Raw genomic sequence first — 57,671 nt, 5'->3', positions numbered from 1 at the left:
TCGGTCGGTCGGACGTCGTGGTCGTGCACTCCGCGCCCACCCCGGCCGACGTGGTCTTCGGCGCCGAGCTGCGGGCGCTAGCCGCGCGGGGCGCGATCCGGCTGGTCGAGCGGCACACCGACACCGACGGGCTGCTCGGCGTCGACGAACTGGCCGGGCTGGTCCCCGACCACCTGGAGCGCGACACCTGGGCCTGCGGCCCGATCGGGATGCTCGACGCGGTGGAGGAGCGCTGGCGGGCGGCCGGCGCGGCGCAGCGGCTGCACACCGAGCGGTTCCGGCCGACCGTGATCTCACCGGGGGAGGGCGGCACCGTCACCTTCACCAGGGCCGGTCTCAGCGTGCGGGCCGACGGCGCGACCCCCATCCTGGATGCCGGGGAGGCCGCCGGCGCGCTGATGCCGTCGGGCTGCCGGATGGGCATCTGCTACGGCTGCGTCCTCCCGCTGCGCCAGGGGGCGGTTCGCGACCTGCGTACCGGGGACATCACCACGGCCGTCCCCGGTGACGGCGTACTCATCCAGACCTGCGTGTCGGCGGCGGCCGGTACCTGCGACATCGACCTGTAGACAGGAGGCCGGACGTGACCGCGATCCAGAAGAAGCCGGACAACCCGATCGCCCACCTCAGTGCCGAGGACATCGAGATCCTGGGCAAGGAGCTCGACGCCATCCGGGACCGGGTGATCGCCGAGCGCGGCGAGTCCGACGCCCGCTACATCCGCAAGGTCATCAAGACCCAGCGGACGCTGGAGATCAGCAGCCGCGCGGTGCTGCTCTTCTCGCTCTTCCCGCCGGCGTGGCTGGTCGGCACCGCCGGCCTGGCGGTGGCCAAGATCCTGGAGAACATGGAGATCGGCCACAACATCCTGCACGGCCAGTACGACTTCATGCGTGATCCGAAGATCCACTCCACCACCTGGGAGTGGGACCACGTCTCCCCGGCCGACCAGTGGAAGCACTCGCACAACCAGCTGCACCACACGTACACCAACGTGCTCGGCAAGGACAACGACCTCGGGTACGGGATCATGCGCGTCGACGAGGACCAGAAGTGGCACCCGATGCACCTCGGCCAGCCGCTGTGGAACTTCGTCAACGCCTGCTTCTTCGAGTACGGCATCGCCGCGTACGACCTGGAGCTCGGCCGCAACCTGCAGAAGGACCGGCGCAAGGACCCCCAGTTCCGGGCCCGGGCCCGCGCCGTCGGCCGCAAGATCCGCCGACAGGTACTCAAGGACTACGTCGTGCACCCGCTGCTGTCCGGCCCGTCCTTCCTCAGCACCCTGGCCGCCACCTTCACCGCGAACCTGATCCGCAACCTGTGGAGCCACTCGGTGATCATGTGCGGGCACTTCCCGAACGGCGTGGAGACCTTCGAGAAGACCAGCATCGAGGGCGAGACGCGCGGCGAGTGGTACCTGCGGCAGATGCTCGGCTCGGCCAACATCAGCGGCAGCCGGCTGATGCACATCATGACCGGCAACCTGTCGTTCCAGATCGAGCACCACCTCTTCCCCGACCTGCCGAGCAAGCGCTACCAGGAGATCGCCCCGCAGGTCCGGGCGCTCTTCGACCGGTACGGGCTGAAGTACACCACCGGCCCGCTGCCCAAGCAGGTCGCCTCGGCCTGGTGGAAGGTCATCCGGCTGTCGCTGCCCAACCGGACGCCGGCCGCGCCGAAGCCGGCCGACGACCTGTCGACGCGTACCCTCGCTCCCTCCGGGGCCTGAGCACCCACGACGGCGCCGCCGACCCACCCGGAATCGCGGTGGCCGGCGGCGCCGTCGTCGCGGTACGGTCGGGCCATGCAGATCAGGCGCACCACCGCCGCGGCCGCGCGAGCTTCCCGCTCGCCGGTTGCCGCCGCCTGATCACCTGACCCCACGCCGGCGACCGGAAACGGTCCGTCGGCGTTCGCGCGTCTGCACCCCCGCGTCCGCGTGGCGGGCCGTACCGGTCGCACCCTCACCGGAAGGCCCGCGCCATGACACCCGAGCAGATCGTCCGCACCTTCGTCGACCACTTCCACCGGCGGGGCCACCGGTCCGCGCCGGAGAGCCCGCTGATCCCACCGCCGGGCGATCCGGTCCTCTTCACCACCTCCGGGATGCACCCGCTGACGCCGTACCTCGCGGGCCGTCCCCACCCGTCCGGCCGGCGCCTGGTCAACGTGCAGCGCTGCCTGCGCACCACCGACCTGGACGAGGTCGGCGACCCGACCCACCTGACCGTCTTCGACATGCTCGGCACCTGGTCGCTCGGCGACTACGGCATCGGGCCGAGCCTGCGCTGGGGCTACGAGCTGCTCACCGACGGCTTCGGCGTCGACCCGGGCCGGCTGCACGCCACCGTCTTCGGCGGCGACGACCAGGTCGGCCCCGACGAGACCGCGCTGGCGACGTGGACCGAGCTCGGCGTGCCGGTGGAGCTGACCCGCGCGGAGAACTGGTGGTCCAACGGACCCACCGGGCCGTGCGGACCGGACTCGGAGATCTTCGTCTGGACCGGCGACGGCCCGCCCACCGGCACCCCGGGCGGCGACGACCGGTGGATGGAGGTCTGGAACCACGTGCGGATGCGCTACCACCGGCACGACGACGGCCGGTTGGAGCCGCTGCCGCAACCCAACATCGACACCGGGATGGGCCTGGAGCGGCTGGAGATGGTGCTGCGCGGCGGCCGGTCGGTCTTCGAGTGCGTCGGCCTGACCCCCTGGGTCGAGGCGGTCCGCGACCGGTGGCCGCTGGACGAGACGGCGCACCGGATCGTCTGCGACCACCTGCGCTCGGCGGTCGTGGTGCTCGGCGACGGCGTCCGGCCCGCCAACACCGGCCGGGGCTACGTGCTGCGCCGGCTGGTCCGGCGGGCGCTGACCACGCTGTGGCGCGACGACGAGTCCCGGACCCTCGCCGAGCTGCCCGATCAGCCGTACGCGGACACGCTGCGCCGGTTCCGTCAGCGCGGCGACGTCGAGCCGCTGCGCCAGGTGCTGGTCGACGAGGAACGGCGCTTCCGTGCCCTGCTGCGGCGGGGGCGGCCGGTGGTCGAGCGGTGCCGGTCCCGGGGGCCGCTGACCGACGCCGACTACGCGTGGCTGCACGACACCCACGGACTGCCCCGCGAGCTGGTCGACGGGCCGCTCGGCGAGGCGGCCTGACCAGGGGCACGGACCCTGGCGGAGCGGCCGGCCTACTCGGGCCGCTCCGGCAGGTCCCGCCGTCGGCCGATCGGCCCGACCAGGAGGATCAGCCCGGTCAGCGCGAGCGTGCCGGTCATGATCCACATTGCCGGCCGAGTGCCGAGCGCGGCGCCGAGGGTGCCGGCGATGAGCCCGCCGACCGGTATCGCGCCGTAGTTGAGGAACTGCATGCTGACCACCACCCGACCGAGGAGGTGGGCGGGGGTGTATCGCTGCCGGAAGACGCCCTTGATCACGTTGCCGGCCACCACGCCGACGCCGATGACCAGCCCACCGGTGACCAGGAGAGCGAGTCGCCAACCAGGTCCGGTCAGCGGGATGAGCAGTCCGAACGGCAGCGCACCGACGTTGCTGAACACCACCGCCCGGGCGGTGCCGAAGCGGCGGCTGATCGGGGTGGCGACCGCGGCACCGAGGACTCCGCCGCAGCTGATCGCGGCGAGCAGACCACCGACCGCACCGGCGCCGACCCCGACGTCGCGGACCAGGAACACGACCAGGAGCGACTGGTAGCCGATCAGCCCGATGTTGCTCGCGGCGCCGAACACGGTGAGCACCCGCAGGTAGGGGTCACGGGCCACGTACCGGATCCCCTCGGCGATCTGCCGGGACAGGCTGGCCGCCGCCGGTCGCGGTGCGCGCGGCTCGCGGAACCGGATCGCCCACAGGCAGAGCGCCGAGGCGGCGAAGCTCAGCGCGTCGAGCAGCACCGCCGTCACCGCGCCGGCGAGTTGCGCCAGCAGGCCCGCCACCCCCGGCCCGGCCACCTGCATCGCCGACTCGGTGCCCTGCAGCTTCGCAATCCCCTCCGCCAGCTCGTGCGGGTCGAGCAGGGACGGCAGGTATGCCTGGTAGGCGGTCTGGAAGAAGACCGTGGCGGTGCCGGCGCCCAGCGCGACGGCCAGCAGGTGCCCGATGGTCAACACGTCCAGCCAGGCGGCCACCGGGACGCTGAGGAACAGCAGCGTCGAGGCGAGGTCGCAGGCGATCAGCACCGGCCGCCGTGGCAGCCGGTCCACCCAGGCGCCGGCCGGCAGCCCGATGATCAGCCAGGGTAGCCAGCTGGCCGCGTACAGCGTCGCCGCCTCGAACGCGGTCGCGTCCAGCGTGGCGACCGCGACCAGCGGCATCGCCACGCTGGTCACGCTGCTGCCGAGCTTGCTGCTCGCCTCGGCCGTCCAGAGCAACCGGAAGTCCCGGTGCCAGAAAAGGCCGCCCCGGCGGGCAGCGGTCGGCCGCTGCGGGAGCGTGCCGGTGCCGGTCACGGCCGGGCCGGCACGGCGTGCGCGAAGAAGAAGACCGGATCGCGACGCCGGCCGTCGTCGGGCACCTGCCGGTCACTCCAGCGTGCCAGCACCTCGAGGATCTCCCGCTCGAGCTCGGCCAACTCGGCCGGCGTCAGGCGGAGCCACCGGTCGGTGGAGAACGGGGCCTCACCCCACGTGTCGGCCGCCGACTCACGGATCGCGTGCCAGGCCCGCACCAGGCTGACCTGCCGGTCGAGGTTGAGCGAGACCGCGGCGCTGGCCACCGCCTGGCTCGCGGGATCGTCGTCGAAGTCGGCGTTGGACCAGCGGACACCGGGCGAAGCCACTCGCCACCAGCGCTCGCGCCGGTTGCGGGCCAGCTCCGGCGCCTCCACCACCAACTCGCACCCGGCGAGCACCTTCAGGTGGTGGCTGATGTTGGCCACCGCCTGGTCGGTGCGCTCCGCGAGCAGGGTCGCCGTCTGCGGACCGTCGACCTTGAGCACGTCCATCAGCCGCCGCCGCAACGGATGCGCCAGTGCGGCCAGCACGGTGGAATCGTCGATCTTGCGAACCTGCGACATGTCCATGCCGGCAGCGTGTCATGCGCAACAGCTCTTGCGCAAGAAGTGACGCGCAAGAGCTGTTGCTAACCAGCGTGCGCGGCGCGGCGCGTTCGCTAGCCGAGCAACAGGTACGTCGGCACGCCGACCAGCACGCCGGCCACGCCGCCGGCGAGCACCTGGGCGGTGGTGTGGTCACCGAGCCGCACCCGGGACCAGCCGATCAGGGCCACCAGGCCGAACGCCACCAGCAGCGCCGGCCCGAAGACGACCACCAGCACCCCGACCGCCCCGGCGGCGACGGCCGCGTGCGCGCTGAGCTTCCAGACCTGGTTGACCGCGGTGACCACGAGCAGCACCGCGAACATCACCACCACCATCGCCACCAGCGCCCGGGGTGCCCCGAGCAGGACCAGCGCCGCGATGCCCGCCAGCACCGAGAACAGGCCGCCGACCAGCGGCGCGCGCCGCTGCTCGCGTACCCCGATGTGGTGGTCGGTGAGCCGGCCGCGCCGCACCCCCAGCCAGATGATCCCGTACGGCACCACCGCGCTGAACAGCATCGCCAGCAGTGCCCAGCCGAGGCCGGTCAGCCAGGCCGGCGCGGTGGCGTGCAGCGCCACGACCACCGGCATCGCCGCCGCCCACACGGCCGGGGCGAACACCTCGGTGACGATCCGCGCGGCGCCGGGGCCGGCGGGCGCGACGACCCTGGTCTCACTGGACACGCTGTTTCCTCTCGCTGTCGCCGGCGTCGGTGGCCGGGCCCAGCCGGGCCCGTAACCGGGTGACCTCCGGGGAACGGTAGGCCCTCGCCACCCGGACGAGCCAGGCGACCTGCTCCGCGGCCTCCCCACCGTCGGCACCCCCGGCCGGCAGGTCGGGCAGCTCGTCGTGGTCGGCGGCCGGCGGCGCCCCGGCGGCCCGCGCCTGCAGCGCGGCGGCCAGCACGATCGCCTCGGTGGCGGCGGCGAGCCGTGCACCGCTCCAGCCGGCCCGGCGGCCGGCCGCCTCGGCGGCGCGCAGCAGCGCGGCCGACATCCAGGGCCGCAGGGTGGCGTACCCGTCGAGGATCTCCACGGTGGCGCGGACCCGGCGCAGGTACGGGTCCCGCAGCACCGCCAGCAGCCCGGCGGGTCCGCGCGGCTCGGGCAGCAGCGCGATCTCCGGCAGCACCCGGTGCACCGCCGCCTGGAGCGGACGCAGCCGGTGGTGGTCGACGACGGCCCCCAGCCACGCGCCGAGCCGGTCGAGACCGACCAGCGGCCCCCAGGACGGCAGCGTCGAGCCGATCAGGATGAGCAGGATGGAAACGGTGAAGCTGAACACCACCACCGCGTCGGAGACGAGCGCGGAGCCGGGCCAGAGCGCGCCGACGGCCACCGCGGTGAGCTTGCCCAGCACGTAGACCAGGCCCCAGGCGGCGCCCGCCACGATCAGTCGCAGGCCGAGGCGGAGCAGCGGCCGGCCGGCCTGCCGCGCGTACCGGTGGGCCAGGGCCACCACCTGCGTCATCGACCAGCCCAGGTAGGTCAGGTAGACGTAGAGGAAGGGGGCGTCGAACGGGTCGCCGTAGTACCGGCCGCTGGCCACCCGGGGGTCGTCCAGGGCCGTCCGCGCCGGGGTCAGCGCGAAGAGCACCGCGATCGCGGCGATGCTGACCAGCAGCGCGACGGTGCGGCGGCGGACCCGGCGCCGGGTGCGCTCGTCGTCCCCGGTCATGTGCAGCAGGAAGGCCTGCGCGGCGGTGGCCGAGACCAGGGTGAGGCAGTTGGACAGCAGCCGGGCCAGGTCGAGCACGCCGAGCGCCCGGTCCAGGGCCGGCATGAACGGCTGGATGGTCAGCGAGACCGTGATGCCGACCAGGGCCAGGCAGAGCGCCCGCAGCGGCCGGTAGCGCGGGTTGCGGGCCAGGTCGCGCAGCTTGTAGAGGCTCATCACCCAGCAGGTCAGCGTCACGCCGATCATCAGGTCACGGACGAGGCTGATCACGGGTGGCGGCGTCCTTCGAGGGCGGCGGCGAGCCGGTCGGCGAGGGCGATGTCGGCCGGGGCGGTGACGGGTATCTCCGACCAGCTCTCCGCGCGCTGCACGGCGAGGCTGCCGAAGATCTCCGCCCGCCGCTCCTGCGGCACGTCGTACGAGCTGCGGGCCAGCGGTGCCGGCGTGGCGGTGGCCCGGTCCAGCTCGGACGCCGGGGAGACGTCGTCGAAGAGGGCGTGGCCGTACTCGTGCCCGATGATCAGGCGCTGGCGCACCGGGCTGGCGTTGGCGGCGTAGAAGATGTAGTCGGCGTGCTCGCCGGCCACCCAGAGCCCGTGCGGGGCCAGTGCGGGCAGCTCGCGGGGAATGAGGTGCACCGGCCGGCCGCGTCGCCGTTCCACCCGCTCGTGCAGCTCGGCGAAGGTGAAGCCGCCGGTCAGTCCGAGCGCGTCCAGGGCCTGCTCGGACTGGCGGCGCAACTGCCGGAGCTGGTCCTCGCCCGCCGCGCGTCGTCGCCGGATCATCGGCTCGGCGCCGGGTGATGGGCGTACCCGTTTCGCAGTACGCGCAGCCGGACGCAGCCACCGCCGGTGGCCCGCTCCGTCCTCACCTCGCCTCCGCCGGGCGTTCGCCGGAGCGGCGGGCGCGGGCCGCGGCCTCCAGGCGTTCCACCTGCTCGATCATGGCCACCACGGCGGCGTGGCCCTCGGGGGAGAGCCGGGCGTCGGCCAGCCGCATGGCCACCTGCTTGATGTGCGGGTTGGCGAGGGCGTGCGCGAGGTCGCGCCCACCGTCCACGTCGTCCTGACCGGGGGCGAAGAAGCGCGACGGCTGACCGAAGAAGGCGGCGATGGCGTCCACCACCGACTGCCGCGGGTCCGGCGCGCGCCCCTGCCGCAGGTTGCTCAGGTGGGTGTGCGAGATCCGGCAGCCGCGCCGGGTCAGCTCCTGGGCCACGTGCCGGACGCTGTACGGCCGGCCCTGCGGGTCGGTCACCGTCCGGAAGAGCCAGTCCAGGCGGGCGGCGAAGGAGTCGTCGTGCGGCTCGGTGACCTGGGGCAAGGGGACTCCTCCGCACGTGCGCGATGGCACCGGCCGGGACGGTGGCACCGACTGTTGACGCCGCTACCGCGAGTATGTATAGCATTACCACCCCTGGCACCGGGAGTGGACACTTTGGTGTGATCGTGGCACCGCCCAATGCCAGGGGCGTCCTGGCAGGTTCGACGGGAGCGCGCAGCCATGCGCCATCGGGGGTCCGTCGGAATCACCACGGGACGCGGGCGGCCGGGCCGGGGCCCGGCCCGCCGCAGGGGTGCGGTACACCGTGCCGCACCCCTGCCCACGACGTCCGCCCGGTGGCAGCCGGGCTGGCCGGGTGTCAGACTTGCCCGCGGGGACCGCAGCGGCGAGGGACGTGGACGCATGACGGGACACGGGTACGCACTCCGGCCGGACACCGAGACCGTGACGCTGCTCGGCGCCCGGGTGACCCTCGTCGACCCGGCCGCCCTGCTCGCGGCCGCCACCGCCGGTCCTGTCGCGCTGCTGGCCGACGCCACCTTTCCCGACCCGGTGCGCCGGGTGCGGTTTACCGTGCGCGTCGAGGCGGGGGAGCACCGGTTTGACGCCTCGGTGCGGGCCGGCGTGCCCGCCACGGCGGTGGGGCTGCTCGCGCTCGGCCTGGCCGGCCCGGCCGGGATGCTGCTGGCCCAGCGGCTGGCCGCCGCCGATCCCCGCGCCGACCGGGTGGCCGCCGCCGCCGGCCGGGTCGCCGCCGGGGCGTCCCGCCGGCTCGGGTTCCGCCCGCCCGCGCCCGCCGCGCCGCCACCCGACGCCGCCGGGGCCACCGTGCTCGACCGCGCCCGCGAGCTGGGGCTGCGGCCCGAGATCAGCCACCACGCCGAGCCCGGCGGGCGGCTGGTCACCGTGCGCGGCGCGACGCCCAGCGCCGACGTCATCCCGGGGCACCTGACGGCGATGGTCGCCCTGGTCCTCCAGGCCGTCCGTGAGCTGGCCGGCGACACCCCGGAACCGGCGGTGCTGCGCGGCCGGGCGTACACCCTCGGGGTCCGGCCGGAGCCGGACGCGACGCCGCCGGGCAGCGCGGCGGTGACCCTCGACCAGGTCGGCGGCCTCGACGAGGTGGTGGCCCGCTTCCGGGAGATCGCCGTGTCGTTCCGGCACCCCCAGGTGATGGCCCGCTGGGGCGCGCGCCGCCCGCAGGGCATCCTGATGTACGGCCCGCCCGGCACCGGCAAGACCATGCTGGCCCGCGCGCTGGCCAACGAGATCGGCGCCGACTTCCGGGAGATCCGCACCCCGGAGATCCTCGACAAGTACCTCGGCGGCTCCGAGCGCAACATCAAGCAGATCTTCCGCGAGGCGCGCGGCTACCGGCAGCCCACGGTGATGCTCTTCGACGAGTTCGACAGCATCATCAGCTACGCCGGCGCGGGCGGGGACGCCGCCAGCCAGGCCGTCAACGCGGTCGCCGGCATCTTCAAGCAGGAGATGAACACCCTCATCGAGGAGAACCCGGACGTCATCGTGGTGGCCACCACCAACTTCCCGCACCGGGTCGACGCCTCACTGACCCGCTCCGGGCGCTTCGACGTCAAGCTGGCCATCCCGGCACCCGACGAGAGCGGCCGCGCCGAGATCATCGCCAAGATGGTCCGCGAGCTGATCGACCGGCACGAGCGCCCCGGCTTCCGGATGTTCGCCGACGACGTCGATCCGCGCGGGCTGGCCGCGCTCACCGCGGGTCTCACCGGCGCGGACCTCCGCGAGGTGCTGCGCCGGGTGCAACTCGCCAAAGCGATGCGCGAGGCCACGGAAGGTGCGCCGGCCGGCCCGATCAGCCAGGATGACCTGCGTGACGCCATCGCCGGACTGCGGCTCGGTTGAGGCGTACGACGGAAGGAGATCCGTGTCGTCCACCCTGCTGTCCCGTCGTGACCTGCGCTTCCTGCTCTACGAGTGGCTCGACGCGCCCCGGCTGACCGAGCGCCCCCGCTACGCGGAGCACTCCCGGGAGACCTTCGACGACGTGCTCGACCTCGCCGAACGGGTGGCGGCCGAGCACTTCGCCCCGCACAACCGGGCCGCGGACACCAGCGAACCCGTCGTCGACGGCGGGCGGGTCCGCATGATCCCGCAGGTCAAGGCCGCGCTGGACGTCTTCGCCGGCACCGGGCTGCTCGGCGCGAGCATGGACGAGAGCGTCGGCGGGATGCAGCTGCCGCACGTCGTCTCCGCCGCCGCGTTCGGCTTCCTCCAGGCCGCGAACGTGAGCACCGCGGCGTACCCGTTCCTGACCCTGGGCAACGCCAACCTGCTGCTCGCCCGCGGCAGCGCCGCCCAGGTCGACACCTTCGTCCGGCCGATGGTCGAGGGCCGGTTCTTCGGCACCATGTGCCTGTCGGAGCCGCAGGCCGGCAGCTCGCTGGCCGACATCACCACCCGCGCCGAACCGCAGGACGACGGCAGCCACCGGCTCTTCGGCACCAAGATGTGGATCTCCGGGGGAGACCACGAACTCGCCGAGAACATCGTCCACCTGGTGCTCGCCCGAATCCCCGGCGGCCCGCCCGGGGTCAAGGGCATCTCACTGTTCATCGTGCCGAAGGTGCTGGTCGGCCCCGACGGCGCGCTCGGCGCCCGTAACGACGTGGTGCTGGTCGGCCTCAACCACAAGATGGGGTACCGGGGGACCACCAACACCCTGCTCAACTTCGGCGAGGGCGTGCACCGGCCGGACGGCCGCCCCGGGGCGGTCGGCTACCTGGTGGGGGAGCCCCACCAGGGCCTGGCCCAGATGTTCCACATGATGAACGAGGCGCGCATCGGCGTCGGGGCCGGCGCGACCGCGCTCGGCTACACCGGCTACCTGAAGTCCCTGGCGTACGCCCGCCAGCGCCCGCAGGGCCGGCCGCTCGCCGACAAGGACCCGACGGTGCCGCAGGTGCCGATCGTCGCGCACCCCGACGTGCGCCGGATGCTGCTGGCCCAGAAGAGCTACGTGGAGGGCGCCCTCGCGCTGGTGCTCTACTGCGGGCGGCTGCTGGACGAGGAGAAGACCGCCCCCGACCCGGCCGACCGGGCCCGGGCGCACCTGCTGCTGGACATGCTCACCCCGATCACCAAGAGCTGGCCGTCGCAGTGGTGCCTGGCCGCCAACGACCTGGCCATCCAGGTGCACGGCGGCTACGGCTACACCCGCGACTACGACGTCGAGCAGCACTGGCGGGACAACCGGCTCAACCCGATCCACGAGGGCACGCACGGCATCCAGGCGCTGGACCTGCTCGGGCGCAAGGCGACGATGGACGGCGGGGCGGGGCTGTCCCTCCTGCTGGAGACGATCTCCGCGACGGTGAGCCGGGCCTGGAAGGCCGACGGGGAGGCCGCCGAGCTGGCCGCCCAGCTCGGCGCCGCGGTCGACCGGATCGCCGGCACCACCCGCCGGCTCTGGGCCACCGGTGACCCCGCGCTCGCCCTGGCCAACGCCAGCCTCTACCTGGAGGCCGTCGGGCACGTGGTGGTCGCCTGGATGTGGCTGGAACAGCTGCTCGCCGTCGACGCCGCGACCGGCGCGGCGGCCGGCGGTGCGGCGGACGGCGGCGGCGACGCGGACGCGGCCTTCTACGCCGGCAAGCGGCAGGCGGCGCGGTACTTCTTCCGCTTCGAGCTGCCCCGCACCACCGCCCGGTTCGACCTGCTGGACGGCCTCGACCGGACCACTCTGGACATGCGCGACGAGTGGTTCTGAGCGGCAGCAGTCCGTGGCCCCGATGGACCCTCCCGAGACGACCCCGTCGGGGCCGGTGGACCGCGACGCCCGGCTGGAGACGCTCCGGCGGTGGTGGCGACTGCCGGGGCCGGTGCGGGCGGAGGTCCGCCGGCTGAGTGGGGAGCGCCGGCACCACCCGGACGACGAGGTCGCCTGGACCGCCTGGCGCTGGGCGCAGGCGGTGCTGCCCCCGGGCGCACCGGAACCGGGCCGGGCCCGCAACATCCTCAGCGCCGCCGGCTTCTGGACGCGGCTCGTGGTCGAACTGCTCACCGGCACGGACCCGACCGACCCGCCGGCGCCGCACTGGCTGGACCGGCGACGGGCCCGCCGCATCCTGCGCCTGGGGCCGCCGGTCCGCTGACGGCGCGTCCCTGGCCCGGCTCAGTCCTGCGCGAGCAGCCGCTCGCGGACCTCGCGGCGCAGGATCTTGCCGATCTGCGACCGGGGCAGCTCGTCGACCACCACCACCCGGCGCGGCACCTTGTACGCGGTCAGGTGCTGCCGGCAGGACGTGCGCAGGCTCTCCGGATCGGCCGTGCAGTCCTCGTTCAGCACCACCGCCGCGACGACCTCCTCGCCGCCGTGCTCGCCGGGCAGTCCCACCGCGGCGGCGTCGGCCACCCCGGGCACCCGGCGCAGCGCGTCCTCCACCTCGGACGGGTAGACGTTGAAGCCGCCGGTGATGATCAGTTCCTTGATCCGGTCGACCACGGTGACGAAGCCGTCCGGGTCCATCACCACCACGTCCCCGGTCCGCAGCCAGCCGCCCGGCAGCAGCACCGCCGCGGTCTCCTCCGGGCGGTTCCAGTAGCCGGAGAACACCTGCGGGCCCCGGATCAGCAGCTCCCCGGCCTCGCCGGGGCCCCGGTCGACCGACGGGTCCTCGGGGTCGACGATGCGGACCTCGGTGGACGGGAACGGCACCCCGACGGTGCCCGGCCGGCGGGCGGGCGAGACCGGATTGCCCAGCGCCACCGGGGAGGTCTCGGTCATGCCGTACCCCTCGACCAGCAGCCCGCCGGTGACCGACTCCCAGAGCCGGACCGTGGACGGCGGCAGGGCCATCGCGCCGGAGATGGCGTACCGGACGGAGGTGAGGTCGACGCCGCGCTCGCGGGCGGCGGTGGCCAGCTTCTCGTAGATCGGCGGGACGGCGGGCAGGAACGTCGGCGGGCGGCGGCGAACGGCGTCGAGCACCTGGTCGACGTCGAAGCGGGGCAGCAGTACCAGGGCGGCGCCGATGCTCACCGCGAAGGTCAGGCAGAGCGTCAGCCCGTACGCGTGGAACAGCGGCAGGACGGCGTACACCGTCTCCTCGCCGTCGCGCAGCCCCGGCACCCAGGCGCGGCCCTGCGCGGCGTTGACGCGCAGGTTGCGGTGGGTCAGCACGGCGCCCTTCGGGATGCCGGTGGTGCCGCCGGTGTACTGCAGCAGCGCGGTGTCGTCCGGGCCGGGCGCGGGGTGCTCGGCACGCAGCGGCGGCGCGGCGGCCAGCAGGGCGTCCCAGCTCAGCGCGCCCGGCGCCGCAGCGGTCATCGCCGCGCGGGCGGCCCGCGCCTTGGCCAGCGGCAGCCGCAGCGCCCAGCGCTTCGCCCGGGGCAGCGCGCGGGTGAGGTCCACCGCGACCACGGTCTCCACCGCGCCCGCGCCCCGCACCTGCGGCGCCGCCTTGTCCCAGACCACGGCGACCCGGGCGCCGTGGTCGGCGAGCTGGTGGGCCAGCTCCTGCGGCGTGTAGAGCGGGTTGTGCTCGACCACCACCGCGCCGAGGCGCAGCGCGGCGTAGAAGGCGATGACGTGCTGCGGACAGTTCGGCAGCACCAGGGCCACCCGGTCGCCCGCGCCGACGCCGAGCCGGCGCAGCGCCTCTGCCGCCCGGGCCACCTGGTCGTCCAGCTCGGCGTAGGTGGTGGTGGACCCGAAGAAGTCCAGCGCGACCCGGGAGCTGAACCGGCCGGCCGCCGCGCGGAGCAGGTCGACCAGGGACTCCTCCGACGGCGCGATGGTCGCCGGCACGTCGGGGGCGTAGCTGCGCAGCCAGGGCCGCTCGGCGGTCAGGTCCATCGGGTCTCCCCTCGCTGGGCACGACGGTCCGCCCGCCGGTCGCGACCGGGCGTACCGCCCCAGCCTAACCTACCTACCGGTAACCTACGCCTGCGTAGGTCCGGCTCAGCAGCCGCTCCACCGCACCGGCCGCAGCCGGGTCCCGTTGGTGGAGCCCACGATGGTGCCGTTGTCCGCGATCGCCCAGGCCATGATGATCACGGCGCCCGGGACCGCACCCGGGAGCGGGACGAGCCGGTCACCGCGGTCGACTGCCCGGTCGCCGAGCACCGTGCCCCGGGCGTTGACGTCCTGCACCGATGGCAGCCCCGGGTGCACCGGGACCGTCGCCCCGCTGCGCAGGTTCCAGCGCATCAACACGTGGTCCCCGTCGAGACCGGCGCCGCCGACCGCCCAGTCACCCTGGGCGGCCCGTATCCAGGTAGGCACCGCGCCCGGGGCGGTGAGCCGGTCGATCCGTCCGTCGGGCCGGCGGACCCAGGCGGTGGGCGTCGTCGCGCCGCCCGAGGCACCGGCGGTGCCGACGATGCTGCCGTCGTCGAAGATCTCCTGCGCGGCCGAGTTCGGCGGCGCGTCGACCACTTCCACGGTGCCAGGCCGGTCCGCCGGCCAGAGCAGCGGCAGGGCGGTTTCGGTCTCCTCCACCGAGCCGTGGCCCACGATGTCACCCCGGGCGTTGATCCCGAGCGGCCAGCTCCCGGAGACCGTCGCCGGCGCCGGCAACCACTCCAGCCGGCCGTCCCGGTAGCGCCACGGGCGGTAGGTGCCGTCGACGAAGGCGCTGCCGACAATCACGCCGTACCGGTTGACGGCGGCGAGGTACCGGTGCGGGTCGGACGGCGCGACGGTGACCCGCGGCCCGTCCCAGAGCAGCAGCAGTTCCTCCCGTACGTCTCCGGTGATCCGCAGGCCGCGACCGGCGATGAACCGCCCGGTCGGGTCGATCGCCCGCGCCTCGCCGTGGGTCACGTCGGCCGGCATCGGCAGTGGGCGGATCGTGCAGAGCGTCGCGCTGCGCGGCCTCGTCGCGGCCGTGGCGACGCCGGGCGCGCCCAGCGTCGCGGTGAGGACGCCGGCGGTGAGGCCGGCAAGGAGGCTGTTCGGGATGGTCCGCGTCATGGCTGCTCCCGGCACTGGGGCCCGGGTTTCCGGGCGGTGTCCATGCCCTGTTCACGGGTGAGGGCACCGCCCGGTTGCACCGCGCCGCGGCCGGGGAATCTGCCGCAGCACCGGACGACCGTGGCGGCGCCGGGCCGCTCGGCGGTCAGGTCCCTCCGGGTCCCCCGCCGTCGACGGTGCAGGCGGGACACCCGCACCTTCGACGGCGCACCTGACGCCGCCGATGCCGGCGGCGCAGTCGGTGGAGTCAGCAGCCGGTCCAGCGCACCGGGGTGAGCCGGCCGTCGTTGCGGAAGCCGACCACCGTGCCGGTGTCCGAAATGGCCCGAGTGCCGACGCGGGCTCCGGGCAGCAGCCGGGAGGTGCCGCCGCGGGCGATGCGGTCGCCGCCGACCACCGTCCCGCGCTTGTTGACGTCGACCAACCAGGGCAGCTCGTCGGCGAGTCGCGACCAGGAGCCGTCGCGCAGGTCCCAGCGCACCCGTACCTGGTTGGCGCCACCGAGGCTGACCCGACCGATCGCCCAGTGGCCCTGCGCCGCGTCGACGTCGGTGCTGCGGGCCCCCGGCACGGTCAGGGACTGGAGGCGTCCGTCCGGGTATCGCACCCAGCCGGTCGAGGCGGCGAAGTCGCCGGCGGTGCCGACGATGGTGCCGTCCTCCGTGATGCCCTGCGGCATGGCGCCGGCCGGGGCGTCGAGCACCTCGAACGTGCCGGGCCGGGCGGCCGGCCAGCGAAGCGGGAAGTTGCGGCCGGTGTCGGACTCCACCCCGTAGCCGACGATGTCTCCCGCCCCGTTGATCGCCGTCGGCAGCGCGCCGCCGGGCGGCGACGGGAGGAGGGTGACGGCGCCGTCGCGCAGGATCCACGGCCGGATCTTGGCGTCGACCCAGCCGTGGCCGACCACCGTGCCGGCGGTGTTGACGTCCGCCACGGTGTCGGCGAGCGGTGACTCGATCGTGGTGAGCCGCCCGCGCTTCCAGACCAGCAGGAGGAGCTGGTTGTCCTCCTCGCCGACCCGCAGGGCGGTGCCGGCGATGAATCGACCGGTCCGGTCGATCGCCTGCGCGTCGGCGCGGTAGACATCGGCGGGGTAGGGCAGGGTGGACAGCTTGCAGGCGCTGGCACTGGCGGTGGCCGTCCGCGGCGCGGCGGTCGCCGGTGCGGTGGCGACGCCGAGCGCGGCGGACAGCAGCCCGGCGGTGGCCGCCGCCAGCATCCTGCGTCGAGCGAGGTGGGTCATCGGTATCTCCCCGTGGTCGGTCCGGGTGCTCCGGACGGTGTGACGGGAGAACCGTCGACGACCACGTCCGGTTGCGAACTGTCCGATACCTGATAACCCGTTCGCGTTCCCGCCCGCGCCGTGGCCGGCCCAGGCGGGTCGCCTATCGGCGGCCGGGGGAGTGCTGCCGCATCATCTGCCGGCCCCGCACGAACGCCAGCACGATCACCGCCACCAGCGCGATCGCCCCGATGATCACCAGCCAGCGGACCGCCTCGAGGAGCAGCCCCAGCAGGACGAGCGCGCCGCCGACGATGCCGACGATCCAGAGCACGGTCCGCATCTTCGCCTCCCTGATCGACTGTCCGCGCGCCTTCCCCCTGACCGGCGGGACATGCCGGCCCGGCGCGAAACCGCCGGTCAGCGCCGGCCGACGTACACGGTATTGGCGCTCTCGCCGCCCGTGAGCGGGTTGGCGAAACGGACGACGTGGGCCTGCGAGGTCGGGAACACCTCGGCCAGCACCCGGCCGAACTCCTCGTCCGGCGGGTCGTCCGACCAGAGGGCGAACACCCCGTCCGGGTGCAGCAGGTCGGCCAGCCGGCGCAGCCCGTCGGCCCGGTAGAAGGGGGCGTGGCTGGGGTGCAGGACGTGCCGGGGCGAGTGGTCCACGTCCAGCAGCACGGCGTGGAACCGGCGGTCGGGCTCCGCCGGGTCGAGGCCGGTCCCGCCGGCGACGGCGGCGAAGAAGTCGGCCCGCACGAACCGGGTACGCGGGTCGGGCGCCAGCCCGGCGGCGAAGGGGAACAGCTGCCGGCGGTGCCAGTCGATGACGTCCTCGATCGCCTCGACCACCACCAGCGAGCGCACCCGGGGGTCCTCCAGCGCGGTCCGTGCGGTGTAACCGAGGCCGAGGCCGCCGACCACCACGTCCAGGGCATCCCCGGTCAGCGGGGCCAGGCCCAACCGGGCCAGCTCGATCTCCGCCACCGGGAAGAGGCTGGACATCAGGAACTCGTCGTCGAGCTTCACCTCGTACACGTCGACGTCGAGTGCCGGGTCACGGCGCCGGCGCAGGCTGATCTCGCCGATCGGGGTCTCCCGCCAGGCCAGTTCCTCGAATCGCGCGCCCACCCGGCCTCCTCGCCGCCACCGTCCGTGCGGGATGCTACCGGTCGGGTCCGGCTCATCCCGCGACCCTGACCGGCCGGGCGCGCTCTCCGGTGCCCCCACCCGGCAGTCAGGCCGGCCGGGTCGCCACCACCACCGTGTCGAGCGCGTCCACGGTGTCGCCGTCGACGGTCACCGGGCGGCGGGCCGTCTCCGCGCGCCGCACCCGCAGCCCGTCGAGACCCGCGGTCACCTCCTGCGGGGTGAGCAGGATCGCCGGCTCGCGCGGGCCGCCCACCCCGCCCTCCAGGTTGGCCCGGTCGTGCCCGACCACCACCACCGTGCCGCCGGGCCGCAGCGCGTCGCGCGCCCCGGCCAGCACCGTCGCCCGCGCGGCCGGGGGCAGGTGCAGGTAGGCGACCAGCACCAGGTCGTACCGGCCGGGCTCGGGGGCGTCGGCGGTGACGTCCGCGACCCGCCACTCCACCGGTACGCCCCGGCGCGCGGCCAGCTCCCGGCCGCGCTCCACCGCCACCGGTGAGAAGTCGACCGCGGTCACCCGCCAGCCCCGCCCGGCCAGCCAGACCGCGTTGCGCCCCTCCCCGGCGGCGAGGTCGAGCGCGTCACCCGGGGGCAGGTCGGCGGCCGCCTCCACCACGAAACGGTTCGGCTCGGCCGTCCACACCAGCTCCGTCGAGGCGGCGTACCGCGCGTCCCATTCACTACTGTCCACCGTTGGGTTATACGCCAACCGGCGACCGGGGGCGCGAAATCGGGTGCGGTGTCGACCCCCGGCGGGGATGCTGCCTCCGTGACCAGGAGCCCGACGGTGACGATGATGCCGGTGCTGGAGCGGTGGCCCGGCGACTGTCCGTTCTGGCCGGTGGCGCCGGGGCCGCACCTCGTCGCGGTGCCCCGCCGTCCCGCGCCGGAGCAGGTCGGCGCAGTGCTGTGGGCGCTCGTGGGCCCCGCCGTCACCGACGACGACCTGTCGGTCATCCCGACGAGCGTGGCGGAGGCGGTCGAGGCGTACCTGGCCGCCCGGGACGACAGCCACGCCGCCGGCGGTCTGCGGGTCAGCGACGGGGACGTGGTGATCGACCCGGGCTGCTGCGTGGGGCTCGACGAGTGGCGGGACTGGGGGAGTGTGCTGCGCGGACAGCCGCCCTATCTCGGACACGACCCCGACGTGTTCCTGGAGGACCGGGGGGCGGTGCTGCGGCTGTGGCAGCACGCGGTGGCCGCCCCGTCGGCCGCTGCCGGGCCGGCCGGGCCGCACGTCGACATCTCGCGCGCGCAGTTCCCCGGCCTGCTCCGGGGCGTGCGGCGGGACCTCACCGGGCTGCTGGCCCGAACTGGACGGCTGGGCCCGCGCTGCCGTACCCGGGCTGGCCGGCCCGCTGGTGGCAGCCGTGGACGCCCGGCTGGCCGTCACGGCACCGCTGGAGCCGTGACGACGCAGGGTCGCCGGGACATCGACGCAGCGCATATCCTGTCCGCCGACGACTCGCCGGAAGGGACGCCATGCCGTCGCGGCAGGACCAGCTCCACTCGTACCAGTTCACCGTGCAGCGGGCGGTCGCCGCGCTGGTGATGCGGGAGACCGACCCGGCGCGGTCGCCGTTCCGGCGGCTCGCCGGCGCCGGTCTGGCGAGCGTGCTGGTGGCCGCGATCGGGCTCGGGGGCTTCGCCCTGTACGGCCTCTTCGCCGGCGGTGGCAGCAAGTGGCGCGACCCGGGCGCGGTGATCGTCGAGAAGGAGTCCGGCGCCCGGTTCGTCTACCGGGACGGCAAGCTGCACCCGGTGCTCAACTACGCCTCCGCGCTGCTGATCATCGGCGCCGAGCGGTCCAGCACGGTGCTGGTCTCCCGTCGGTCCATCGAGGGGGTGCCCCGGGGCCTGCCGCTGGGCATCGCCGACGCGCCGGACTCGCTGCCCGCCCCCGGGCGGCTCTCGACCGCCGCGTGGACGGTCTGCTCGGTCGTGCCGGCCGAGACCGAGCGTCCGACGCCCCGCTCGGCGCTGCTCATCGGTCGGGAGGCCACCGGCGGGCGGCCGACCGGCGAGGAGGGGGTGCTGGTCCGGCACCCGGACGGCACGCTGCATCTCGTCTGGCGGGAGCGCCGCTTCCTGCTGCGCGACACCAGCCGGGTGCTGGCGGCCCTGGCCGCCACCCGGGAGCGGGCGGTGCCGGTGGCGCCCGCCCTGCTCAACACGCTGCCCGCGGGCGCCGACCTGGCCCCGCCGGCCCTGCCCGAGCTGGGTCAGCCGGCCGCCCGGGTGTCCGGCGCCGCGGTCGGCGACGTCTACCTGGTCCGCAACTCCGGCGGCGGCCGGCAGTACGCGGTCGCCGAGTCCGACGGCCTCGCCGGCATCACCGAGTTGCAGGCGGCCCTGCTGATGGCCCGCACCGGTCAGGGCGACCCGAAGCCTATCACCCTCGGCCGGTTCGCCGCCCTGCCCAAGCTGCCGGACCTGGTGCCCAGCGGCCCCACCGCCCCACCCCCGTCGCCGCCCCGGCTGGCCGGCGTGGACGGTGGCGGGCTCTGCGCGCGGGTCGGCGACGACGGCGAGGTCCGCGACGTCCGCGTCGGCGCCACCCTGCCCGACCTGACCGCCGTGGCCCGCACCGGCGCCGCCACCGGGCGGGGTGCGGTGCTCGCCGACCACGTGGTGGTCGAGCCCGGCCGGGGCGCGGTGGTGGAGTCCGTCGCCGCGCCCGGGGCGACCGGCGGCGCGGTCTCCGTCGTCACCGACCTGGGCCGGCGGTACGTGCTGGCCGGCACCGAGGTGCTGGGCATGCTCGGCTACCGCGACGTGCGGCCGGTGCGGCTGCCCGCCGGCCTGGTCAGCCTGGTGCCCGCCGGCAGCCCGCTCGACCCGGCCGCCGCGCGGGCGGTGGCCGCCCCCGCCTGACCCGGGCCCGACCCATGGGCCGCCCGCCGTGCGAGGTTAGGGCGCCGCGGCGCGGGTCAGGCGATAAGCCGGCGGGCGGTCGCGGTGGCGGCGCCATTACCGGGCGCGGGGCGGCGGGCAGTACGGCGGGCGGTCAGGGCGCGGGGCGGCGGAGCACGCTGACCGCGAATTCGGCGTCGTCGCGCCACGGACGCAGGTCCCAGGTGGCGAAGCGGTGCTCGGGGCGCAGTCCGGCGGCGACCGCGTCGCCGTCGAAGTCCGCCAGCCGGTAGCCCCGGTCGGTGCCGAAACCGACCAGCACCACGCCGTCGGGGCGCAGGTGCGCGGCGATTCGGGCCAGCACGTCCTGTTCGGTGCCCGGAGCGACGAAGGCCATCACGTTGCCCGCCACCACGGCCGCGTCGAAGGGCTCCGGCTCGCCGGCCGCGGCCAGGTCCAGTGCGGCGAGGTCGCCGACCAGCCAACGCGGGCCGGGATGGTCGGCCCGGGCGGCCTCGACCAGCGCCGGATCGGCGTCCACCCCGACCACCCGGTGACCGCGGGCGGCCAGCGCGGCGCCGACCCGGCCGGTGCCGCAGCCGGCGTCCAGGATCCGCGAGCCGGGGGCGACCATGGCGTCCACCAGGCGCGCCTCGCCGGCGAGGTCGGCGCCCTCGGCGGCGAGCTTGCGGAACCGGTCGATGTACCACTGCGAGTGCCCGGGACCGGTCTCGGTCGCCCAGCGGGTCGGGTTGGTCATGCCGCCACGGTAACCGGCGCCCGGCGGGGCGGCCCGGCGGTCAGGGCAGCCGGGCGACGGTGACGAACTCGTTGTAGGTGAAGAGCTTGCCAAGCGCCCGGGGGAAGGGGAACGAGTACTGCCGCACCACGGTCATGCCGAGGTCGCGGGCGGCCTCCGCCGCCTCGGCGAACCCGACGAACCGGACATGGCTGGCGTCGCTGGCGTACCCGCGCTCCTGCGGGGTGATGAAGACGGCGGTGCCGCCGGAGCGGACGAACGGCAGGTACGAGGAGACCACCTCCAGCGCCTGGCCGGCGGGGAGGTGCTCCAGCAGGTGGGCGGCGAGCAGCGAGTCGAAGGCGTCCGGGCGGGCGTGCTCGGAGCGGAAGAACTCCTCGACCGTGTACGCCTCGTGCCCGGCGGCCCGGGCGTGCGCGATCGACGTGGCGTTGTGGTCGACCCCGACGGCGCCGCCGCCGAGATTGGCGAGGTTGCGGCCGAGCCCGCAGCCCACGTCGAGGGTACGGCCCAGGCCGAGCCGCCGCAGGTTCCACCGGTACGGCGCCTGCACGTCGAGCAGCTGCTTCCAGCGCGCGCCACCCAGGCGTTGCAACCGACGGGTGTAGTCCTCACCCTGGGTGCCCGTTGGAGCGTCCTGCCGTGCTCGACCCATCGCCGGCCCCTTTGCCTGTCGCGGATACGGATGCGGTGCTCGCGCACCTGCCGGCGACACGCGCAGGGCGTTCCGCCGGCCTCCCCCGTACCCGCCGGGGCGGGTTTTCGAACGATGCTACGGACGACGTGGCCGTTCGGCACGATGATCTGGAAGGTGTTTCGAGGCGTGATCGCGGCATCCACGGACGGTGACCGGAGGTCGGCCACCATCCGTGGGCGGGTGGTCAGCCCTTCTCCGCGCCGGCGGTGAGACCCTCGGTGAGCAGCCGCTCACTGGCGAAGAAGAGGATCACGATGGGCAGGGTGAGGATCACCGATCCGGCCATCAGCACGGTCTTGGGCACCTCGACGCCGTCGGCGAGCAGGGAGAGCCCCAGCGACACCGTCCACCGGTCGGGTTTGTCGACCAGGAACAGCAGCGCGAAGAGGAACTCGTTCCAGGCGATCATGAAGTCGTAGAGCGCGACCGCCATGATCGACGGGGCGGCCAGGGGCAGGCTGATCCGGCGGATGATGCCGAGCCGGCCGGCCCCGTCGATAGCCGCGGACTCCTCCAGGCTGATCGGGATGGTCTCGAAGTAGTTCTTCAGCATGTAGACCGAGACCGGCAGGGTCTGCGAAATGTAGACCAGCACCAGCCCGAACAGGGACCCGCGCAGCCCGGCCCGGGTGAAGACCACGAAGAGCGGGATGGCGATGACGATCGACGGGAACAGATAGACGGCCAGGAACAGAGCGTTGACCTGGCGGTGGCCGAAGAAGCGCAGCCGGGAGACGGCGTACGCGCCGGGGATCGCCACCAGCAGCGTCAGCAGCGTCGCGGCCAGGGCGACCAGGCCGCTGTTGCGGATGAAGGTGAGGAAACCCTGGCCGCCGTCCTCGGCGGCCTTCAACACCTCGGTGTACGTGGCCACGGTGAACTCGCCCAGCGGCACCCACAGCGAGCCGGGGTCGAGCAGCAGCCGTTCGATGGGGCGCACCGAGAGCACCAGCATGTACCAGAACGGCAGCACGGTGACCAGCAGGAACGCGGTGATCACCAGCCGGCGCAGCCAGCGCAGCGAGACGGTTTCGATCCGGTCGCGGTCCATCACGCCTCCCTGCGTCCGGCGAAGAAGCGCAGGTAGATCGCGACGAAGACGATCAGCACCACGGCCAGCACGACGGCCTGTGCCGCCGCCGCCCCGATGTCGGTCCGCGCGGTGAGGAACTGGTAGACCCGGACGCTGACCACCTCGGTGCCGGCGGAGCCGCCGGTGAGCAGGTAGACGTCGTCGAACTTGTTGAACGTCATGATGAACCGCAGCACCCCCAGCAGGGCGATCACCGGCATCAGCTGCGGCAGCAGGATGTGCCGGAACCGCTGGGTCGGGGTGGCCCCGTCCACCCGGGCGGCCTCCTCCAGCTCGCCGGGGACGGCCTGGAGCCGGGCCAGCAGGAACAGGAACGCGAACGGGAAGTAGCGCCACGCCTCGAACGTGATCACCGTGGCCAGGGCGGTCGAGTCCTGGGACAGGAAGGGGATCGGGGCGTCCCAGCCGAGGAAGCGCTGCCCCCAGTCGTTGACGATGCCGAGTTGGGGGTCGAGCATCACCTGCCAGACGAAGGCCACCGCGACCACCGGCGCCACGTACGGCAGCAGCATCGAGGCCCGGACCAGCGTCCGGCCCCGGAACGGCCGGCGGACCACCAGCGCGGCGACCAGGCCGAGCGCGATCGACCCGGCGGTGCCGCCCAGGCTGTAGACGACCGTGGTCCAGAGCGTGTCGGCGAAGCCGGGGGTGTGCAGCACCCGGTCGACGTTGGCGAGGGTGAACTCGCCGAACAGCCCGGTCTTGCGCAGGGTGGCGAGGCGGACCCGCTGGAAGGCCAGCAGCACCGTCCAGACGATCGGGATGCCGATCACCGCGATCACCACGAGCAGGGTCGGGGCGACCAGAGCCAGCCCTTCCCGGGACTCCCGGCGACGCAGCGTCAGCGGGCGTCGGCGGCCGGGACCGGGCCGCTCCCGGGCGGGGGAGCGGCCGGTTTCCGGCGGGGCCGTGGTCAATTGACGCCGGCCTTGATCGCCTCCACGTCCTTCTTGGCCCGGGCGGCCGCCGCGCCGGCGTCGCTCTTGCCTCCGACGACGTCCGCGAGGGCCTTGGGTACGGGCAGTTCGCCGAGGATCGCGCCAACCAGCTTGCCCTGGCCCTGGGTCAGGCCCCAGCGCTGGAAGGTGTCCGGGCTCGTGCGCAGGCCGGTCAGCACCTCGTCGCCGTACACCTCGGACAGCGGCTTCTTCGCGTCCACGCCGGCCTGGCTGGTGTTCCAGGCGGTGAGGAACTTCTCCTTGTCGTCGGCGGTGCCCTTGCGGACCGGGAAGCGCCCCTCGGGGGACATGCCGAACCAGCGCGGGTAGCCGTCGGAGAGCAGGTACTCCACGAAGGACTTCGCCGGGTCGGCGGCGGCCTCGTTTAGCACCGCCCAGGAGCTGATCTCGCCGTACTGGGCCGGCTCCGCGCCGTTGGGGCCCTTGATGGCGGTGACGAAGCCGCTGTTCTTCGCCAGCCAGCTCGGATCCTTCGCGCACTGGGGACAGGTCGGCTTGGCGTCGTTGCGCAGCCCGGCCAGCTCATCGAGGATGAACGGCGACCAGATCAGCATGGCGGCCTTGCCGGCGAAGTAGGTGGCCCGGGTGGTGTCCACGTCCTGCGCGCCCTTGACGGAGTGGTTGCGCATCAGGTCGCCGTAGAAGCGGAACGCCTCCACGCATTCGGGGGAGTCCAGCTTGACCGCCCCGGAGTCGTCGGTGAGCTGGCAGTTGTTGGCCAGCGCCAGGTGCTCGAAGGTCTGCTGGGTGAAGACGTCGCCGGGGGCGGTCGCCGCGGTGATGCCGGCGACCCCGCCGGTGTTCAGCTTCGCCGCGGCGGCGGCGATTTTCTCGTACGTGTCGGGGGCGGGCAGGCCGGCGGCGGCGAAGAGGTCCTTGCGGTAGACCAGCAGCTGCCCCCACCCGTCGCTGGGTACCGAGAGTTGCTTCCCGTCGTCGGAGGTCAGCTCCAGGGCGCGGGGGGAGAAGGTGTCCCGCCCCAGCTTGTCGACGATCTCCTTGTTGGCGTCGGGATGCAGCAGCTCGTTGCCGGCGAGGGTGCGGATGCCGGCGAGCGGCACCGACCCGACGACGTCGGGCAGCTCCCCGGCGGCGGCGCTGGAGGCGATGAGGGAGGGGAACTGGTCCTCGTTGACGGTGACCAGATTGACCTTCACGCCGGTCTTGGCGGTGTAGTCGGCGATGATCGCGCGGGTGGCGGTGACCCGGTCGGCCACGTCCTCGAGGCTCCAGACGGTTATTTCGGAACTGTCGCTTTTCGACTCGTCGTCGCTGCAGGCCAGCAGGCTCGCCCCGGTTACTGCGAGGATCAGGGTGGCGGCCAGCATCCGCATCGGAGGGGATGACATCTGTGGCACTCCTCTCGAAGGGTACATGAGGGATTCAACGTCCTGGATTGATCAATTACAAGACATATAGCGATTTTTTGTTAAGATTGAGCCCGGTACGTCCCGGGAGTAGCGCCATGGGCAACTGGGTTGTCTCGCTGGCCGGGCCGCGGCGCGTGAGCCTCGAGCCCTGCCCCACCGATCCGCTCGGCCCGGGCCAGGTCCGGGTCCGCACCTGCTATTCCGGCATCTCCGCCGGCACCGAGCTCACCCTGTTCCGGGGGAGCAACCCCCGGCTCAGCAAGGACTGGGACGACGCCAGCCGGATGTTCGTCCCCCGGCAGACCCCCGTGCCGTACCCGCTGGTCGGGTTCGGCTACGAGGAGGTTGGCGAGATCATCGAGGTCGCCGGCGACGTGGCCGACCGACATCCGGGCCAGCTCGTCTGGGGCATCTGGGGGCACCGGGCCGAGGCCGTCCTCCCGGCCGGCGCGGTCAACCCGCTCGCCCCCGGGCTCAACCCGCTCGCCGCCGTCTTCGCCCGCCCCGGCGCCATCGCGCTGACCGCCGTGCTCGCCGGGGACCTGCACCTCGGCGACTGGGTCGGGATCTTCGGGCAGGGCGTCATCGGGCTGCTCGCCACCCGGCTGGCCAGCCTCTCCGGGGCCCGGGTGGTCGCCGTCGACCGGGTGCCCGCCCGGCTGGAACGGGCCGCCCGCCTCGGGGCCCGGCGCACCGTCGACGCCGGTGTCGACTCCGCCGCCGCGGTGCTGCGCGAGGCCACCGCCGGCCGGGGCGCGGACGTCTGCCTGGAGCTGTCCGGGGCGTACCCGGCGCTGCACGAGGCGATCCGCGCCACCACCCACGCCGGCCGGGTCGTGGCCGGCGGCTTCTACCAGGGCCAGGCCGACGGGCTCGGCCTCGGCGAGGAGTTCCACCACAACCGGATCCAGCTGGTGGCGGCCCAGGTCTCCGGGCCCGCCCCGGCGCCCGGCCTGGCCGGCCGGTGGTCCGGTGCCCGCATCGCCCACACCTTCATGGACCTGGTGGCCGAGGGCAGCGTCGACCCGCTGCCGCTGGTGAGCCACGTCGTGGACGCCCGCGCGGTGGCCGACGCGCTCGCGTTGCTCGACCGCGGTGCCGGTGACGTCCTACAAGTCGTGCTGGAGTTCTGATGTCCATCCCGCTCGCCTGCCAGGAGCAACTGCTCCCGGGCACCAGCCTGCCCCAGAAGTTCGCCCTCGCCACCGCCCTCGGCTACCAGGGCATCGAGCTGCGCGGCCGGGGCGACCTCGACCTCGCCCGCCGGCTGCCGGAGCTGCGCCGGGCCCGCGCCGAGGGGGTGGTCATGCCCACCGTCTGCGTGGAGATGGACCACTTCATCGGCGACTTCGACCCGGCGCGCTCCCGCGACGCGGTCGCCAACCTGCGCTCCCAGCTCACCGTGATCGCCGAACTCGGCGGGATCGGCGCGATGACCCCCGCCGCGTGGGGGATGTTCTCCCGCCGGCTGCCCCCGTTCGAGCCGCCCCGACCGCCCGGCGGCGACCGGCAGGTGCTCGTCGACGCCCTCGGTGACCTCGGCGAGCACGCCCGCGCCGAGGGCGTCACCCTCTTCCTCGAACCGCTCAACCGGTACGAGGACCACATGGTCAACCGGCTCGACGAGGCGGTCGCGCTCTGCGCCGCCGTCGGCCTGCCCTCGGTGCGGGTGGTCGCCGACACCTTCCACATGAACATCGAGGAGGACGACGTGCACGCCGCCCTGCGTGCCGCCGCGCCGTACCTGGGGCACGTGCAGGTCAGCGACTCCAACCGGTTCCAGCCCGGCGCCGGGCACCTGGACTGGCCGGCGCTGCTGCGCACGCTGCGCGACATCGGCTACCCGGGATGGCTGGCGCTGGAGTGCCGGCTGCGCGGCGACCCGGTCCGGGCGCTGCAACAGGCGGCGACCGTGCTCCGGCACGCCCAGCCCCGGCAGGCGGCGGCGTGAGCACCGGCGCCGCCGGCCCGTCCGGCCTCGGCGCGCCCCCCGCCGACGACCCGGACGGTGGCCCCGCCCCAAGGGCCGGCGCGCCGGCCCGTCCGGCGCCCGCCGGGCACCTCGCCGACCTGCGCCGGCTGGCCATCGCCACCCTCGACGCCAACTGGGAGCACGACCACACGGTGCCCTCGCGCACCCTCTACCCGCACCAGTGGAGCTGGGACTCGGCGTTCATCGCGATCGGGCTGGCCCACGTCCGCCCCGACCGGGCCTGGCGGGAGCTGCGTACCCTGTTCGCCGCCCAGTGGGCCGACGGGCGGGTGCCGCACATCGTCTTCAACCCGGCGCTGCGGGTCGGCTCGTACTTTCCCGGGCCGGAGTTCTGGGGCTCCGCCACCGCCGAGGGCGCCCCGCCCGCCGCCACCTCCGGCATCGTCCAGCCGCCGGTGCACGCCCAGGCGGCCTGGCTGGTGCACCGCCGCGCCCCCTCCGAGGCGTCGGCCCGGGCGCTGCGCTGGCTGTACCCGAGGCTGGTCGCCCAGCAGCATTACCTCACCGGCCGGCGGGACGTCGGCGGGGCCGGGCTGGCGGCCATCGTGCACCCCTGGGAGTCCGGCCTGGACAACAGCCCGGCCTGGGACGCGCCGATGGCGGCGGTGCCGGCCGACGCCGCCGTCATGCGGGCGTACCGTCGGCACGACACCGCGCACGCCGACGCCGCGCACCGCCCCACGGACCTGGACTACGCGCGGTACGTCGCGATCGTCGCCTCCTACCGCGACCGTCGCTATACGGACCAGGCGCTGGCCGGGTGGCATCCGTTCCTGGTGGAGTGCCCGCTGTTCAACGCGGCGCTGGGCGCGGCGGAGCACGCCCTGGCGCGGATCGCCGCCGTGGTCGGGGCCGACCCCGGCCCGCACCGGGACCGCGCGGCCCGGATCACCGAGGCCCTGGTCCGCCGGCTCTACGACCCGGTGACCGGCACCTTCCACCCGCGCGACCTGCGCACCGACCGGCTGGTCCCGGCCCGTACCGTGCTGGGGCTGATGCCGCTGATCCTGCCCGACCTGCCGGGGCGCCAGGTGCGGGCGGTGCTGACCGAGGCGTGCTCGGTGCGGTTCGGCCTGGCCCCGCGCATGCCGCGTCCGCTGCCCACCCACGATCGCAGCGCGCCGGACTTCGAGCCGCTGCGCTACTGGCGCGGCCCCAGTTGGATGAACACCAACTGGCTGCTCTGGCGCGGGCTGCGGGCGCACCACCGGCCGGACCTGGCCGCCGGGCTGCGCGAGTCGATGCTGGCGCTGGTCGCCACCGGCGGCTGCCACGAGTACTTCCACCCGGACACCGCGGCGGGGCTCGGCTCGGCGGCGTTCAGCTGGACGGCGTCACTGCTGCTCGACACCCTCGCCGAGGGATGAGCGGCACCCGAACCGGCCCGTCCGGGCCGGGCGCGGGGAAGCACCGCGGCCGTCAGTCCAGTCGCCGCCAGTCGGGGCCGGCCGGGGGACCGTCCGAGGTCAGCGCCGCCAGCATCACCGACTCGACCTGCTCGGGTGTGAGGTGTTCGCGGTGGTCCGCGCCCGGGACGTAGGCGGCCCAGGGGCGTCCCTCGGCGTCCGACATCACCACGGCCACCGGATCGCGGTGGTCGCTGACGGCGGCGACCGTCCCCCAGGGGCGGTGCACGAAGACCTGCTGCCCCAGGTCGGGATCGAGTTCGCGCAGCCACCGCCGGACGGTCTCCCGGTCGCCGAGCTCCACCTGTTCGCCGGCGACCCGGAACGGTCCCGTGCTGGTCAGGAGTTCGACGACGTTCTCCGGCGCCTTCCGCCGCCGCCACCGGTCGCGCCACCAGCCCATCTGCGCCCTCCCTCCGGGAGCACCCCGTGCGCTCGGATTGCCCCGCCGGCCCCCGCCGCCAAACCCCGGCACGTCCGGGCCGGCGTCTACAGTGGGTGCCCCGCCCGACCGGAGGACCGCACATGGACCCCATCGACAAGATCGCCTGGATCCGGATCGATCACGGCCGGATCCTCAGCACCCGCTCCCGGGGAAAGGACGTCTGGTACCTGCCCGGTGGCATGCGCGAGCCCGGCGAGACCGACCGGGAGACGCTCACCCGCGAGATCGCCGAGGAACTGGGTGTGGTGATCGACCCGGAGACGGCCGTGCACGTCGGCACGTTCACCGCCCCGGCGCACGGCCACCCGGCGGGCACGCTGGTGCGGATGACCTGCTACACCGCCGAGCACCACGGCGAGCCCCGGCCGGACCACGAGATCGAGGAGGTCGCCTGGCTCGGGTACGCCGACCGGGACCGGGTCTCCCCGGTCGACCGGATCATCTTCGACGACCTGCGCCGGCGGGCCCTGCTGGCCTGAGCGACCTCGCAGGTGCCGCGCCACGAGTTCGACGCCGAGGCGGCGGCTTCCCGCTCGTCCCAGGGGCGCGAGCCGCGCCGGCGACCGGTCGGGTGAGGCGGCCGTTTGCGCCCCGCCGGGACGGGTAACCGCGGTCGGATTCCCGACCCGGCGGGACGGCCGCCGGGAGTCGGATTTCCGACGACGACCTGCGGACGCCGGGTCGAGGTGCGGCCGATCGGCGGAACGAGAGGAGGACCCGGTGCGCTTCCCCCTCTTCGTCGACGCGGTCGCCCGGCGGGCAGAGTTGCCGCCGGAGCGGGCCGCCGCGATCGCCCGCGCCGTGCTGGTGACGGTGGCCGAACGGGTCCAGGCCGGGGAGGTCGACGACCTGAGCGCCCAGCTCCCGGACGAGCTCAGCGCATACCTGGCCGGGCCGCCGTCGGAGACCACGCCGGGCGCGGCGGAGACCTTCGGACCGGTCGAGTTCCTGCGCCGGGTGGCCGACCGGGCCGGCGTCGAGCCGGCCACCGCCCAGGTCGGGGTCCGGGCGGTCTTCGCCACCCTGCGCGAGGCGGTCACGGTCGGCGAGTTCCAGGACCTGGTGGCGCAGTTGCCGAAAAGTTTCACCAGGGGCGTCGATCCAGCGCCACCGCGGCCGTACGATGAGTGACGTCGCCGCCACTGCGCACCCCGCCTGAGCTGCCATAAGATGAGCCGAGGGGGCGGAAGATCCCCGGTCTGCGGCCCCTTTCGCCGGAAATTTACTCGCTGAAATCCCCTTAGGCTGAAACTCCTTTCCGCGCTAGGGGGATGATCGGCCGAATTTCGACGCCCGATCACCGAGGCGTCGTGGCCCCTTCGGGCTGACTCCGATCAATGGCCTGTTCCAGGAGGCATCGAGGCCTATTCTGGCTCCATTGTGAAGTCCTGGGGGGGATCATGATCACAATTGTCGATGCCTGCGCGCTTGTCCACAGTGGAGTCGAGTCAGCTCCCTGAGATGGCGCAACCAATGATCATCCAGCGTTTCGTGGACGTCGCTGCCGCCCATCCCGACCGGCCGGCGATCCTGGGCGAGACCCACGAGGTCGACTACGCCGAGCTGGCCGGCAGCGCCGGTGGCCACGCCGCCGCGCTCGCCGCCGCGGGCCTGCGCGCCGGCGACCGGGTCGCCCTGCTCACCGGGCACGGCGCGCCCACCGTCGCCGCCGTCCTCGGCGCCCTCGCCGCCGGCTGCGCGTACGTGCCGTTGGACCCGGGGTTCCCCGACGCGCGGCTGCGGCACCTGCTCGCCGCCGCCGACGTGCGCGCCGTCGCCTGCGCCGCCGCCCACCGGGAACTGGCCGAGCGGCTCTGCGCCGACCGGCCCGGCACCCCCGTGATCGTCCTCGACGGGGTCGGGCCCGCCCCGCTGCGTCCCGTGCCGGTCGACCCGGACGCGCCGGCGTACGTGCTGTTCACCTCGGGCTCCACCGGCACGCCCAAGGCCGTCGCGCAGACCCACCGCAACCTGGCGCACGTCGTGGACAACCAGATCCGCGACCTCGCTCTCGCCCCGGACGACCGGCTCAGCCTGCTCGCCTCGTTCAGCTTCGACGCCGCCATCCCCGATCTGTACCCGGCCCTGCTCACCGGCGCCGCCGTCGTCCCGGTGGACCTGCGCCGGGACGGCCTGGCCCACGCCGCCGACCAGCTGGTCCGACGCCGGGTGACCGTCTACCACTCCACCCCGACCGTCTACCGGTTCCTGCTCGACACCCTCGGCGCGCGCCGGCTCGACTCGGTGCGGGTGGTGCTGCTCGGCGGCGAGCAGGCCACCCACGCCGACGCCGCGCGCGGCCGGGACCGGTTCGCGCCGGGCTGCGTCCTGGTCAACGGCTACGGCGCCACCGAGATGACCTTCGCCGCCCGGCACACGCTGCCGTTCGCCGAGGCCGACCCGACCGGCACCGGGCCGCTGCCCATCGGCACCCCGCTGCCCGGGTACGAGCTGTCGCTGGACCGGGACACCGGCGAGATCGTGGTGCGCAGCCGGTACCTCGCCCCGGGCTACCTGGGGCAGGACAGCGACCGGTTCAGCCTCGAGGACGACGGCGTGACCCGGGCGTACCGCACCGGGGACCTCGGGGCGCGGCTGCCCGGCGGCGAGCTGGTCTGCCACGGCCGGCTCGACCGGCAGGTGAAGGTGCGCGGGTTCCGGGTCGAGCTGACCGAGATCGAGGCGGTCCTCGCCGCCCAACCCGGCGTCGCCGCCGTCCGCGCCATCGCCCGCGACGGCGAGCTGCTGGCGTACGCGACGCCCGCCGGCGGGCCCCTCGGCCCGGCGGCCCTGCGCGCCGCCCTCGCCCGGCGGCTGCCGGAGTACGCCCTGCCCCGCGCGGTGGTCGCGCTCGACTCCCTCCCGCTCACCGTCACCGGCAAGGTCGACGAGCGGGCGCTGCCCGACCCGCCCCGGGCCGTCCCGGCCGGGCAGGGCCCGAGGACCGAGACCGAGCGGGCGGTGCACGACATCTGGTGCGCGGTGCTCGACCGCGACGCGGTCGGCCGGCAGGAGAGCTTCTTCGACGCGGGCGGCCAGTCCCTGCTGCTCGGCCAGGTGCAGCAGCGCCTCGCCGAGCGGTTCGGGGTGGCACTGCCGATGGTGCGGCTCTTCGCCCACCCCACCGTGGCGGCGCAGGCCCGGCTGCTCGACGCGGCGGCCATCGACGACCGGCCCGGCGCACCGGCCCCCGCGCCGACCCTGCCCGCCCCGGCCGCGCCGACCGTCGCCGCCCGCGAGTACACCGGCGACGAGATCGCCGTCGTCGGGCTCGCCGGGCGGTTCCCGGGCGCGCCCGACCTGGCCACCTTCTGGTGGAACCTCTGCGCCGGGGTCGACTCGATCCACGACCACAGCGACGCCGAGCTGGCCGCCCTGGGCATCGGGCTCGGCCTGCGCGCCGACCCCCGGCACGTCCGGGCCGCCGGCCGGCTCGACGGCGTCGCCGACTTCGACGCCGAGTTCTTCGCCATGGGCGAGCAGGAGGCCGCCCGCACCGACCCGCAGCACCGGCTCTTCCTGGAGACCGCGTGGGAGGCGCTGGAGGACGCCGGGCACGACCCGACCCGGTTCCCCGGGCTGGTCGGGGTCTACTCGGCCACCTCGGCCAACCGGTACTTCCTGTTCCACCTGCTGGACAACCCGGCGGTGGTGGGTGACGTGGACCCGGACGACTGGGAGGCCCGGCTGATCGGGCGGCAGTTCACCGACCACCTGCCCGGCCAGGTCGCGTACCGGCTGGGACTGACCGGGCCGGCGGTCGCCGTGCAGAGCGCCTGCTCCAGCTCGCTGGTCGCGGTCTGCCTCGCCGCGCAGAGCCTCGCCGACTACCAGTGCGACCTCGCCCTCGCCGGCGGCGTCAACGTCACCTGGCCCCGCTACCGGCACACCCCCGGCGGCCTCGCCTCACCCGACGGTCGCTGCCGCGCCTTCGACGAGGCCGCCGACGGGGCCGGCTTCGGCTCCGGGGTCGGGGTGGTCGCGCTGCGCCGCCTCGCCGATGCCCGGGCCGACGGCGACCGGATCTACGCGGTGCTACCCGGCTGGGCGGTCACCAACGACGGGCCCGACCGGGCCGGCTTCGCCGTCCCCGGCCCCGCCGGGCAGGCCGCCGCCGTCGCGAACGCCCTCGCCGCCGCCGAGGTCGCGCCCGGCGAGGTCCGTTTCATCGAGGCCCACGGCAGCGGTACGCCGCTCGGCGACGCCATCGAGGTCGCCGCGCTGCACGAGGTGTACGGCGGGGCCGCACCCGCCGAGTCCTGCGCGCTCGGCTCGGTCAAGACCAACATCGGTCACCTCGACGCCGGAGCCGGCGTGGCCGGGCTGATCAAGACCGTGCTCGCCGTGCAGCACGGGGTGATCCCGCCGAACCTGCACTTCACCCGACCACACCCGGAGATCGACCTGGCCGGCGGCCCGTTCTACGTGCCGACCAAGGCGCGCGACTGGCCGCAGGGCCCGCGCCGGGTCGCCGGGGTCAGCTCGTTCGGCCTCGGCGGCACCAACGCCCACGTGGTGGTCGAGCAGCCCCCGCCGGTCGAGCCGGTCGAGGCGCCCGAGGGTGCCGCGTACCTGCTGCCGGTCTCGGCGCGTACCCCCGGGGCGTTGCGCGCGGCGCTCACCCGGCTGCGGGCCCACCTGGCCGGCGCGGCGCCGGCGCTGCCCGAGGTGGCCGCCACCCTGGCGCTGGGCCGGCGGGCCTTCGACTGCCGGGCGGCGGTGGTCGCCACCGACCCGGCCGGCGCGGTCGCCGCGCTGGACGAGCTGCTTCACGGCGACACCCGGGTCGCCGGCCCGGCCGGCCGGCTGCGGGACCTCGCCGCCGACTGGGTCGCCGGCCGCGACGTCGACTGGGCCGCGCTGCACCCCGGCGAAAGCGTCCGCCGCACCGGACTGCCCGGCTACCCGTTCCAGCGCCGGCGGTACTGGATCGACCCCCCTCAGAAAGGCGCACGGTGAACTGGTTCGTCTCGCCCGGAAGCCGACCCCAGGCGCCGGTGCAACTGTTCTGCCTGCCCTACGCCGGGGCCGGCGCGAGCGCCTTCCGGCGCTGGCAGGAGGGGATCGGCCCGGATGTCGAGGTGCTGGCGGTGCAACTGCCCGGCCGGGAGAACCGGATCAGCGAGGATCCCCGGTTCACCGTGCCCGACGTCGCCGCCGCCATCGCCGGTCGGGCCGACCGCCCGTACGCGATCTACGGCCACTCGATGGGCGGCCGGGTCGGCTTCGAGGTGGTCCGCGAGCTGCGCCGCGCCGGCCGTCCGCTGCCGGTGCGGCTCTACGTGGGTGGCGCGCGGGCGCCGCACGTCACCGCCCCCAGCCTCTTCGACGGGCTGTCCCGGGTGGACGACGACGAGCTGCTGCGCCGCCTCGGCGCCGGCGGCGGGCTCCCCGCCGAGCTGCTGGAACACCCCGAGCTGGTGCAGCTGCTGCTGCCGCTGCTGCGCGCCGACTTCGGCCGGGTGGACAGCTACCGGTACGTCCCCGGCGAGCCGCTGCCGGTGCCGCTCGTCGCGTTCAGCGGCCGGCACGACCGGGCGGCCAGCCGGGAGCAGAGCGCCGCGTGGGCCGCGCACACCGCCGCCGGGTTCACCCTGCACGAGATCGACGGCGGGCACTTCTTCCTCACCGACCGGCTGCCCGACCTGCTCGCCGCCATCCGCGCCGACCTGGCCGCCGCGGTGACCGACGCGCGGCCCACCCCTGAAGCGCCAGCCACCACCGCCGTCCCGTCGACCGCCGCGCCGGCCACCACCGGCGGGCACCGGGTGCCGCTCGGTGACACCGGCTGGTCGGTCTGGCGGGACGCGATCCTGCGCGGCACCGGCTTCCCGGCCGACGGGCTGGCCCTCCTCGCCGCGCCGCACGCCGCCGCGGCGGCCGACGTGCTGCTCGCCACCGGGGCCGATGCCGACCGGTTCGACAAGGAGTTCGACGAGGCCGTCCGCGCGGCGGCGCACCGGCTCAGCGAGCTGGCCGGCCAGCCGCTGCTGCGCGAGGCGGTCACCTGGCAGAACCGTGGCGCGCTCGTTGCCCTGGACGGCCTGGTCCACGGCGGCGGCGACGCGGCCCGCAACGTGCGCCGCCGGGACCGCGAGCGGGCCCTGCTCAAATACTGGCAGCGGTACGCGGGCAAGAACGAGACGGTCGGCTTCTTCGGGCCGAGCTGCTGGGTGACCATGGACCCGGAGCAGCCGGAGGTGGTCCGGATCAGCCAGGGGCCGGGGCTGACCCGTCGTCGCTGGGTCTGGTTCGAGTCCTGGGCGCTGTCCGCGTACGCCGACCGGATCGGCGCGGACCTGGCGGTGCGCCGCTGGTGGCCCCCCGCGCTCTGCCCGCACCTGAGCGTGCGCGGGCGCCACGTGCTGCGCCCCGGCCGGCCGCCCGTGCCCCTGTCCCCGGTGGAGGCGGCGCTGCTCGCCGCCGTCGACGGTTGCCGGCCCGCGTACCAACTGGTGGCGGACCCGGCGGTCGGGCTGCGCCGGGCCGAGGACGGCTACGCGCTGCTGGACCGCCTGGTGGCCCGGGAGCTGATCACGTGGGACGCCGCCCTGCCGGTCAGCCCCGACGCCGAGCAGGTGCTCTCCGCCCGGATCGACGGGATCGGCGACGAGTCCGCCCGGGCGGCCGCTCGGGCCGGCTGGGACCGGCTGCGCGCGGCGCGCGACCGGGTCGCCGCCGCGGCCGGCGACCCGGACCGGCTGCGCGTCGCCCTCGAGGACCTCGACGCCACCTTCACCGCGCTGACCGGTGCCGCGTCCCGGCGCCGGGAGGGCCAGATGTACGCCGGGCGGACGATCTGCTACGAGGACACCAGCCGTGACCTCGACGTCGTCTTCGGCGCGCCACTGCTGGCCGACCTCGCCGCCCCGCTCGACGTGCTGCTGCGCGCCGCCCGCTGGATGGTCAACGCGCTGGCCGAGGCGTACGGGTCGGTGTTCCGGGGGCTCTACGAGGAGCTGCACGCCGAGGCCGGGGACGGGCCGGTCGCCCTGTCCGACCTGTGGTTCCTGGTCCAGGGCCTCTTCTGGGGCGGCGGCGAGCGGCCGGTCGACGCGGTGGCCGCCGAGTTCGCGGCGCGCTGGGCCGGGCTGTTCGGGCTGGACACGCTGCCCGCCGGCACCAATGAGGTCCGGCTGCGGGTCGCCGACATCGCCGGGCGGATCGACGAGGTCTTCCCCGGCACCCGGCCGGACTGGTCCAACGGCGTCATACACAGCCCGGACCTGCAGATCTGCGCCGCCGACGCCGACGCGCTGCGCCGGGGCGAGTTCACCGTCGTCCTCGGCGAGCTGCACGCGGCCTGGTCATCGTTCGACTGCGCGGTGTTCACCCCGTCGCACCCGGACGTGGAGCGGCTGCGCGCGGCGCTCGCCGAGGACCTGGGCGAGCGGCGGATCCGGCTGCTCTTCCCGAGCGACTGGCCCCGCCGGACGAGCCGTACCGCCGAGTCGCTGACCGGTCCGACCGACCGGCACCTGGCCTTCCAGCCGGCCGAGGGCGCGGACCCGGCCCGGGTGCTGCCCACGGTGGACCTCACGGTGACCGACGAGGAGGGCCGGCTGGTCGCCACCGCCCGCGACGGCCAGCGGTGGTCGCTCACCGAGGTCTTCGCCGAGCTGCTCAGCGCGCACGCCGTCGACGGGTTCAAGTTGGTCGCCGCCGCGCCGTACACCCCCCGGATCACCCTGGACAACCTGGTGGTGGCCCGGCAGACCTGGCGTACCACGGTCGGGGAGAGCGGCCTCGCACCGGTCACCGGGGAGCGCGACCGCTACCTCGCGGTGCGGGCCTGGCGGCGGCGGCTCGGCCTGCCGGAGCAGGTCTACGTCAAACTCGGCACCGAGACCAAGCCCTGCTTCGTGGACCTGAGCAGCACCGCCTTCGCGAACATGTTCTGCGCCATGGTCCGGGCCGCCCGCACCGACGGCGGTGACAGCGTCTCCCTGTTGGTCAGCGAGATGCTGCCCACCCCCGACCAGGCATGGGTGCCGGACGCCGCCGGCCACCGGTGCTTCAGCGAGCTCCGGTTGCAGATCGTGGACGCCCACGCCCGGGAGGTCGGCCGATGAGCCACCTGCTGCCGCTCGGCGACACCGGCTGGTCGGTGTGGCGGGACGTGGTGCTGCGCAGCGCCGGATTCCCCGCCGACGGGCTCGACCGGTTCGCCGCCCCGGAGGTGGCCGCCGCCGCCGACGCGCTGCTCGCCGGGGAGGTCGCCCCGGAGATCGTCGACAAGGCGCTGCGCGAGGCGTTCGCCGACTCCTCGGCGGTGGCCGGCGAACTGGCCGCCGACCCGCTGCTGCGCGAGGCGGTCACCTGGCAGAACCCGGACATGCTGATCGCGCTGGACGGGCTGCTGCGCACCGACCCGGCGGTCCGCAACGTGCGCCGCCGCAAGCGTGAGCTGAGCCTGCTGCGCTACTGGCAGCGCTACTGCGGCAAGGCCGAGACGATCGGCTTCTTCGGCCCGGTCTGCTGGGGCACCTTCGACCCGGACGACCCGCGCACCCGGCTGGCGCCCGGACCCGGCCTGGTCACTCGCCGGCACGTCGGGTTCGAGGCCTGGGCCCTGATCGCGTACGCCGACCGGCTCGCCGACGACCTGGCGGTACGCCGCTGGTGGGCCCCGGCGCTGCAACCGCACCTGACCGTCCAGGGCCGGCAGCTGCGCTGGCCGCTGCACCCGCCGATCCCGCTGTCGGCGGTGGAGGCCCGGCTGCTGGCGTCCTGCGACGGGCGCACCGCCGCCGTCGAACTGGCCGAGCGGGCCCGCGCCGACGGCGACGTCCGCACCCTCGACGACGCGTTCCTGCTGCTGGACCGGTTCGTCGAACGCGGCCAGCTGACCTGGGACGCAAATCTGCCGAACAGCCCGGACGCGGAACGGGTGCTGGCCGAGCGGATCGCGGCGATCGGCGAGGAGGCCGTGCGGGCGGCGGTGGCCGCCGACTTCGACCGGCTCCGCGCCGCCCGGGACGCGGTCGCGGCCGCCGCCGGCGACCCGGACCGGCTGGGCGCCGCGCTGGCCGCGCTCAACACCCGGTTCACCGCGGTCACCGACCGCCCCGCCACCCGGCAGAGCGGCCAGATGTACGCCGGGCGCACCGTCTGCTACGAGGAGACCGCCCGCGACCTCGACGTCACCGTCGGTGCCGCGGTGCTGGACGCGCTGACCGCCCCGCTCGCCGTGATCCTCCAGGCGGCCCGCTGGCTCACCGCCGAGATCGGCGCCGGCTGCGAGGAGATCCTCGCCGACCTGCACGACGAGCTCGCCGCCGACGGTCCGGTACGGCTGGCCGACATCTGGTCGCTGGCCCAGGGGATGCTGGTCGCCCCGGACGGCCCCATCGCCCGTGCCGGGGTGGACTTCACCCACCGGTGGGCCGAGCTGTTCGGGCTGCGGCACCTGCCGGCCGGCACCGTCGAGCTGCGGCTGCGCGCCGAGGACCTGGCCGGTCCGGTCCGCGAGCTCTTCGCCGCCGAGCGGCCCGGCTGGCCGTCCGCCCGGATCCACAACCCCGACCTCCAGGTCAGCGCCGTCTCCGCCGAGGCGATCGACCGGGGCGAGTTCCTGCTCGTCCTCGGCGAGCTGCACCCGGCCACCGTCGCCTACGACAGCGCGGTGCTCACCCCGTTCCACCCCGACCCGGCGGCACTGCGGGCGGCGCTCGACGCCGACCTCGGACCGGCCCGGATCCGGGTGCTCTACCCGGAGAGCTGGCCCCGGCTGACCACCCGCACCACGTACGCCCTCACCGGCCCCGCGGACCGCCAGCTCGGCATCGACACCGCCCGCGGTGCCGACGTCGACCGGCTGGTCGCGGCCACCGCCGTCACCGTGGTCCGCGACGGCGACGGGCTGACCGCGGTCTTCCCCGACGGGTCCCGCTGGCCGGTGATGGAGATCTTCGCCAACCTGCTCGGCTCGCTGCTGTTGGACACCTTCAAGCTGCTGGACCCGGCCCCGCACACGCCCAGGATCACCATCGACCGGCTGGTGGTGGCCCGGCGTGCCTGGCGGACCACGGTGGCCGGCAGCGGGCTGGCCGGGCATGGCGACGAGACCGCGCGCTACCTCGCGGCGCGCCGCTTCCGGGCCGCCCTCGACCTGCCCGAACGGGTGTTCGTCAAGGTCGGCACCGAGGTCAAGCCCTGCTACGTCGATCTCACCGGCCCGCTGTACGCCCAGTCGCTGTGCGCCATGGCCGACGCCGCCGCGAAGACCGGCCCGGACGTGGCGGTGGTGGTCACCGAGCTGCTGCCCACACCGGCGGACGCCTGGGTGCCCGACGCCGCCGGGCGCGGACACGTCAGCGAGCTGCGCCTGCAGATCACCGATCCAGCCACCTACCGGGGAGAGCACGGGTGACCGACATCCTGTCCATCAGCGCCGTCGCCGGGCCGCAGCTGCCCTGGCCGGACGGGACGCTGGCCGACCTGATCGCCGCCCGGGCCGCGCGCTGCCCCGACGCGGTCGCGGTCCGCCAGTGGGACGACCGGCTCACCTACCGGGAACTGGTCGGCCGGGCGGCCGGGGTGGCCGCCGCGCTGCGGGCCCACGGCGTCGGCCGGCAGACCCGCGTCGGGGTCTGCGGTCGGCGCCGGCCCCGGCTGGTCGTCGACGTGCTGGGGGTCCTCCTCGCCGGCGGCTGCTACGTGCCGCTGGAGCCGGACGGCCCCCGCGAGCGGCAACGCGAGATCCTCGCCGACGCCGGGGTGTCGCTGCTGGTGGGCGACGCGGCGGCCGAGCTGGCCGACCTGCCGGGCGTCGAGGTGGTCGAGGCGGACGGCCCGGCCCCGCTGGCGCCCTGCCCGGCCCGGCCCGGCGACCCGGCGTACGTGCTGTTCACCTCGGGCTCCACCGGCCGCCCCAAGGGGGTGCTGACCACCCACCGCAACGTGGTCGAGTTCGTCACCGGGTGCGCCACGGTCAGCGGCGCCGACGCCGGGGTGCGCAGCCTCGGCATCGCCTCGCTCGGCTTCGACGCGGCCACCATGGACCTCTTCCTGCCGCTGCTGCTCGGCGGCGCGGTGCAACTGCTCGGCGCCGACGACCGGGCCGACCCGGCCCGGCTCGCCCGGTTCATCGCCGCGCACGAGGTGAACTGGGGCTTCATCACCCCGACCGTGCTGTCCATGCTGGACCCGGCCGACGTGCCGGGCTGGCGTACCGTGCTCTGCGGCGGCGAGGCGGTCCCCGCCGAGCTGGCCGCCCGCTGGGCGCCGGGGCGGCGCTTCCTCAACGGCTACGGCCCCACCGAGACCACCGTGCTCGCGGTCACCGGCGAGCTGACCGGCGCCGAGACCGACCCGGTGCCGATCGGCTCGCCACTGCCCAACCACCGGGCGTACGTCGTCGACGCCGAGCTGCGGGCGGTGCCGCCGGGGGAGACCGGCGAGCTGCTGATCGGTGGCCCCGGACTGGCCGACGGCTACCTCGACCGGCCGGGGCTGACCGCCGACCGGTTCGTCCCCGACCCGTTCTCCGGGCTGCCCGGCGAGCGGCTGTACCGCACCGGCGATCTGGTCCGCCAGGCGGCCGACGGGCGGATCGTCTACCTCGGACGCACCGACCGGCAGGTGAAGATCCGGGGCCAGCGCATCGAGCTGGGCGAGGTCGAGGCGGTGCTGGCCGGCGCCCCCGGTGTCGACCGGGTCGCCGTCGAGGCGGTGCCCGGGCCGGCCGGTGCCGAGCTGGTCGCGGTGCTCACCCCGGCCGGCGCGCCCGGCGACGACACGATCCGGGCGTACGCCCGGGCGCGGCTGACCGCCGCGATGCTGCCGGCGCGGCTGCTGCGCCGCGACGACCTGCCGGTCAGCCCGGTCACCGGCAAGCTGGACCGGCCGGCGTTGCGCGCCTTGGCCGTGGCCGCGCTGACCGCCGGACCCACCGTCGAGGAGCCGGCCGGTGCGGCCGACCCGGTGACGGGGACGGTGACCCGGATCTGGACCCGGCTGCTCGGTGCGACCCCCGGCCCGGACACCGACTTCCTCGCCGCCGGCGGCAACTCCATCGCCGCGATGCGGCTGGTCGCCGCGCTCCGCGCCGAGCTGGGCCGGCACGTCGAGATCCGGGACGTGCTCGCCGGACGCACCCTCGGCGGCCTGGTCGCCCGGCTGCGCGCCGCCGCCCCGGCCGATACCGAGCCGCTGACCACCGGCAACCCGCCCACCCTGTCCCCGCCGCAGCGCCGGCTCTGGTTCGTCGACCAGCTCGCCCCCTCCAGCGCCCCGTACAACATCGCCGTCGCGCACCGGCTGCGCGGCCCGCTGGACACCGCCGCGCTCGGCGCGGCGCTGCGGGCCGTCGCCGAGCGGCACGACGTGCTGCGCTGGCGGATCCCGCAGACCGCCGGGGTGCCGTACGCGGTCTGCGAGGAACCCACCGACGTGGCCGTGCCGGTGGTCGACCTGACCGGCGGCGCCGACGCCGAGGCGGAGCTGGCCGCGATGCTCGCCGCCGGCGCCGCGCACGCCTTCGACCTGGCCACCGGGCCGCCCTGGCAGGTGACCGTCTACCGGCTCGGCGCCGACGCGCACGTGCTGGCGATGACCATGCACCACGCGGTCTTCGACGGCTGGTCCGAGGCGGTCCTCTACGACGACCTCGCCGCCGCGTACGCCCGGGCCGTCACCGGGGCCACCCCGACCTTGCCGCCGCCGGCCGCCACGTACGCCGACTACGCGGTCTGGCGGGCCGGGCGCGACGCCCGCCGGGGCGCGGCGGACCTGGCCTGGTGGGCCGAGCACCTGCGCGGCGCGCCCACCGTGCTGGAGCTGCCCCGCGACCGGCCCCGCCCGGCGGTGCAGACCTACGCCGGCGCCGAGGCCGCGGTGCGCCTCCCGGAGGCCGCCGACCGCGCGGTCCGCGCCCTGGCCGCGCGGCGCGGCACCACGGTCGCCGCGGTGTTGCTCGCCGGCTTCGGTGAGCTGCTGCGCCGGCTCACCGGCGGCGACGACCACGTGGTCGGGGCGATCGTCGCCGACCGCCGGCTGGCCGCCTTCGACGACGTGGTGGGCTTCTTCATCGACACCGTGCCGGTGCGGCTGCGCGCCGGCGGGGCCACCTTCGCCGAGCTGGTCGACCGGTGCGCCGCCGAGCTGCACGAGGTCACCGCCCACCCGGGCGCGCCGCTGGAACGCCTCGTTGAGGCCCTCGGCGTCGGCCGGGACACCTCCCGCGCCCCGCTGGTGCAGGTGCTGTTCAACGTGCTCAACTTCGCCCCGCCCCGGCTGGCGCTGACCGGGCTGACCGCCGTGCCGGTCCCGGTGCCCAAGCCCGGCTCGCCCTTCGACATCACCGTCTACGTGGTCGAGCGGGACGGCCGCTTCGGCGTCGAGGTGGTCCACAACCCGGACCTGTTCGACGCGGACCGGATCGACGCGCTCCTGGCCGACCTGGCCGAGCTGGTCGGCGCGCTCGCCGCCGACCCGCACGCGCCGGCCGACGCGGTCGCCGCCGCGCTGCCCCGGCCCACCGTGCGTACGCCGCAGCTCGGCGCGATGACCGTGGCGGCCGCCGAGGCGCAGCGTACCCCGATGCCGGCCGGCCCGGGCGGACTGACCGACACCGAGGAGCTGATCGCCGGCATCTGGCGGGAGGTGCTCGCCACCGACCGGGTCGGGGTCACCGACAACTTCTTCGACATCGGTGGGCACTCCCTCGCCCTGGCCGCGGTGCACGCCCGGCTCACCGCCGCCACCGGCCGCTCGATCACCATGCTCGACCTGTTCCGCCACCCCACCGTCCGGGCGCTCGCCGCCAGCCTCGACGGCGCCACCGACCGGCCGGAACTCGCCCGCGCCGCGCTACGGGCCGCCGCCCGCCGCAGCCGCACCCGCCGCAACCCACCCCGCCGCCCCGGCGGCACCGCGCAATGAAGGACATGCAGATGGACAACCCGATGGCACCCGACCTCCCCGCCGACGACGGCATCGAGCCGATCGCGATCGTCGGGCTCGCCGCCCGGCTGCCCGGCGCGGCCGACGTCCGCCAGTTCTGGCGCAACCTGGTCGACGGCGTCGAGTCGGTCACCGAGCTGAGCCGGGAGGAGCAGCTGGCGCGGGGCGCAGGAGTGGAGGAGGTCGACGACCCGGGGTGGGTCAACCGGGCGCCGCTGGTCGACGGGTACGACGAGTTCGACGCCGGGCTGTTCGGGATGACCGCCCGAGAGGCGGAGATCACCGACCCGCAGCACCGGCTGTTCCTGGAGAGCTGCTACACCGCGTTGCAGGACGCCGGCTACGACCCGGCCCGCTACGACGGCACGGTCGGCGTCTACGCCGGCACCGGCGGCAACACCTACCTGCACCGGTACGTGCTGCGCAACAAGCGCGTCGGCGGCAGCCCGCACGGGGTGGTCTCCATCGCCACCGGCAACTCGCCGAACTACGTGGCCACCAACGTGTCGTACCGGCTGGACCTGCGCGGGCCGAGCCTGACCGTGCACACCGCCTGCTCCACCTCGCTGGTCGCGTTCCACCTGGCCTGCGAGGCGCTGCGCAACGGCGAGTGCGACATGGCGCTCGCCGGCGGGGTCAACATCGAGCTGCCCCACGTCGGCTACCTGGGCATGGAGGGCTTCACCTCGCCGGACGGGCGGTGCCGGCCGTTCGACGCCGCCGCCAACGGCACGGTCTGGGGCAGCGGCGTCGGCGTCACCCTGCTCAAGCGCCTCTCCGACGCGATCGCCGACGGCGATGCGATCCGGGCCGTGGTGCTCGGCAACGCCATCAACAACGACGGCGCCGGCAAGGTCGGCTTCACCGCCCCCAGCATCGACGGGCAGATGGAGGCGATCGCCCAGGCCGTCGGGATGGCCGGGATCGACCCGCGCAGCATCAGCTACGTCGAGGCGCACGGCACCGGCACCGCGATGGGCGACCCGATCGAGGTCGCCGCCCTCTCCGCCGTCTACACCCGGGACACCGACGACCGGGGCTGGTGCGGCATCGGCTCGGTGAAGTCCAACATCGGCCACCTCAGCCAGCCCTCGGGCATCGTCAGCGTGATCAAGACGGTGCTCGCGATGGAGCACGGCCTGATCCCGCCGAGCATCAACTTCGAGCAGCCGAACCCGGCGATCGACTTCGCCGACACCCCGTTCTACGTGGCGAACACGCTGACCAAGTGGGACACCGACGGCGGGCCGCGCCGGGCCGGGGTCAGCTCCTTCGGCATCGGCGGCACCAACGCCCACGTGGTGCTCCAGGAGGCGCCGGCGGCGTACCGGGCCGACCGGGAGGTCCGGCCGGCGCAGCTGCTGCACCTGTCGGCGAAGACCGCCACCGCCCTGGACACCGCCGTGCTGCGGCTCGCCGAGCACCTGGAGGGCGCCACCGACGACGGGCCGCAGCTGCTCGCCGACGTGGCGCACACCCTGCGGGTGGGCCGGCAGGAGTACCCGCACCGGGTCGCCGTGGTCGCCGCCGACCTGCCGGACGCGGTGACCGCGCTGCGCACCCCGCGCCGCCGCCAGTCCGGCGTCGTCGACGGTCCCGCGCCGCGCGTGGGCCTGCTCTTCTCCGGGCAGGGCTCCCAGTACGCCGGGATGGGCGCGCAGCTCTACGCCGAGGAGCCCGCCTTCGCCGCCACCGTGGACGAGTGTGCCGAGCTGCTCCGCCCCGAGCTGGGGCTGGACGTCCGCGACCTGATCCTCGGCCGCGACCCGGAGGCGGGGGAGAAGCTCACCGAGACCCGCTACACCCAGCCGGCCCTCTTCGTCGTCGAGTACGCCCTCGCCACCCTCTGGCTGCGGGCCGGGGTGCGGCCCGCCGCGATGATCGGTCACTCGATCGGCGAATACGTCGCCGCCACCGTCGCCGGGGTGCTGAGCCTGCCGGACGCGCTGCGGGTGGTCGCCGCGCGGGGGCGGCTGATGCAGTCCCTGCCGGCCGGCTCGATGCTCGCCGTGGCGCTGGACGAGTCGGTGGTCGCGCAGCGCCTCCCCGAGGGGCTGGCCATCGCGACCGTCAACGGGCCGGGTACCTGCGTGGTGGCCGGCGAGAGCGACAAGGTCGCCGCGTTCGCCGAGACGATCAAGGGCAAGAGCAAGGCGCTGCGCACCTCCCACGCCTTCCACTCGCCGATGATGGAACCGATCCTGGCCGAGTTCACCGCCCTGATGGCGGGGGTGCCGCTGCGCCCACCGGCGATCCCGTTCCTGTCCAACGTCACCGGCACCTGGATCACCGCCGAGCAGGCCACCGACCCGGCGTACTGGGCCGCGCACCTGCGCCGGCCGGTGCGCTTCGGCGACTGCGTGGCCGCGCTGCTCGCCGAGGGCACCTGGGCGTTGCTGGAGTGCGGCCCCGGCCGGCAGCTGGCCAACCTGGCCCGGATGCAGGTCGCCAAGGCCGGCGCGGCCCAGCGGGCGCTGACCCCGCTGGGCAGCCTGCCCGGCCCCGGCGAGCGCACCGGCGACCTGGCCACCCTGCTCACCAGCGCCGGCGCGCTCTGGTGCGCCGGCGTCGGGGTGCGGCTCGACGCCGATCCGGCCGCCCGCCGGGTGCCGCTGCCCACGTACCCGTTCGAACGCCGCCGCTACTGGGTGGACCCGGACCCGGTGGACCAGGCGCCCGGCGCGCCGGCGCAGCGCGGGCCGCGCCCGCTGCCGGAGTGGTTCGCCGTGCCGGTCTGGCGGCAGGCCGCCGCCGAGCCGCGGACCGCGCCGCTGGGCCGCTGCCTAATCCTGGCCGACGGTCCGCGCGGCGACGCGCTGGTCGCGGCGCTGCGGGCCGCGGGCGCCACGCCCACCGTGGTACGCGCCGGCGAACGCTTCGCGGCGGTCGACGGCGGGTACCGGCTGCGGCCCGGCGCGCGCGAGGACCACGAGGCCCTGGTGGCGGCGCTCGCCGCCGACCCGCCGGAGCGGCTGGTGCACGCCTTCGCCCTCGACGGCGACCCGGCCGGCACCGACGTCGCCGCCGCCTGGGCCGCCCAGGACCGGGGCTTCTTCAGCGCGCTGCACCTGGTGCAGGCGCTCGCCGGGGCCGGGCTGACCGCCGACGAGCGCGCCCGCACCCTCGACCTGGTCACCGCCGGCATCGGGGACGTGAGCGGCGCCGACCTGGTCCGCCCGGAACACGCCACCCTGGCCGGGCTGGCCCGGGTGCTCCCGGTCGAGCTGCCCGGGCTGGCCGTCCGGCTGCTGGACGCCGACCCGGCCTCGTCCGACGTGGACGCGCTCGTCGCCGAGCTGCGCCGGCCGGTCGACCCGGCCCGCGCGGAGCTGGCGCTGCGCGGCCCGCGCCGCTGGGTGACCGGCTATGAGCAGGTCACCGTCGACGCCGAGGGCGAGCCGGGGGCGCTGCGCGAAGGCGGCCGGTACGTGATCACCGGCGGTCTGGGCGGCATCGGCGTCACCCTGGCCGAGGACTTCGCCCGGCGGGCCCGGGCGAAGCTGGTGCTGCTGGCCCGGTCCGGCCTGCCGCCGCGCGAGCGGTGGGACGACCACCTGGCCGTGCACGGCGGCGCGGACCGGGCGGGCCGGGCGATCGCGGCGATCCGCCGGATGGAGGCGGCCGGCGCGTCGGTGCTGGTGCTCGCCGCCGACGTCACCGACCCGGCCGACCTGCGCCGGGTCCGGGCGGCCGCCGAGGCCGAGTTCGGCGGGATCGACGGCATCGTGCACGCCGCCGGCCTGCCCGGCGGCGGCATGGCCGAGGTCAAGGAGCGGGCCGAGGCGGAGCGGGTGCTCGCGCCGAAGCTCGCCGGCACCCTCGCCCTCGCCGAGGTCTTCGGCGACCTGCCGCTGGACTTCGTGGTGCTCTGCTCCTCGATCACCGCGGTGATCGGCGGCTTCGGCCAGGTCGACTACTGCGCGGCGAACAGCTTCCTCGACGCGTACGCCCGGGCCGGCGCGGGCTTCCGGGCGCCGGTGCTGTCGCAGAACTGGGGCGGCTGGGCCGAGGTGGGCATGGCCGTGGAGACCGACGCGCCGGCCGGCTTCCGGGCCGCCGGGCGGGACACCGTCACGCATCCGGTGGACCACCCGGTGCTCACCACGGCGGTGACCGGCCCGGACGGCGTGGTGCTGCACGGCCTGGTCTCCGCCGACACGCACTGGCTGCTGGACGAGCACCGCATCGGCGGCGTGCCGGTGGTGCCCGGCACCGCCCACCTGGAGTCGGTCCGGGCGGCGGTCGCCGCCGGGCTGCCCGCCCCGGCCGGGGACGCGGCGGTGGAGCTGCGCGATGTGGTCTTCCTGGAGCCGTTCTCGGTGCCCGACGGCACGGTCGCGCAGTACCGGGTCGAGCTGACCCCCGCCGAGGACGGCGTGGACTTCGCGGTACGCAGCCTCGCCGCCGGCCAGCTGCGCACCCACGTACGCGGCGCGGCCGGCTGGACCGACGAGCCGGCCCCGCCGGCGCGGGTCCCGGCGGTGACCGGCCGGCGGGTGGACGACGACGCCTCGTTCGGCCGGGGGCGCACCAGCATGCTGACCTTCGGGCCGCGCTGGGCCGCGCTGGCCGAGCACCACCTGGGCGAGGGGGAGGAGCTGGCCCGGATCGCCGCGCCCGCCGCGGCGGTCGGCGACCTGCCCTCGTGGGGGCTGCACCCGGCGCTGCTGGACGTGGCCACCGCGTTCGGCCGGGGCCAGGGCAGCGGCACGTACCTGCCGCTGTCGTACGGGCGGATCGTGGTGCGCGGCGCCCTGCCGGCGCAGTTCCACAGCCACCTGCGGCACCGCGACAGCGCCACCGACGAGGTGGTGACCGCGGACCTGTCCCTGCGGGACGCCGACGGCCGGGAGCTGGTCGCGATCAGCGACTTCGTGCTGCGCCGGGTCGACCAGGGCGCGGTGACCGGCGGGCTGGCCACGGCGGGCGCACCGGCGCAGGCGCCCGCCCCGGAGCCGGGGGTGCCGACCGAGGACATCCGGCCGGTCGACGGGGCCGAGGCGTTCCGCCGCAGCCTCACCGCCGGGCTGGGCGCGCAGGTGGTGATCGCCACCCGGACCGTCGACGACATCCGCGACCGCGCCTCCCGGGTCACCACCGGGAGCCTGGAGACCGCCGACGAGCCGGCCCTCGCCGCCCCGGCCGCCGGCGGCGCCGCCTCCGCCGCGCCGCGTACCGAGCTGGAGATCACCATCGCCCAGGTCTGGCGGGACGGGCTGGGGGTGACCGAGGTGGGCGTGGACGACGACTTCTTCGCCCTCGGCGGCAACTCCCTGGTCGCGGTCCAGCTGATCGCCGCGATGCGCAAGGCGACGGGGGTACGGCTGCCGATGCGCAGCCTCTTCGAGACCCCGACCGTCGCCGGCCTGGCGGCCCGGATCGAGGAGCTGCGCGCCGGCGCCGCGCCCGCCGACGAGCCCGCCCCGGCCACCATCCCCGCCATCCCGCGGCTGCCCCGCGACTGAGCGTCGAGAAACAGGAGTGACAGAGCAATGAGCGACACGATCGCCACGCTGCCGGTGGTCGTCGAGAACGACGGCACACCACTGACCGAGCTCATCGACCGGCGGCGGACGGAGCTGCGCGCCACCCTCGCCGCCCACGGCGGGCTGCTGTTCCGCGGCTTCGACGTCGGCGGGGTGGACGGCTTCGACCGGGTCGTCCGCGCGTTCTCCGGCGAGCCGCTGACCTACACCGAGCGGTCCTCACCCCGGCACGCCATCAAGGGCCGGGTCTACACCTCGACCGACTACCCGCCGGACGAGGAGATCTTCCTGCACAACGAGAACTCGTACCAGGCGCGCTGGCCGTTGACGCTCTTCTTCTACTGCATCAGCCCGCCGGACACCCTCGGCGCCACCCCGCTCGCCGACGTCCGCCGGGTGTACGCCGAGATCGACCCGGCGATCCGTGAGGAGTTCGTCCGGCGGCGCTGGATGCTGGTGCGCAACTTCCACGCCGACTTCGGCACCCGCTGGCAGGACGTGTTCGGCACCGACGACCGGGCCGAGGTCGAGGCGTACGCGGCGGCGAACCGGATCCGGCTGGAGTGGGTCGGCGGGGACGGGCTGCGCACCCGGGCGGTACGCGACGTGGTGCACCACCGGCCCGGCTCGGACACCCCGCGCTGGTTCAACCACGCCACCTTCTTCCACGTGAGCACTCTCCCCAAGGACTACCAGGAGGGGCTGCTGGACATGTTCGGCGCCGACGGGCTGCCGTCGAACACCTACTACGGCGACGGCGGCGAGATCCCCGCCGACGTCATGGACCACCTGCGGGCCGCGTACCGGGCCGCCAGCGTCCGCTTCGACTACCAGCGCGACGACGTGCTGGTGGTCGACAACATGACCGCCGCGCACGGCCGGGAGCCCTTCACCGGGGCCCGCCGGATCGCCGTGGCGATGGCCGAACCGCACACCCCCGAGAGCGCTGGAGAGCACTGATGGCCGACTCCCGATTCCTGGTCGTCCGCAACGACGAGGAGCAGTACTCGATCTGGCCGGCCGACCGGGAGCTGCCCGCCGGGTGGCACGACGCCGGCTTCGCCGGCACCCGCGAGGAGTGCCTGTCCCACGTGGACACCGTCTGGACCGACATGCGTCCCCGCTCCGTACGGGAGGTGCCGTCATGACGCGGGAGTGGACCTTCCCGGCCTCCTTCGCCCAGGAGCGGGTGTGGATGGCCAACCAGTTGGACACCGCCTCGCCGGTCTACAACGTCTCCACCCCGTGGCGCTTCCCGGCCGGCATCGACGCCGACACCGCCGGCCAGGTCGTCGGCCGGGTCGTCGCCCGGCACGAGGCGCTCCGCACCCACCTGCGGATGGACGACGGCGCCCTGGTGCAGGTGGTGCGCGAGCACGAGCCGGTCCGGCTGCCCGCCGACGACCTGCGCGACCTGCCCGAGGCCGAGCGGGCCGCCCGGTACGCCGCCCTGCGTACCGAGCTGGCCCGTACCCCGATCCCGCTGGACGCCCCGCCGCTGTGGCGGGCCCGGCTGGTCCGCCTCGACGACGCCTGGACGCTGCTGTTCGTGGTCCACCACGCCGTCTTCGACAGCCACTCGGCGGTGCTGCTGGTGGCCGAACTGGCCGCGTTCAGCGAGGCCGCGCTGACCGGCGCGCCCGCCGCCGTGCCCGAGCTGCCCATCCAGTACGCCGACTTCGCGGTCTGGCAGCGCGACCAGCTCACCGGCGCGGAGCTGGACCGCCAGCTCGCCTTCTGGACCGGCCAGCTCGCCGGGGCGCCGGCGGTCACCGGCCTGCCGCTGGACCGCCCCCGCCCGGCCCAGCTCGGCTTCGCCGGCGAGGAGGTGCGCTTCGCCCTGCCCGACGGGCTGCTCGACCGGGTCGGCCGGCTCGCCGCCGGGTCGGCGGCCACCCCGTACATGGTGCTGCTGGCCGGGTTCGCCGCCCTGCTGTCGCGGATCTCCGGCGACACCGACGTGGTGGTCGGCGTCTCCACCGCCGGCCGGGACACCGCCGAGCTGACCTCGCTGATCGGCATGTTCGTCAACCCGGTGGCGCTGCGCTGCGACGTCGGCGGCGATCCCAGCTTCACCGAGCTGCTCGGCCGGGTCCGCGCCGGCCTGGTGGACGCGATGGAGCACGGCCAGACCCCGTTCCAGCGCATCGTCGAGGCGGTCGCCCCGCAGCGCGACCCGTCCGTGCAGCCGATCTTCCAGACCGCGCTGAACTTCATCCCCGACTCCGGGCTGGACCCGGTGGAGCTGGGCACCACCAAGGACGACCTCGCCTTCGACGTCACCACCGGCGAGAGCCGCCTGGTCTACCGCACCGACCTGTTCGACCGGGGCACCGCCGAGGCGGTGGTCACGCGCTACGTGCGGCTGCTCACCGCCGCCGTCGCCGACCCGGAGCAGCCGGTCTCCGCCCTGCCCCTGCTCGACGACGCCGAGCGGGACCTCGTCCTGCGGGCCTGGAACGGCGAGGACGCCGCCCCGGCGTTCCGGTCGGTCGTCGAGCGGGTGCAGCGGCAGGCCACCGCCACCCCGGACGCGGTCGCCCTGGTCTGCGAGGGCGTCACGCTCACCTACGCCGAGCTGAACGCCGCCGCCAACCGGCTCGCCCGGGTGCTGGTGGCCCGGGGCGCCGCCCCGGAGGCCCGGGTGGCGCTCGCCCTGCCCCGCTCGCCCGAGCTGCTGGTCGCCGTCCTCGCCGTGCTCAAGTCCGGCGCCGCGTACGTACCGGTGGACACCGGCTACCCGGCCGGCCGGATCGCGTACCTGCTCGCCGACGCGGAGCCGACGCTGGTGCTGGCCCTGCCGGAGACCGCCGCGCTGGTACCCGCCGGCGCGGTGGTGCTCGACGGGGAGGTCGGGGCCGACCAGGCCGACGGCGACCTGACCGACGCCGACCGGGCCGCGCCGCTGCGCCCCGAGCACCCGGCGTACGTGCTCTACACCTCCGGCTCCACCGGCCGTCCGAAGGGCGTGGTGGTGGAGCACCGGGCCGTGGCCGCGTACCTGGCCTGGGCCCGGGACGCCTACCCGGGGCTGGCCGGCACCGCCCTGCTGCCCTCGCCGGTCTCGTTCGACCTCACCGTGACCGGCCTGCTCGGCCCGCTCACCGCCGGCGGCACCGTCCGGCTGGCCGGGATCGACTCGCCGCACGCCCGGGTCGGCGGCCGGCCGAGCTTCCTCAAGGTCACCCCGAGCCACCTGCCGCTGCTCGACGCCGCGCTGTCGCCGACCACCGACCTGGTGATCGGCGGCGAGGCGCTCACCGGCGAGCAGCTGGCGGGCTGGCGGGCCGCGCACCCGGACGTGGCGGTCGTCAACGAGTACGGCCCGACCGAGGCGACCGTCGGCTGCGTCGCCGCCCGCGTCGCGCCCGGCCGGCCGCTGGACGCCGGGCCGGTGCCGATCGGTCGACCCACCGCCGGGGCGCGGGTCTACCTGCTCGACGCCGCGCTCCAGCCGGTGCCGCCAGGCGTGGTCGGCGAGCTCTACGTCGCCGGGGACCAGGTGGCCCGGGGCTACCTGCGCCGGCCCGGCCTGACCGCCGAGCGCTTCCTGCCCTGCCCGTACGGCCCGCCCGGCCGGCGGATGTACCGCACCGGCGACCTGGCCCGCTGGCGCACCGACGGCACGCTGGACTACCTGGGCCGCCGCGACGACCAGGTCAAGGTGCGCGGCATGCGGATCGAGCTGGGCGAGATCGAGTCGGCGATGCTGGCCCACCCGCAGGTCCGCGAGGCCGCGGTGGCGGTGCGCACCGACTCGGGGGAGCCGGCCCTGGTCGGCTACCTGGTCGGCGCCGCCGACGAGGCCGCCCTCGCCGCCGAGCTGGCCCGCGAGCTGCCGGCCCACCTGGTGCCGGCCGCGTTCGTCCGGCTCGACGCGCTGCCGCTGACCCCGAACGGCAAGCTGGACCGGGCCGCGCTGCCCGCGCCGCCGGCCACCGTGGCGCCCGACGACGGCTACGTCCCGCCGCGCACCGACGCCGAGACCCTGGTGGCCGAGGTGTACGCCGAGATCCTCCAGGTGGAGAAGGTCGGCGCGCTGGACGACTTCTTCGTCCTCGGCGGCAACTCGCTGCGCGGCATGCGGGCGATGGCCCGGATCCGCGCCGAGGTGGACGTCGACCTGCCGATGCGGGCGCTGTTCAGCAGCCCCGTGGTCGCCGACCTGGCCGCCCAGATCGAGCAGCGGATCGCCGCCGAGCTGGACGAGCTCTCCGAGACCGAGGTCGCCGCGTTGCTGGCGGCGGAGAAGGACACCCCCGCATGACGGACCTGAAGGATCCCGCCCGGGAGGCCGCCCGGGCGGCGCTGATCGCCCAACGGTTGCGCCGCCGGCAGGCCTCGCCCACCGCCCGGATCACGCCCCGCCCGGAGGGCACCGAGGTGCCGCTGTCGTACGCCCAGGAGCGGGTCTGGTTCATGGACCAGCTCGCTCCGGGCGAGGCGGCGTACCACATCGCGGTGCCGCTGCGGGTGCGCGGCCCGCTGGACGTCACGGCGCTGCGCGCCGCCCTGGCCGGGCTGACCGCCCGGCACGAGTCGCTGCGTACCCGCTTCCCGGCCGACGCCGACGGCCGCCCGACGGTTGTCGTCGCCGACTCCGTCGAGGTGCCGCTGACCGTCGTGGACGCCCCCGACGAGCTGGCCGCGCAGGCGCTGGTGGACGCCGCCGCGGCCGAGCCGTTCGACCTGGCGGCCGGGCCGCTGCTGCGCGCCCTGCTGATCCGGCTCGCTGACGACGATGATCCGGCCTCCGCGCCGCAAGACGGCACTCCGGACCGGATGAACGTCGCCGACGACCACGTGCTCTTCCTCGGCCAGCATCACATCGTCGGCGACGGCTGGTCGGTGGACGTGCTGCTGCGGGACCTGATCACCCTCTACCGGGGCGGCGAGCCGCCCGCACTGCCGGTGCAGTACGGCGACTTCGCCCACTGGGAGGCCCGGGAGCTGGACGGGCCGCAGGCCCGCGGGCACCTGGACTGGTGGAAGGGGCGGCTGGCCGGGATCACCCCGCTGGAACTGCCGCTGGACCGGCCCCGCCCGGCCACCCAGACCTACCGGGGCGACTTCGTCGAGTTCCAGGTCGACCGGGCGGTCACCGACGGGCTGGCCGCGCTCACCCGCGCGTCGGGCGGGACCCTGTTCATGACCCTGCTCGCGGCGTACCAGGTGCTGCTGGCCCGGCACGCCGGGCAGGACGACTTCGCCGTCGGCGCCTCGGTCGCCGGCCGGTCCGCCCCCGAGCTGGAGGACGTCGTCGGCATGTTCATCAACATGCTGCCGATGCGCGCCGAGCTGGCCGGCGACCCGACCTTCACCGAGCTGTTGGAGCGCACCCGACGGGCCGTGCTGGACGGCTTCGAGCACGCCGAGGTGCCGTTCGCGAAGGTGGTGCACGAGCTGGGGCTGCCCCGCGACGTCAGCCGGTCGCCGGTGTTCCAGGCCATGTTCGTCCTGCAGAACTACGAGATGGGCCGCTTCTCCGGCGTCTCCGACGCCGACGAGGTGAGCTTCCGCTGGACCCCGATGGAGCTGCGGGCCACCCGGTTCGACTTCGAGCTGCACGCCGTGGAGGTGCCCGACGGCATCTGGGGCAAGCTGGTCTTCAACACCGACCTGTTCACCCGCGACACCGTCGAGCGGATGGCGCGGCGGTGGACCACCCTGCTGGCCGCGATCGTCGCCGCCCCGGACACCCCGGTCGCCGCCCTGGACCTGCTTCCGCCCGCCGAGCGGGCGCTGCTGGCGAGCTGGAACGACACCGCCGCCGACTTCCCGGCCACCCAGACGCTGCACGGGCCGATCGAGGAACGCGCCGCCCGCACCCCGGACGCCGTCGCGGTCACCATCGAGGGCAGGTCGACCACGTACGCCGAGCTGAACGCCGCGGCCAACCGGGTCGCGCACCGGCTGCGCGCCGCCGGCGTCGGCCCGGAGACCCTGGTCGGCGTCTGCGCGGAGCGGTCGGTGGAGCTGGTCACCGGCCTGCTCGGGGTGCTCAAGGCCGGCGGCGCGTACCTGCCGCTGGACCCGGAGTACCCGGCGGACCGGCTGGCCTTCATGGTCGACGACGCCGCCGCGCCGGTGGTGCTGGTGCAGGAGCACCTGCGCGACGTGCTGCCGACCACCGGCGCCACCGTGCTGGCCCTGGACGACGCCGGGACCTGGGCCGACCAGCCCGCCGGCGACCCGACACCGGCGGCGGGTCCGGAGCACCTGGCGTACGTCATCTACACCTCCGGCTCGACCGGTCGGCCCAAGGGCGTGCCGAACACCCACCGGGGCATCGTCAACCGGTTGGACTGGATGCAGCGGACCTACCGGCTCGGCACCGACGACGCGGTGCTGCAGAAGACCCCGGCCAGCTTCGACGTCTCGGTCTGGGAGTTCTTCTGGCCGCTGCGCGAGGGGGCCCGGCTGGTGCTGGCGAAGCCCGGCGGGCACAAGGACGCCGGCTACCTGCGCGACCTGCTGGTCGCCGAGCGGGTCAGCACCGCCCACTTCGTCCCGTCGATGCTCACCGTCTTCCTCGCCGAGGAGGGCGTCGAGGCGGCGACGGCGCTGCGCCGGGTGATCTGCTCGGGCGAGGAACTGCCGCCGGCCACGGCGGTCGACTTCACCCTCCGGCTGCCCGGGTGCGAGCTGCACAACCTGTACGGCCCGACCGAGGCGGCCATCGACGTCAGCGCCTGGCACTGCGACCCGGCGCTGCTGCCCGGCCTGACCACCGTCCCGATCGGCGCCCCGATCGCCAACCTGCGGCTGCACGTGCTCGACGCGCGCGGCAACCCCTGCCCGGTCGGGGTGGCCGGCGAGCTGCACATCGGCGGGGTGGGGCTGGCCCGCGGCTACCACCGCCGGCCCGCGCTCACCGCCGAGCGGTTCGTGCCGGACCCGTTCTCCGGTGAGCCCGGCGCCCGGCTCTACCGCACCGGCGACCTGGCCCGCTGGGTGACCGCCCCCGCCGGCGGGGTGATCGAGTTCCTGGGCCGGATCGACCACCAGGTGAAGCTGCGCGGCCTGCGGATCGAGCTGGGCGAGATCGAGAGCGCGCTGCGCGAGCAGCCGGCGGTGATCGAGGCGGCGGTGATCGTCCGCGAGGACACCCCCGGCGACAAGCGGCTCACCGCCTACCTGGTCGGCGCCGCCGAGCACGCCGCGCTGAAGGCGGCGCTGAAGGAGACCCTGCCCGAGTACATGGTGCCGGCCGCGTTCGTCACCCTGGACGCCCTGCCGCTGACCCCCAACGGCAAGTTGGACCGCCGGGCGCTGCCCGCGCCGGTGCTCACCCGCGAGGCGTCGGTCGCCCTGGTGGAGCCGCGCGACGACACCGAGCGGCTGCTCGCCGGCATCTGGTCGGAGGTGCTGGGCGTGGCCACGCTCGGCATCGACGACGACTTCTTCGACCTGGGCGGGCATTCCATGCTCGCCACCCAGGTGGTGGCGAAGATCCGCAAGGCGGCGCACGGGGGGCGGGCCGTCGGGGTGATGGACCTGTTCCAGCAGCGGACGATCCGCGAGCTGGCCGCGTTCATGTCCGGCGGCGGGGACGGCGCGGACGGGCCGCGCCGGCTGCTCTACGAGCTGACCAGGCCGATCCCGCCGGCGCAGCGGGTGCTCAGCTACGTCTGCGTCCCGTACGGCGGCGGCAGCGCCATCGTCTACCAGCCCCTCGCGGACGCGCTGCCCGCCGGCCATGCCCTGTGGTCGCTGGCCATCCCCGGCCACGACGTCGGGCTCACCGAGGACGGCCTGCCGTTCGAGGAGCTGACCAGCCGGGTCGCCGAGGAGATCCTGGAACGCGTCGAGGGCCCGATCGCCCTCTACGGCCACTGCGGGGTGGGCAGCGCGATCGTCGCCGAGGTGGCCCGCAAGGTGGAGGCCGCCGGCCGGGACCTGGAAGCGGTCTACATCGGCGCGATGTTCCCGTTCGCCCGCCCCCGGGGCGCCTTCGCCGCCCTGCGCAACCGGCTGGAACAGCTGCGCAGCAACCGGCACTACGCCAGCTGGCTCAAGTCGATGGGGGTGGACACCGACGAGCTGGACCCGGAGCAGGCCGACCGGATCATCAGCAACATGCGGGCCGACTCGCGGGCCTCGGAGGAGTACTTCACCGGGCTGCTCGACCGGGGTGCGACGAAGCTGCGCGCGCCGATCATCTCGGTGGTCGGCTCGGAGGACCCGGTGACCGACTACCACGCCGAGCGGTACGCCGAGTGGCAGTTCCTCAGCGACACCCTCGGCCTGGTGGTGCTCGACCAGGCCGGGCACTTCTTCCTCAAGTACCGCGCCGAGGAGCTGGCGGAGATCGTCACCCGGGTCCATCCGGCGGTGGCCGCCGGGGACGTCGCCGCCCTCACCCCGCAGGCGCGGGGTGCCGACGCCGGCTGGGCGGTCGCCGCCCACCAGCGCGCGGGCCGGTCGAGCCGGGCCGAGCAGAGCGTGGTGAAGCCCAGCATGGCCCGGTTCGTCGCGGTCACCGCCGGGCAGCTGGTCTCCACCACCGGCTCCGCGCTGACCGCGTTCGCGCTGCCGATCTGGCTGTTCACCCGCACCGGCTCGGTGGCCGACCTGGGTCTGCTCTGGGCGCTGGCGCTGATCTGCGGCGTGCTGATGCTGCCGGTGGCCGGCGCGGTCACCGACCGGGTCAGCCGCCGCCGGGTCATGATGGTCGCCAGCTGCACCGCCGGGTCGATCCAGCTGGTGCTCGCCGCGCTGCTCTGGACCGACAACCTGGTCCTCTGGCACATCTACGCCCTGGTCGCGTTGAGCCAGGTCGCGGGCTCGTTCCAGCGGATCGCGTTCCAGTCGGCGGTGCCGCAGCTGGTGCCGAAGCGCTACCTCGGGCACGCGATGGGCATCACCCAGCTCTCCAGCGGCTTCGCGATGCTGCTGATGCCCGTCTTCGCCGCCGGCCTGCTCGCCGCCATCGAACTCAAGGGCATCCTGCTCATCGACGTGGCGAGCTACCTGGTGGCGGTGCTGACCCTGGCCGTGGTGCGCTTCCCCGACCTGCTCGGCTGGCGGCCCCGGGAGCGGCTGCTGGTGGCGATCGCCAACGGGCTGCGCTACTCCTGGCAGCACCGCGGCTTCCGGCTGATGCTCGGCTACTTCGCCCTGGGCAACATCTTCCTGGCCCCGGCGCTGGTGCTCGCCACGCCCCTGGTGCTCTCGTTCGGCACCGCCACCCAGGTGGCGCAGGTCGCCCTGGCCGAGGCCTGCGGGGCGGTGGCCGGCGGCGTGCTGATGTCGCTGTGGGGCGGGCCCCGGCGCCGGCGGATGGTCGGCGTGCTGATCGGCAACCTCGGCACCGCCGTCGGCTGCGTGCTGGTCGGCCTGGACGCCTCGGTGA

40 protein-coding genes (2 of these 40 only partly in view) are annotated in these 57,671 nt (G+C 75.1%); 22 read left to right on the top strand and 18 right to left on the bottom strand.

What is annotated here, in order from left to right; all coding sequences use genetic code 11:
• The 3 genes from FHX75_RS08465 to FHX75_RS08455 form a co-directional block, all read left to right on the top strand.
• Positions 1 to 569: the 3' portion of a ferredoxin reductase gene (locus FHX75_RS08465; protein ID WP_154937840.1), read on the top strand. Its footprint begins 523 nt before the window's first position; 569 of the gene's 1,092 nt are visible here — the last part of the coding sequence; its start codon lies off the left edge, out of view; it ends in the stop codon at positions 567 to 569.
• Positions 570 to 583: 14 nt separating this feature from the next.
• Positions 584 to 1,732, top strand: a complete 1,149-nt coding sequence (locus FHX75_RS08460; RefSeq protein WP_154937839.1) for a fatty acid desaturase family protein — start codon at positions 584 to 586, stop codon at positions 1,730 to 1,732.
• Positions 1,733 to 1,986: 254 nt separating this feature from the next.
• Entirely contained in the window at positions 1,987 to 3,159 is a 1,173-nt protein-coding gene (locus FHX75_RS08455; protein ID WP_154937837.1) for an alanine--tRNA ligase-related protein, read from the top strand.
• A 32-nt stretch (positions 3,160 to 3,191) separates the two neighbouring features.
• On the opposite strand, the gene FHX75_RS08450 is transcribed toward FHX75_RS08455, so the two are convergent.
• The 6 genes from FHX75_RS08450 to FHX75_RS08425 all read right to left on the bottom strand — a co-directional run bounded on the left by FHX75_RS08450 (position 3,192) and on the right by FHX75_RS08425 (position 8,056).
• Entirely contained in the window at positions 3,192 to 4,466 is a 1,275-nt protein-coding gene (locus tag FHX75_RS08450) for an MFS transporter (protein ID WP_154937835.1), read from the bottom strand.
• Positions 4,463 to 5,038 carry an ArsR/SmtB family transcription factor gene (locus FHX75_RS08445; protein ID WP_154937834.1) on the bottom strand — a complete coding sequence of 192 codons (576 nt, stop codon included), beginning with the start codon at positions 5,036 to 5,038 and terminating at the stop codon, positions 4,463 to 4,465. Before FHX75_RS08445 ends, FHX75_RS08450 begins: the two co-directional genes overlap by 4 nt.
• 89 nt (positions 5,039 to 5,127) lie before the next feature.
• Entirely contained in the window at positions 5,128 to 5,646 is a 519-nt protein-coding gene (locus tag FHX75_RS08440) for a hypothetical protein (RefSeq protein WP_246157879.1), read from the bottom strand.
• An 82-nt stretch (positions 5,647 to 5,728) separates the two neighbouring features.
• Positions 5,729 to 7,003 (bottom strand): MAB_1171c family putative transporter, encoded by a 1,275-nt coding sequence (locus FHX75_RS08435; protein ID WP_154937830.1) that lies wholly within the window; start codon positions 7,001 to 7,003, stop codon positions 5,729 to 5,731.
• Positions 7,000 to 7,518 carry an ImmA/IrrE family metallo-endopeptidase gene (locus tag FHX75_RS08430; protein ID WP_154937828.1) on the bottom strand — a complete coding sequence of 173 codons (519 nt, stop codon included), beginning with the start codon at positions 7,516 to 7,518 and terminating at the stop codon, positions 7,000 to 7,002. The genes FHX75_RS08435 and FHX75_RS08430 overlap by 4 nt, the downstream gene beginning before the upstream one ends.
• A gap of 82 nt (positions 7,519 to 7,600) precedes the next feature.
• Positions 7,601 to 8,056: a hypothetical protein gene (locus FHX75_RS08425; RefSeq protein WP_154937826.1), complete on the bottom strand. Its 456-nt coding sequence runs from the start codon at positions 8,054 to 8,056 to the stop codon at positions 7,601 to 7,603.
• A 363-nt stretch (positions 8,057 to 8,419) separates the two neighbouring features.
• On the opposite strand from FHX75_RS08425, the gene FHX75_RS31950 reads away from it, so the two are divergent.
• The 3 genes from FHX75_RS31950 to FHX75_RS08410 are packed head-to-tail and all read left to right on the top strand — an operon-like array spanning position 8,420 to position 12,153.
• Positions 8,420 to 9,904, top strand: coding sequence for an ATP-binding protein (locus FHX75_RS31950; RefSeq protein ID WP_154937824.1), 1,485 nt, complete (start codon positions 8,420 to 8,422; stop codon positions 9,902 to 9,904).
• Complete coding sequence (locus tag FHX75_RS08415) at positions 9,864 to 11,768, top strand: acyl-CoA dehydrogenase (RefSeq protein WP_154937822.1); 1,905 nt, start codon at positions 9,864 to 9,866, stop codon at positions 11,766 to 11,768. Before FHX75_RS31950 ends, FHX75_RS08415 begins: the two co-directional genes overlap by 41 nt.
• Positions 11,769 to 11,790: 22 nt before the next feature.
• Entirely contained in the window at positions 11,791 to 12,153 is a 363-nt protein-coding gene (locus tag FHX75_RS08410) for a hypothetical protein (protein ID WP_154937820.1), read from the top strand.
• 20 nt (positions 12,154 to 12,173) lie between these two features.
• Here FHX75_RS08410 and FHX75_RS08405 read toward each other — a convergent pair whose 3' ends face one another.
• The 6 genes from FHX75_RS08405 to FHX75_RS08380 form a co-directional block, all read right to left on the bottom strand.
• Positions 12,174 to 13,856 (bottom strand): long-chain-fatty-acid--CoA ligase, encoded by a 1,683-nt coding sequence (locus FHX75_RS08405; RefSeq protein ID WP_154937818.1) that lies wholly within the window; start codon positions 13,854 to 13,856, stop codon positions 12,174 to 12,176.
• Between the two features lie 105 nt (positions 13,857 to 13,961).
• A complete protein-coding gene (locus FHX75_RS08400; RefSeq protein WP_154937816.1) occupies positions 13,962 to 14,975 on the bottom strand; it encodes a hypothetical protein in 1,014 nt (337 codons plus the stop codon).
• Positions 14,976 to 15,222: 247 nt separating this feature from the next.
• Entirely contained in the window at positions 15,223 to 16,218 is a 996-nt protein-coding gene (locus tag FHX75_RS08395; RefSeq protein WP_154937814.1) for a hypothetical protein, read from the bottom strand.
• A 142-nt stretch (positions 16,219 to 16,360) separates the two neighbouring features.
• Entirely contained in the window at positions 16,361 to 16,540 is a 180-nt protein-coding gene (locus FHX75_RS08390; RefSeq protein ID WP_154937812.1) for a hypothetical protein, read from the bottom strand.
• Between the two features lie 77 nt (positions 16,541 to 16,617).
• The gene (locus FHX75_RS08385) at positions 16,618 to 17,331 is read right to left on the bottom strand and encodes a polyamine aminopropyltransferase (RefSeq protein ID WP_154937810.1); all 714 of its coding nucleotides are present in this window, start codon (positions 17,329 to 17,331) and stop codon (positions 16,618 to 16,620) included.
• 106 nt (positions 17,332 to 17,437) lie between these two features.
• A complete protein-coding gene (locus FHX75_RS08380) occupies positions 17,438 to 18,040 on the bottom strand; it encodes a class I SAM-dependent methyltransferase (protein WP_154937808.1) in 603 nt (200 codons plus the stop codon).
• A gap of 96 nt (positions 18,041 to 18,136) precedes the next feature.
• Between FHX75_RS08380 and FHX75_RS08375 the strand changes: the two genes are divergently transcribed.
• A complete protein-coding gene (locus FHX75_RS08375) occupies positions 18,137 to 18,901 on the top strand; it encodes a hypothetical protein (RefSeq protein WP_154937806.1) in 765 nt (254 codons plus the stop codon).
• Positions 18,832 to 20,223, top strand: coding sequence for a type VII secretion protein EccB (gene eccB / locus FHX75_RS08370; RefSeq protein ID WP_154937804.1), 1,392 nt, complete (start codon positions 18,832 to 18,834; stop codon positions 20,221 to 20,223). Before FHX75_RS08375 ends, eccB begins: the two co-directional genes overlap by 70 nt.
• Before the next feature lie 133 nt (positions 20,224 to 20,356).
• Here the strand turns inward: eccB and FHX75_RS08365 are convergent, their stop codons facing one another.
• From FHX75_RS08365 to FHX75_RS08345, 5 genes are all read right to left on the bottom strand, one after another.
• On the bottom strand, positions 20,357 to 20,962 hold the full coding sequence (locus FHX75_RS08365; protein ID WP_154937802.1) for a class I SAM-dependent methyltransferase: 606 nt from the start codon (positions 20,960 to 20,962) through the stop codon (positions 20,357 to 20,359).
• Positions 20,963 to 21,002: 40 nt separating this feature from the next.
• A complete protein-coding gene (locus FHX75_RS08360; RefSeq protein ID WP_154937800.1) occupies positions 21,003 to 21,617 on the bottom strand; it encodes a methyltransferase domain-containing protein in 615 nt (204 codons plus the stop codon).
• Positions 21,618 to 21,843: 226 nt separating this feature from the next.
• On the bottom strand, positions 21,844 to 22,710 hold the full coding sequence (locus FHX75_RS08355; protein ID WP_154937798.1) for a carbohydrate ABC transporter permease: 867 nt from the start codon (positions 22,708 to 22,710) through the stop codon (positions 21,844 to 21,846).
• On the bottom strand, positions 22,710 to 23,669 hold the full coding sequence (locus FHX75_RS08350) for a carbohydrate ABC transporter permease (protein ID WP_154937796.1): 960 nt from the start codon (positions 23,667 to 23,669) through the stop codon (positions 22,710 to 22,712). The genes FHX75_RS08355 and FHX75_RS08350 overlap by 1 nt, the downstream gene beginning before the upstream one ends.
• A complete protein-coding gene (locus FHX75_RS08345) occupies positions 23,666 to 25,060 on the bottom strand; it encodes an ABC transporter substrate-binding protein (protein ID WP_154937795.1) in 1,395 nt (464 codons plus the stop codon). Before FHX75_RS08345 ends, FHX75_RS08350 begins: the two co-directional genes overlap by 4 nt.
• Positions 25,061 to 25,176: 116 nt before the next feature.
• Here FHX75_RS08345 and FHX75_RS08340 point away from each other — a divergent pair, with 116 nt between their 5' ends.
• The 3 genes from FHX75_RS08340 (at position 25,177) to FHX75_RS08330 (ending at position 28,441) form a co-directional block, all read left to right on the top strand.
• A complete protein-coding gene (locus FHX75_RS08340; RefSeq protein ID WP_154937793.1) occupies positions 25,177 to 26,214 on the top strand; it encodes a zinc-dependent alcohol dehydrogenase in 1,038 nt (345 codons plus the stop codon).
• Positions 26,214 to 27,032 (top strand): sugar phosphate isomerase/epimerase family protein, encoded by an 819-nt coding sequence (locus FHX75_RS08335; RefSeq protein ID WP_154937791.1) that lies wholly within the window; start codon positions 26,214 to 26,216, stop codon positions 27,030 to 27,032. The genes FHX75_RS08340 and FHX75_RS08335 overlap by 1 nt, the downstream gene beginning before the upstream one ends.
• A 119-nt stretch (positions 27,033 to 27,151) precedes the next feature.
• Positions 27,152 to 28,441: an MGH1-like glycoside hydrolase domain-containing protein gene (locus tag FHX75_RS08330; protein WP_154938941.1), complete on the top strand. Its 1,290-nt coding sequence runs from the start codon at positions 27,152 to 27,154 to the stop codon at positions 28,439 to 28,441.
• Between the two features lie 52 nt (positions 28,442 to 28,493).
• Here FHX75_RS08330 and FHX75_RS08325 read toward each other — a convergent pair whose 3' ends face one another.
• Entirely contained in the window at positions 28,494 to 28,883 is a 390-nt protein-coding gene (locus FHX75_RS08325; protein WP_154937789.1) for a hypothetical protein, read from the bottom strand.
• A gap of 122 nt (positions 28,884 to 29,005) precedes the next feature.
• Between FHX75_RS08325 and FHX75_RS08320 the strand changes: the two genes are divergently transcribed.
• The 11 genes from FHX75_RS08320 to FHX75_RS08270 all read left to right on the top strand — a co-directional run.
• Positions 29,006 to 29,404, top strand: coding sequence for an NUDIX hydrolase (locus tag FHX75_RS08320; RefSeq protein ID WP_154937787.1), 399 nt, complete (start codon positions 29,006 to 29,008; stop codon positions 29,402 to 29,404).
• 241 nt (positions 29,405 to 29,645) lie between these two features.
• Positions 29,646 to 30,056 (top strand): DUF2267 domain-containing protein, encoded by a 411-nt coding sequence (locus FHX75_RS08315; protein ID WP_154937785.1) that lies wholly within the window; start codon positions 29,646 to 29,648, stop codon positions 30,054 to 30,056.
• Between the two features lie 342 nt (positions 30,057 to 30,398).
• Positions 30,399 to 33,884: an AMP-binding protein gene (locus tag FHX75_RS08310; protein WP_246157788.1), complete on the top strand. Its 3,486-nt coding sequence runs from the start codon at positions 30,399 to 30,401 to the stop codon at positions 33,882 to 33,884.
• Positions 33,881 to 36,997: a thioesterase domain-containing protein gene (locus FHX75_RS08305; RefSeq protein WP_154937781.1), complete on the top strand. Its 3,117-nt coding sequence runs from the start codon at positions 33,881 to 33,883 to the stop codon at positions 36,995 to 36,997. Before FHX75_RS08310 ends, FHX75_RS08305 begins: the two co-directional genes overlap by 4 nt.
• Positions 36,994 to 39,297 carry a lantibiotic dehydratase gene (locus FHX75_RS08300; RefSeq protein WP_154937779.1) on the top strand — a complete coding sequence of 768 codons (2,304 nt, stop codon included), beginning with the start codon at positions 36,994 to 36,996 and terminating at the stop codon, positions 39,295 to 39,297. The genes FHX75_RS08305 and FHX75_RS08300 overlap by 4 nt, the downstream gene beginning before the upstream one ends.
• Positions 39,294 to 42,809 (top strand): non-ribosomal peptide synthetase, encoded by a 3,516-nt coding sequence (locus FHX75_RS08295; protein WP_154937777.1) that lies wholly within the window; start codon positions 39,294 to 39,296, stop codon positions 42,807 to 42,809. The genes FHX75_RS08300 and FHX75_RS08295 overlap by 4 nt, the downstream gene beginning before the upstream one ends.
• Positions 42,810 to 42,820: 11 nt before the next feature.
• A complete protein-coding gene (locus tag FHX75_RS08290; RefSeq protein WP_246157786.1) occupies positions 42,821 to 48,295 on the top strand; it encodes a type I polyketide synthase in 5,475 nt (1,824 codons plus the stop codon).
• Positions 48,296 to 48,322: 27 nt separating this feature from the next.
• Positions 48,323 to 49,276 (top strand): TauD/TfdA family dioxygenase, encoded by a 954-nt coding sequence (locus tag FHX75_RS08285; protein WP_154937775.1) that lies wholly within the window; start codon positions 48,323 to 48,325, stop codon positions 49,274 to 49,276.
• On the top strand, positions 49,276 to 49,464 hold the full coding sequence (locus tag FHX75_RS08280) for an MbtH family protein (protein WP_154937773.1): 189 nt from the start codon (positions 49,276 to 49,278) through the stop codon (positions 49,462 to 49,464). The genes FHX75_RS08285 and FHX75_RS08280 overlap by 1 nt, the downstream gene beginning before the upstream one ends.
• The gene (locus FHX75_RS08275; RefSeq protein ID WP_154937771.1) at positions 49,461 to 52,583 is read left to right on the top strand and encodes a non-ribosomal peptide synthetase; all 3,123 of its coding nucleotides are present in this window, start codon (positions 49,461 to 49,463) and stop codon (positions 52,581 to 52,583) included. Before FHX75_RS08280 ends, FHX75_RS08275 begins: the two co-directional genes overlap by 4 nt.
• Positions 52,580 to 57,671, top strand: partial view of a non-ribosomal peptide synthetase/MFS transporter gene (locus tag FHX75_RS08270; protein WP_154937769.1) — the 5' portion only. It continues 461 nt past the right edge of the window; 5,092 of the gene's 5,553 nt are visible here — the first part of the coding sequence; its start codon is at positions 52,580 to 52,582; its stop codon lies beyond the right edge, outside the window. Before FHX75_RS08275 ends, FHX75_RS08270 begins: the two co-directional genes overlap by 4 nt.

The organism is Micromonospora palomenae, from assembly GCF_007829925.1.
GTDB lineage: Bacteria > Actinomycetota > Actinomycetes > Mycobacteriales > Micromonosporaceae > Micromonospora > Micromonospora purpureochromogenes.
The sequence above is the reverse complement of the archived record's forward strand: the minus strand, read 5'-3'. Positions and strand labels throughout refer to the sequence as shown.

Excerpts from the sequence above, each read along its gene's own strand:
- FHX75_RS08320 (WP_154937787.1), top strand. The coding sequence starts at position 29,006 with ATGGACCCCATCGACAAGATCGCCTGGATCCGGATCGATCACGGCCGG.
- FHX75_RS08325 (WP_154937789.1), bottom strand. The coding sequence starts at position 28,883 with ATGGGCTGGTGGCGCGACCGGTGGCGGCGGCGGAAGGCGCCGGAGAAC.
- FHX75_RS08280 (WP_154937773.1), top strand. The coding sequence starts at position 49,276 with ATGGCCGACTCCCGATTCCTGGTCGTCCGCAACGACGAGGAGCAGTAC.
- FHX75_RS08340 (WP_154937793.1), top strand. The coding sequence starts at position 25,177 with ATGGGCAACTGGGTTGTCTCGCTGGCCGGGCCGCGGCGCGTGAGCCTC.
- FHX75_RS08430 (WP_154937828.1), bottom strand. The coding sequence starts at position 7,518 with ATGATCCGGCGACGACGCGCGGCGGGCGAGGACCAGCTCCGGCAGTTG.
- FHX75_RS08300 (WP_154937779.1), top strand. The coding sequence starts at position 36,994 with ATGAGCCACCTGCTGCCGCTCGGCGACACCGGCTGGTCGGTGTGGCGG.
- FHX75_RS31950 (WP_154937824.1), top strand. The coding sequence starts at position 8,420 with ATGACGGGACACGGGTACGCACTCCGGCCGGACACCGAGACCGTGACG.
- FHX75_RS08410 (WP_154937820.1), top strand. The coding sequence starts at position 11,791 with ATGGACCCTCCCGAGACGACCCCGTCGGGGCCGGTGGACCGCGACGCC.
- FHX75_RS08455 (WP_154937837.1), top strand. The coding sequence starts at position 1,987 with ATGACACCCGAGCAGATCGTCCGCACCTTCGTCGACCACTTCCACCGG.
- FHX75_RS08395 (WP_154937814.1), bottom strand. The coding sequence starts at position 16,218 with ATGACCCACCTCGCTCGACGCAGGATGCTGGCGGCGGCCACCGCCGGG.
- eccB (WP_154937804.1), top strand. The coding sequence starts at position 18,832 with ATGCCGTCGCGGCAGGACCAGCTCCACTCGTACCAGTTCACCGTGCAG.
- FHX75_RS08335 (WP_154937791.1), top strand. The coding sequence starts at position 26,214 with ATGTCCATCCCGCTCGCCTGCCAGGAGCAACTGCTCCCGGGCACCAGC.
- FHX75_RS08415 (WP_154937822.1), top strand. The coding sequence starts at position 9,864 with ATGACCTGCGTGACGCCATCGCCGGACTGCGGCTCGGTTGAGGCGTAC.
- FHX75_RS08440 (WP_246157879.1), bottom strand. The coding sequence starts at position 5,646 with ATGCCGGTGGTCGTGGCGCTGCACGCCACCGCGCCGGCCTGGCTGACC.
- FHX75_RS08355 (WP_154937798.1), bottom strand. The coding sequence starts at position 22,710 with ATGGACCGCGACCGGATCGAAACCGTCTCGCTGCGCTGGCTGCGCCGG.
- FHX75_RS08365 (WP_154937802.1), bottom strand. The coding sequence starts at position 20,962 with ATGACCAACCCGACCCGCTGGGCGACCGAGACCGGTCCCGGGCACTCG.
- FHX75_RS08285 (WP_154937775.1), top strand. The coding sequence starts at position 48,323 with ATGAGCGACACGATCGCCACGCTGCCGGTGGTCGTCGAGAACGACGGC.
- FHX75_RS08405 (WP_154937818.1), bottom strand. The coding sequence starts at position 13,856 with ATGGACCTGACCGCCGAGCGGCCCTGGCTGCGCAGCTACGCCCCCGAC.
- FHX75_RS08345 (WP_154937795.1), bottom strand. The coding sequence starts at position 25,060 with ATGTCATCCCCTCCGATGCGGATGCTGGCCGCCACCCTGATCCTCGCA.
- FHX75_RS08360 (WP_154937800.1), bottom strand. The coding sequence starts at position 21,617 with ATGGGTCGAGCACGGCAGGACGCTCCAACGGGCACCCAGGGTGAGGAC.
- FHX75_RS08290 (WP_246157786.1), top strand. The coding sequence starts at position 42,821 with ATGGACAACCCGATGGCACCCGACCTCCCCGCCGACGACGGCATCGAG.
- FHX75_RS08390 (WP_154937812.1), bottom strand. The coding sequence starts at position 16,540 with ATGCGGACCGTGCTCTGGATCGTCGGCATCGTCGGCGGCGCGCTCGTC.
- FHX75_RS08275 (WP_154937771.1), top strand. The coding sequence starts at position 49,461 with ATGACGCGGGAGTGGACCTTCCCGGCCTCCTTCGCCCAGGAGCGGGTG.
- FHX75_RS08445 (WP_154937834.1), bottom strand. The coding sequence starts at position 5,038 with ATGGACATGTCGCAGGTTCGCAAGATCGACGATTCCACCGTGCTGGCC.
- FHX75_RS08310 (WP_246157788.1), top strand. The coding sequence starts at position 30,399 with ATGATCATCCAGCGTTTCGTGGACGTCGCTGCCGCCCATCCCGACCGG.
- FHX75_RS08400 (WP_154937816.1), bottom strand. The coding sequence starts at position 14,975 with ATGACGCGGACCATCCCGAACAGCCTCCTTGCCGGCCTCACCGCCGGC.